Genomic DNA, 57,671 nt, shown 5'->3' with positions numbered 1-57,671 from the left:
TATTCGATGGCGGTTCTCTCCAAATGATATGGCTGTATCCTTCTCGCCAGTAGCTCTTGTCGGCGATAACCTGTATATTGTATGCAATAACCATCTCTACGCCCTGACGGACAGATAGCACGAATGGCTCCATAACGGGACCACACCCCTCCGCTCACTCAACGCCCTTCGTATACAATTGTACCGCCAACCATTCTTCAAAAAAGCATTTACCGAATGAACCCGCACCAACATGGATGACCACCCACTTCGTTCGCCATCTCACAGCAATGGTGCTCCTCGCCGTCGGCATCGTGCTTGCGATCGGATTTTTGCTCATGCCGACGGAGAGTACGGCGGTTGGCTGTCCAACACACGCTGACCACTGGCAGCTACTGGGCGTCTGGATACCAAACTATCACTCGCTCGGCGTGGATCTCGGATCACTCTCACTCACCTGGGACGATGGCTGTAACCACTACTCGAGCTATCTCGTAGAAGCCCTTCCAGGTCTGGCAGTGGCACTCGCCGGCGGCTGGCTCTTCAAAACGAGTCAATCTAGCACCTGAACTCAGTCGGTCAGTCCGAACCCACGTTTGAACAGCTGAACGTCAATGGCGACCAACACTGCTGTGACAACCGACAGCACACCCAGCGACACCCCCGGATTGAGCGTACTCGATCCGAGCATCGCAAAGCGAAGCCCTTCGACCATATACACCATCGGGTTCAACAACGAGGCGTTCTGCCAGAACGGACTGAGAGGAACCATCTGGTCGCAGCGACGGTCTTTCCACGAACTAGCTCCTTCGCCACAACAAATACGAAGTGTAGAGTTGGATAGGTTGTCTGATGATCAGCTGGAAGATGTAAAATCGCTGCTCTGTCTACATGTAACGGGGGTTTACGACGATTAAACAGGTCGTTCAATACACTATTATTCAGTTCACTCACTATACAAAATTTCACAATGAATCATACATCAATAATTTACTTACCTAGATTTATATTCATAATGATTGGTGGCAGATTAAACAAATACACAGAATCAGATCTCGACCAGATGTGAGGGCAGTTCGTCAGTTCTGAGTTTGGAAGTACCTAGGGAGGGACCGTAGCCGATACGGGTTTTATTCTCACCAGACTAAAGAAGATTAAAGCTCACATGATTACCGGATTCAGATGATACGGTAAAATCAATCACATTCAAGCTGTTGGGGAAATAGAAATTATCCACTCTACCTCCTAAAATCTGCCCCTCAACAATATACTCTCCATTTGATTCTCTGATGGTATCACCGCTTTCAGCTTTATCTCCTTTCATTATACTTGAATGTGTAACAAATGAATAGTCCCATTTTGCCCCATTATCCGTTTTAATAGTGACGTAATTATTATAATCAATATTTATATGTATTTTCGGATCGCTTCCACTTAAACCGTCTGCTACATTAAGGTAGGAGACTTTTCCATCATATGTATATTGATCTCTTTTTTGATACATTGTACCAACTACTCGATCTCCAGCATAATCGGCATCCTCAATGCCTGAATCTTCATAAAATGATCCATAAGTGTTCTTTACAACGTATCTAGATGAAGTGCTCGACGACCCAGTAACTTGAAGTAGGGAACTTCCGGCTGCACTGGCGGTGCTTGAAGTGCCTACGATTCCAGCCATACCGAGAGCAGTTGTTTTTATGAACTTCCTTCGAGTAGTGCTTGTATTTTTCCGCATGTAATTCACCAGTATTGGTTACACATTAGTAATAATGCTGTCGGAAAATATCGCCTAAACCAAAAATATCTAACAATTATATTATAAATAAATTGTAAAATTTTTATATGGATGTTTCCCTTACAATCGATTCCTTTTATATTCATATATGGTGGGGTAATTATGATGTGATATTCCCTAAGACGTCTTTCGGATTCATAACTTGCTACCATTAGTGATTGGCCATATTTCTATATCCAGAATATTGAATTATAATAAATATCAATTTCTATCAAGGACTCGTTCAGTACTAATAGTGACCCTCGCTGGCGGCTGGCGCTTCAAAACGAGTCAATACAGCAATTGAATTCAGTCGGTCAGCCCGAATCCATGCTTAAATAGCTGCACGTCGAGGGTGACCAACACTGCAGTGACAACCGACAGCACACCCAGCGACACCCTCGGATCGAGCGTACTCGATCCGAGCATCGCAAAGCGAAGCCCTTCGACCATGTACACCATCGGATTCAACAACGAGGCGTTCTGCCAGAACGGACTGAGATCATTCAGTGGATAGAACACCGCGCCGAAAAACACCAGCGGCCGAATGATGAACTGGTTCATCACCGTGAGATGATCGAAATCTTCCGCCCACAGGCCACCGATGACGCCAAAACTGGCGAACAACAGCGTGATCACGACGACGAACGCCACGACCAGGAACGGATGCGCAAAGCCAATGGGAGCCATCGATGGGAGTAGATTCGTAAACAGCACACCGACCGCTCCGATCAACACGGCGATCAGCGTTCCACGCAGCGCGCTCGACAACACATACGCGACCACCATCTCCGTGTACGACAGCGGCGCTGTCTGCACCTCGTGAATGTACTCGTTCCAGCGGCCGTGAAAGATCGAAAACGAAGCGTTCTGAAAGGCATCACTGACCGCACCGAGCACGATCAGTCCAGGGAGTATGAAGTGGATGTAGCTGGTCCCTGTAACCTGGATCCGTCCGCCGAGAATGACACCGAACACGATCAGATAGAGCGCATTCGTGATCGTTGGGGGCAAAAACGTGTTCCATGGCCGGCGAACGTAGCGCAGGATCTCGCGATGGATCAGCGTCACCAATCCAGTCGTCCGAACACTCACTGTGCCACCTCCTGTTGGGAAGTGACCGATTTCCCCGGTTCCTCACCGTTGGTCAACGAGACGAACACCTCCTCAAGCGATGTTCGTTCGATGTTCATATCGAGCACCGTGTGGCCATTGTGGTCCAGCGCGCGGATTAACGCGGGTGCGATCTCTCCGCCCGTCCTGGCTGTTACCACGAGCTGTGCACCCTCGATCCAGAGTGATTCGATCCGCTCGTCGTCGATCGCCGGTGGCTCGTTGGGTGCGTTCTCGAGTGTGAGCCGAATCGTATCTGATCCTCGCTCCATCAGCGATTCAGGGCTCGCAACCGTGAGCTTTCGGCCCTGATCCATGATCGCCACGCGATCGCAGAGCCGTTCTGCCTCTTCGATGTAGTGGGTCGTGAGCAAAATCGTGGTACCCGCATCATTGAGTTCGGTGATGATTTCCCAGAGATCGTGCCGAAGCTCGACGTCGACGCCAGCGGTTGGCTCATCGAGAATGAGCAACTCGGGATCAGTGACGAGCGCCCGGGCCAGCATAAACCGGCGTTTCATCCCGCCAGACAGCCAGTCAAAGCGCGTGTTTCGTTTATCGTAGATACCGACCGTTTTGAGGGCGTTTTCTGCTCGACTAGCTGCCTCCTCGTCGGTGATGCCGTGATAGCCGGCCTTGTGGATCAAGACCTCCCTGATCGGAAAGAACCGATCAACGTTGTACTCCTGTGGCGCGAGTCCGATACGGTCACGGGCCTCGCGATAGTCGGATTCGATGTCGTAGCCGAACACGGATGCGTCACCGCCGGATTTTTTCACTAATCCGACGAGTGTGTTGATAAACGTCGTCTTGCCGGCACCATTTGGCCCAAGCAATCCGAAGAATTCGCCCTGTTCGACCGAAAGAGAGATTCCATCGAGTGCCTGCACCTCTCCGTATGATTTTTTGAGATTTGTCGCAGATATCGCTAGAGTCACATTCGTCGGTAGGAGTGGGAACTGAAAAAGGATGTCGTGGCTGGGGTTGTCTGTCACGATTCAGTCGTCACTGGCGATCGTCATCACCGGAGAGGGACTGTGTCTGACCACGTTGGCTGCGGTACTCCCGAGCAGATACCGCTGGAGCCCCGTTCGCCCACGCGTGCCCATCACGATCAGATCAATATTTGTCTGGGTTGCGTAATCGACGATCTCTTCTTCGGGAGTGCCATTTTCGATAACCGTCTCAACGTCGAGTCCGCGTTCGCGGCCACGATCTGCGATTTCGAGCACGATTCCCTCGGTTTCGTCGCTGAGCTGTTCGGTGAGATCGAGAATGGAGGATTCCTCATCAAGACCGCTCGAGATTCCTGGAAGATTAACGACCGAGAGAACGTGCAACCGACTGTTCGTTCGTGAAGCGATTGCCATTCCGTGTTCGACCGCGTTCATAGCTGGTTTGCTTCCGTCCGTTGGGACGAGTACGTCGTCATAGTCGGCGTTGGTATCGGTGGTTTCTCCTGTAGTTAATACGGGCACTGTGGTGGTTCGAATGACGCGTTCGGCGACGCTTCCGAGCAAAAGCCTATCGAAACCCGTTCTGCCGTGGGTCCCCATGGCGATGAGATCCGCGTCGTGTTCGGTAACGTACGCTGGAATCACTGCGTGGGGAACGCCCGCAACGGTGTCAGTCGTCGTGTCTATTCCAGCTGCCATCGCCATCGTTTCGATCTCGGCGACGGCGTCGGTGGACTGTGTCTCGATTTCGCTCCGATACGCACCGGCTGCCGCCTCGGGTCGGCCGAATTGGTGGGCGAACAGCCGTTCGTCGATGACACTCACGACCTGGACTGTGCTGTCGAACTCCTGGGCCAGCGAAATCCCGTAGCGAGCGGCGTGTTTCGCAATCGCACTCCCGTCAGTTGGGATGCAGATACTGTCGTACATCGACGGTGTCTACTGCAACATCGGGATGCACTGCAATAAATTTCGATGTGATTTTGTCCGTCACGATCACTGAACGAGCCGAATCAATACGAACAACGAACCAATCGAGAGCACCGTTGTGACGAAGACGTTAATGGAGGCAAACGTGTCGTCGCCACCGAGTTCGCTCGAGTAGACGTACGTCGAAACGGCCGTTGGTGTGCCAAAAAGCACGACGCTCGCTGTGAATGTGGCGTGATCGACCGCAAGAATCGAAAAGACGAGCCAGGCGAACAACGGCATCCAGGCGATTTTGACCGCCACGACGCGTGCTGTTGCCCACGGATCGATCGCAGAGCGCTCGATCGAGAGCGCACCACCCACACAGAGCAACGCGAGCCACAGTGCTGTTCCACCGATGGCATCGAGTCCGCCTGCGATAACTGGCGGCACACCAACTCCGGTTGTGCCGACGCCCAGCCCCAGAATGAGCGATACCAGCACTGGATTCGTGAGCAACTGACGGAGCTCAGAGCGCAACTGTGCGCTGGAATCGTTCATCGAACTCAACACCACAATGGTCATGGGAACCTGAATCAACGCCACAACGCCGAGGATGACGCTGGCGATTGCAGTCACGTGGTCGTTGAACGTCGCGGCCACCAGTGGGAGCCCGAGGTATCCGATGTTGGCGTGATATGATTGGACGAGTGCCACGCTCCGTCGAGCCGTGGTTGATTCTCCTCGTGTGAGAACCCACCCGACCAGCACTGTTCCAACCACCACGATGACCAGCCCTTCGAGCAATGTGCCCGTCAGCACCGAAAGGACGGATCGATCGTATGTGGCAGTGAAAATCAAGGCTGGAAGGGCGATGTTGTAGGTAACAGTATTCAACAGCTCGATCCGGCGATCGACGAGAATTCCAAGCCATCGAAGCGCCGTTCCGGCCAACAGCACCGCAAGCAGAGTGAGCAGCCGTTCAAGAACCGCCATGTGTGAACCCTGAACGCCGGCGAGGTTTCATCGTTCGTATTTCTATCCGGCAACGGTGTGGTGTGTCTCACGTGATACCGTTGCTCTGTTACGGATTAGACATGCCTAACTTTCTAATTAGGCCAATAGAATTAAGTACCATCTCGCTAGAGTACCAACTGCGTTCCACTGATGGAATGCCCTACCGGATAGTACACGACCACTTGACAACGCCAGGGTAGTTCGCGGCTCGATTCGGTGTCTTTCACACCGATTGTGTTCTGTTCGTCATGCAGTAATTCGTCCGCTGTTTCCGATGGTGTGATGCCGTGATCACTCCCCATCACGGATCTATCAGACCACCTTTCTGTGAATCGTTGGGTGTTATTTCGTACTGGTCAAGAAAAATCCCAATCGATCGTCGTTCAGCCTTCGGCTTTTTCACTGACAGTCGTTTCCGATCGACTGTGAGTGTTCAGTGCATACCGACCGGGCCCCGCGGTGAACACCACGATGGAGGCCCCAAGGATGAGCAGGTCACGTTCGAGCCCTGCGGCAATCGACCCCTCCGGGAGGTGCACGAGTCCAATCGCACTGACGATTATCGCAGCGAGTACCAGTGACGCGATAGGCGTCGCGACACCAAGTATGAGTAATACTGCACCCACGACTTCGAGGACACCAACGACCAGTCCGAGTAGACCGGGGAGTCCAAGCGATTCGAACGCTCCGATCGTTGCGGTAGTATCTAGCAGTTTTGGGACGCCGTGGTAGAGAAACACGAATCCGAGGAGCAATCGGAGTCCAAACAGTGCTTCATCGATGAACGTTTTCTGCGGTGATAGTAATTGCATACTGTGATCACTTGGAGGGATGTCTTCTGAGCATAAAAGTGATGTTCAAAGGTATGGAGTGGATGGTACTGACTGATAACTAATTTAGTTCAGAAAGATAAAAAGATAACACACTACCGTCGCGACGCTTGCTCAGTCGTCGCGATCGGATTTGATGGCTTTGAGCTGATCGACGAGATCGTCTGTGGAAGCCTGTGATTCGAACGTCAGTTCGCCGTCATGGTCGTTTTCGTGGACGGCAACGCCTTCTACGTCGTCGCTGTCGGTGTTGAGTTCTTGATTCTGTTGTTCTGATTCATCGTAGCTTCCAAAGCCCATACCAGTGATACAGCCAATTCAGGGGAAAGGCTTTCGAGATGCGTCTGGTAGTGCATTTTTCATCACGCCGACCGAGGAGTCTCGTATGGACTGGACGACCATTCAGGGCGATATCGCACAGCAAGCGGCCGATGCGCTGGTTAACGCCGCCGGGACGAGTTTACAGATGGGATCGGGGGTGGCGGGCGCACTTAGACGGGGTGCAAACGGGCCTATCAACGATGATGCAGTCGAACAGGGGCCAGTCGATCTTGGGGAGGTAGCGGTTACGGATGCCTACGAACTCTCAGCCGAGATCGTCATTCATGCGGCGGCAATGCCCCATTATGGTGATCGCAGTGCGACGGCTGATAGCGTTCGAACGGCCACGAAAAACGCCCTTCTCACGGCTGACAACCGGGACTGTTCGTCGATAGTCATTCCAGTGCTCGGGACTGGCGTCGCTGGATTGGAGTTCGAGACCGGAGCCAGAATACTCTGTACAACGATCGATGAATTCGAGTCAACGTCGCTCACCGTGGTTCGGGTGATTGCCTATGGAGATGATGAGTTCGAGAAACTCGAACGAATTGCTAAGGAAATCAGGGGAGACTGACGCACAACCGACCGATAATGGTTCGATCGCTCTGAAAGAGTACACAAAAGAAATATGTGATGTGATATCTTAGCATTCGAGAGATATGCACGACCTGACTGGTTTTCAGCGAGACTTGCTGTACGTAATTGCTGGCAGCGAAGACCCACACGGTCTGGCGATCAAAGAAGAACTTGAGGACTACTACGAGAAAGAAATTCACCACGGTCGATTATATCCGAACCTAGATACGCTTGTGGAGAAAGGGCTTGTTGAGAAGGGCCAACGTGATCGCCGGACGAACTATTATACGGTGACCCGTCGTGGAGATCGAGAAATCGATGCGCGCAACGACTGGGAAGCGAGATACATCGATCTTGAGTTGTAGCCACAAGATAGTCGCAGAGAGTCAGATCGTACTGGTATTTTACAATTCAGTTCGATGCTGTCAGAACAGATCCGACGGAACGATCACGTCCATGTCTTTGGATTTGATGAAGTCGATCTGCTCTTTGAACTGATTGGCAGAAATAGCACTGCCTGAATCGTAGTCGCCGACCTCATGGAAATAGATAACGGCGAGCTGATTGTACGCCTCGGCGGCATTGATGATGTCACGTGAGCCCGAAATTGCCGTTCCGTCAATTCGAGAGATGAACTGTGGATTCACAGGATTTTTCGCGTTGTTTGGCATTCCGCCTTGGACGTACGCTGAAGAGAACACATCTTTGGCGTTTTTGAGCGTGTGCGAATCCATCTGTCCGTAAGGATAAATGAAATGCTCGGCCCCCTCCTTGAATCCAAGCTCTTTGACGTAGTTCTTCGCCTGTTTCATATTCTCCTTTTCCACTTGCTTGTTCACCTCGGCCGCGCGCCATTTACCGTGCGTGTTCACCTCGATTCCGTTGTTGGCCATCTCCTTGAGCTGATCGAACGAAATTCGGTCATCATTACGAAGTGAATTAGGGATTACGCCAACAGAAGCGGGGACTCCACTATCTTTCAGGATTTCGAATGCGTTTTCGTACTGCGAGATGTGGGCGTCGTCGAGCTGGATCATTACCTTTCCTTTGTTGGCCTTTGGGATGAGTCGCAAGTCATCAACCAACACGGTGAAATCCTTGCCGCCACGATTGAACTGAATATCAATCCCGACAACTTTATCGAGAGCGGTTCCGTCCACAACATCCTCGTAGCCAAGATCAAACCGAGCCCACCCGTTGAAATTTGCCGGGAATTGGCGCTTGCTTGTGAGATTCTCCCCTGCCGTACGGATTACTGCACGGACCTTAATCCGTTGATCCGTTGGATTTTTCACCTTCGCCGCGAGTGCAAGATCTTGTTTCGAGAGATCCAGCCGGTTCCGATTTCGATATTCATGCCGGACAACTGCCATCTTTTCGTTGGCGTTGTTTTTCGGCGAGAGCTCTACCGACTGTCCACCGTGGACGGCGTCGCCGATACCGGCCTTGACAGATCCTTCAATTGTTTTCCACTCTTCGTTCTTGAACTCCTCGACGCTGAACGTCGAGAGACTTTTTCCTGATACTTCCTTGTTTTTATTGTCCGAATCAGTGCCCGTCCCGTTGGAGTTACCGTCTGTGCCGTTGGAGTTGTCTCCGTTCCCAGTCGTCTCCGAACCGGGAGATGCAGGAGCATCGTCGCTACCTCCTCCGAATGACGTACAGCCAGCGAGCGACACCGCTCCAGCGGCCCCGATTGTCGTGAGAAAAACACGACGAGTCGATTTTTCTTCCATAGACTAGGTTCCATCACAACGTATTATATGTTTTGTGAATGCCGAACTATCATACTCCCTTGTCTTTCCATTCTGATTGAATAGTAACTGCACTGGATGCGTGGAACACATCCTCATCGAATTTGCTATCGAATTTCAGGAAAATTCTCCACTATTTCCAATAGATATTCAATATTTGATAAAGATAGAACTTAAATAAATTTGTTTATGTATAGAACTTGAATAATAGTGGATTTTTCCGTTGTGATCTAATTGTCACTCTCTCTTTGTTATGTAGGGATTTCTATACTATGGGGTTATCCCTCGAGACAGTTAATCGATCCAATGGTATATATTTCAACTATAGCTGTGGTATGGATGTATAAAAACATCAAAATTTCTTTATTAGTGGAGGGACTGCAGAAGTATTGTATAGATAAAAGTGTAGGTGTATACTGGTGTATTCAATGCAATCTCTCACATCTATTGTGATTCGTTATATGGTTATTAATAAGCAGACGAGAGCAATATGAGCTGTACGTTTTTGTGACTCACCATATGCTTCTGGAAATGATATATTTTATGAATAAAACCGCAACCCTCGTATCTGTGACATGGCGTACTTTCATTTTGTACTCGCGCGCGGATTAGTTACCATGGCCAACGTTCGACAGGACGCTGTTCAAGCACGCCAGCCACCGGGCTCGCGGGACGGTTACGCTAGCACAACTCAACGTTGGTCGTGGTCTGATTCGACAGTCGAACCCCACGACGCTCGTGAGCAGTAGCTGTCCTCTGGATCAGGCGTTCGTACGTTCAGCTTTGATCCGAAGTGACTTGGTACGCACTGGTGGGACGACGACATACCGCAAAAAAATCGTATGGCTTCCGGCTGTTGTTATAGGATGTCGATTAGTCCATCGTCGTAGTCGTGATAGTGGTCGCCATAATAGTGACCGTGGTGGTCATCGTCATCATTGTCAATCACGACGTTCCCACCAGAGTTCGCAACGTCGATATCGTCTCCCGAAACGCTGTTTCCTGAACAGTAACCAGCTGCGACCGGTGACGCAGACCCAGCAACAACCATACTCAACAGCATGGTCGTTACCACTGCGACTCGAATTGCTCGTTTCATGGATTATTTTGATGCTCGCTGGTCCTCGCCCCCGACATCGGGGATTCGGTAACCAACCAGCAATAGTGTGTATAACGGGTTTCTATATAAATTTACCCCCAATACATAGAATATTAAAACTTATGGATGTTACGAATTTCATATATAATTTCATTTATCTCTGTGGGGTCGTGAGTATGTAGAGGTTTCTCCTATTTCTGAGGCAAAGAAACAAAAATAGGTGCATGCGAATTGTACGCCTGACATGGTGGAAACTACAACGTGCCAGCAAAACATTCTAATAATTGCCACGCGATCTCAGCAGGGAGAAACTTGAGCCAACGAGTATTTGAATACAAAGAATTTTGCACACATGGATGTGAACTACAGACTATTGCTGATAATAAACAGGAGGAAGTATCTTCGAAGAAAAATTTTCACCAATAGTGAATATTTGCGTCATATCCGATGCGAATCGCTCTTTCATGTTGGCTCCCATGATTGCTAGTTTGCGACGCTCCTTTCTAACTTATTCATAATTTTCGAATAATTATTCAAATTGGGAGATAATATAATTATAGGTCAGTTTGTGTATGACATGAGGGTCGAGATGGTATTGATCAGTTACAAACATCACTGCCACTAGACGTTCCGTTGGCCCCTCGTTCGAATGAACTGTGTGGACACCACTGGAAATCCATTACAGCTGTAATTACGTAACGATGATCGTTCGATTATGTGGTGGACGGATACGAAAACGCGCCGAGAGAACTTCTCGCGATCTGTAGTATAGGGTGACCAGGTGAAACAATCCGGGTAGCAGAGTGCCTCGATCCGTTCACAGAATATGAACGAACGACCGTACAACTGGACAATCGGTCCCAGTGGTCTTGAGGATACGACACGCTTGTCACGTCCACAACGTATGAACCCGTGATATCACGTCGCGGTCCCGTCGGTCCCGGTCAGTAGCGATCCCATTGCTACGACGAATGGGACCGGACCCATCATCTGATCCCGAATTTGTCTGAGTCCTCTGTTTACAGTGTAGAAACGTACGAACTACCGATAGCGCCTTCGTCCGTCGTGAGCTAATATCCGTTTGCAACCGTTTCACAACGGATCGATACCCATATCTATCAGAGATTTATACATATCCATAATCATTTTATAGTCGGAACCGTACATCACACTCGGGATGCTGGTCCACGGTGAGCATCTACCAGCATCACCGTTCACAACCAACGATGACGAACGATTCATTCGATCACACACGGCGCAGCATATTGCGCACGTCAGCGGCGCTCATCGCAATGGGGGGCGTCGGCACGGCTACAGCAGCACAGTATCCAGCCTGGGATCCAAACACGGCGTACTCCGGTGGCGACCGCGTCGAACACAACGGGACCGTCTGGGAAGCGAACTGGTGGACAAAGGGTGACGAACCATCAGCGAGTGCTTCCGTGTGGACAGAAATTGGTCCGGCGGAGGGCGGTGAGCATACGGTATCGTGTGCTGATGTCGCGGCGTGGGACTCGACAACGGCGTACACGAGCGACGACCAGGTCGTCCACAACGGTGCGCTCTGGACGGCACAATGGTGGACGAAAGGCACGGAGCCAGCCAGCAGTGCGGGAGCCTGGACCCGTGAGGGAACGTGTAGCGACGATGGTGGCTCTGGCAACACGAGTCCAACCGCGTCGTTCACCGTCACGCCGGTGTCTCCGACCCCCGGCGAATCCGTGACGCTCGATGCGAGCGACTCGGCGGACACAGACGGTTCGATTCAGTCGTACGATTGGTCGCTGGGTGATGGCACGTCAGCAACTGGGCAGACGGTTTCACACACCTACGACGGAACGGGTGAGTACACCGTTTCGCTGACGGTCACCGATGATGGTGGGGCGACAGCCACCGATTCGACGACGCTCACCGTCGCAACGGACGGTGGCGGTGGATCGCCAGCGGGCAATCGGATCGTGGGCTACTGGATGCAGTGGGCGCAGTACGCCCGAGAGTACACCCCGGCCGACATTCCGACGGATAAGGTAACACACCTGCAGTATGCGTTCATGGTTCCAGAGTCCGATGGAACGATCTCCGGGCTGAGTGACAGTCACGCACAGCGATTCCTCTTCCCGAAATCCTACCACGACGTCACCTCGTTCGGAGACATTTCGGCGAACACGGACGTAACCTGTCTCATCTCGATCGGCGGCTGGAACGATTCCGGTAACTTCTCCGATGCGGCGTACACGCAGGCCCGTCGCGAAACGTTCGCACAGGAGTGTGTCCGGATCATTCGCGAGGCCGGCGTCGATGGCGTCGACATCGACTGGGAGTATCCAGGCGGGGGCGGACTTGACTCGAACACGGTTCGTGAGGGCGACCAGCACCGGTTTACGCTACTAATCGAGGAGGTCCGCAACGCGCTCGATGCGGCGGGGCAGGAGGATGGCCGGGAGTATCATCTCAGCGTGGCACTCACGGCCTCGCCAGAAACCGCAGAAGGAGCGACGGCCGGCAACAACGGCCTCGAACACGACCGGCTCTCTGAGCTGCTAGATTTCGCGTCGATCATGACGTTCGACTACGCGGGTGGCTGGTCGAGCTATTCGGCCCACCAGTCGCCGCTCCACCACAACCCGGCCAACTCCAACGAGAACGCGGCCGACTGGAACATCTCCTCTGGGCTGCAGTATTACGTGGACAACGGCTGGGACCCTGGCCAGCTCAACATGGCAACACCGTTTTACGGACGATCGTTCGCCAGCGTTGGCGCGCCGGACGGCAACGGCAACGATGTTGATGACGGACTGTTCCAGCCGTTCGATGGCACAGGCGGGGGTTCGTTCCCACCAGATACGGATGCCAGTGGCATTTACGACTACTGGGACATCGCGACCTCGGGCGGCGAGCGCTCCACGAGCCAGATCGATCTCAGCGCAGCAGGCTGGGAGACGATGTACGATGAGACGGCGGTTGGGGCCTACAGCTACAACGCAGATCAGGGCATGCTGCTCAGCCACGAAACACCACAGACGATCCAGGAGAAAACCACGTGGCTCACCAACAACGACTACGGTGGGACGATGATCTGGGCACTCTCACACGACACCGTTGATCACACGCTGTTGACCGCGCTGGCGAACGGCCTGCTGTAAGTCGAGCCAGCACTCTGGAGACGACCATGCCAGCTCCGTGTTCAGTACGATCGACTGCAGTTCGGTGGCCATCAAACTGGGCTCGCCGACCCGATTGGCCCCATTCGGCTGGCCGATCAGAGCCCCTGGTGAGCACGGACGCATCGCTTTTCGACCACCAACGAGCAACTTCCAACCAATGCAACAATCACGACGTGATATACTCAAAGCCGTATCGACAGTGCCAGTATCGCTGGGCGTTCTCAGCGGATTCGCCGCTGGTGCCGACTGTTCATCAATCCAGGAGTGGGACCCGAATGCCACGTATGATGGTTCAACGAAGGTCGTTTACGAGGGCGTGCTCTACCAGTCGGAGTGGTGGACGCGCGGCAACGAACCGGACGCATCGAAAAACGTCTGGACGAAGCTCGGCGACTGTGACTCTGATGGCGGCGACGATGATGACGATGGTTCAGAGAATGAGGGACCGACGGCAAGCATTTCCGTTACACCTACTGTCCCAGAACCGGGGACAACGGTTACGTTCGACGCCGGTGAATCGACCGACAGCGACGGCACGATAACCGAATACGTCTGGGATATCGGTGACGACGGATCGACCGATCTGACGGGGGAAACCGTCTCACACACCTTCGATACGGAGGGAACCCATTCGGTCGCGCTCACCGTCACTGACGACGTCGGAGCGACCGACACGGTCACCACGACCGTAACTGTCGACGCTTCTCCCGACGAATTCAAGGTGATCGGCTACTACCCCGGCTGGAAGGCCACACCAGAGCACGACTACTACCCGGCGGACGTTCCCTGGAGCAAGCTCACTGACGTGAAATACGCCTTCCTCGGCGTCGATGCCGACGCAGCCGAGCCGACGATCATGAGCGAGCAAGACCAGTCGAACCTTGCGGCGTTCCGCGATCTCAAAGCCGGGCCAGCGGCCGACACCAGAATCCACGTCTCGATCGGGGGCTGGGCCGATTCGACCGGCTTCTCGGAGATCGCCGCCACCGAGAGCACGCGCCAGAGCTTCGCCCAACGAGCCGTCGAAATCGTCAGAGAGTACAATCTCGATGGCGTCGATATCGACTGGGAACACCCGGGCAGCCAGCAGGGACTCTGTCAGTGTGGCTCCAACACGGACTACGAGACGCACATCTCCCTGCTCGAAGCGTTGCGCGACGAACTTGACGCCGCCAGTGCTGAAGATGGCAAACGGTACTGGCTTTCCGTTGCCAACGGTGGGTCCGACTGGAACGCCGGTGGGCTCCGCCACGGCGAGATCGGCGAGATCTGCGATTACGCCATGATCATGTCGTACGATTTCACTGGCTCGTGGATGGACGTGGCAGGGCTGAACGCACCGCTGAACGGTGACGGCCATCCGACCGAAAACGGCCAGTACGGAGAGACCTATCACGCGCAGTACTACGCCGAATACTCCGTTGATAAACTCTGGGCCGGTGATCACGGCGAAACGGGCTACTGGCCGGGACAGTGGGAGTATCCACCCGCACCCCCGGCTGCGTACGACGAGCTTGTTCTCGGACTTCCGTTCTACGGCCGTGGCTTCAACGGGACGGAACTGTATGGCTCGTACTCTGGGCTCCCCGAAGGAACCTGGCATCACACCCTCGAAGACGGAGCCGATCCGACCGGAGCGTTCGACTTCGGCGACCTCGAGGAAAACTACATCGACACGGAGGGCTGGGAGCGCAAGTTCCACGAACCGGGCAACGTCCCGTATCTCGTCAACACCGAAGAGAACACGATCATAAGCTACGATGACGAACAGTCGATCGCAACCAAAGTCGCGTTCGCCAAAGAGCGCGGGATGCAGGGCGTAATGTTCTGGGATCTCGCTCAGGACTGGAACGAAACCCTGCTCGACACGATCGTCGAAAACGTCTGAACTGCCAGGGCGTTCAGCTCGTGTGAACACGGCGGTGGGAGGATCACACCGCCCGTTTCGTTGGCCACCCGGTAGCACAGACGATAATTTCGGTCGCGTGAACGACCGACGGCAAAAAATTACAGTTGTACAGTTGTCATGTGATGGTCAGCTCACAGCACACCCTCCAGGGATCTGTCCACCTCCTCGAATTCGTCGCTTCTGAGGTGGAGTGCAGCGTTGATTACGCCGATGTGGCTGAACGCCTGTGGAACGTTTCCGAGCTGGGCACCGGTCTCGGGATCGATTTCTTCGGCAAACAGGCCGAGTGGTCCACGATACTCCAGGACAGCGTCGAAAATCGACGCCGCACGCTCAGTTCTCCCACACTCGACGAGCGCCATGACAAGCCAGAACGAACAGAGTACGAACGCTCCCTCATCACCGTCAAGGTCGTCGCCGGCCTCCTCGTAGCGCCGAACAAGTCCATCCGCCGTTGTGAGTGTTTCGAGCACGGCATCGATCGACTGTTCCATCCGATCGTCAGTCGCGTCGATGAATCCCAACAGCGGAAATAACAGACAGGTGGCATCGATCGTGGTGCCATCGAACGTTTGCGTGAAACTCCCAACGCTGTCGTTGTATCCTTTCTTGAGGACGGTGTCGCGAATAGCATCTCGTTTGGATCGCCACCGCTCGATAGGACCGTCGATCGAATCGTCCGACGCTGCGATCGAGATCCCCCGGCTGAGACCAGCCCAGCACATTACTTTGGAGTAAACGAACTGGCGGGGTCCATCCCGTACCTCCCAGATGCCAGAGTCCGGCTTCCTCCAGTGGTCACAAATGTAGTTGACCAGCCGTTCGATCGCCTCCCAATAGGGCTCTGTCACGTCGGGTTCGGCGGCGATCAATTCTGAAATTGCGACGACCAACTCTCCGTACGTGTCGAGTTGTGTTTGTGCTGTGGCATCGTTGCCGACGCGAACCGGGCTCGATCCCCGATAGCCGTCGAACTGTTCGAGCGTCCGTTCGTCCGTTGGTCCATCCACCTCAAGTGCGAACAGCGGAGCAATAGTGGACGGATCTCGAATGTTATTGATCTTGAGATACCGGTTGAGATATGCTCTGCCTTCTCTCATGTGTCCCAGAGCTGCGTAGGCACGGAGTGTGAATGCACTGTCTCTGATCCAACTGAATCGATAGTCCCAGTTTCTCCCTGCACCAACTGCTTCCGGTAATGATGTTGTCGCAGCTGCTGCAATCGCGCCGGAGCCACGGCGTGTAAGCAACTTGAGTGCGAGCTCCGAGCGAACGATTGCCTCGTGGTGTGGCCCGTAGAACACGCAGGATTCTGCGTCGCAATCGTGGAGCCACTCACGCCAGAATTCGACCGTTTCCGTGAGAAGCGAGGTGCAGGCTGCTGGTTCGGTTGGGGGACCGCCGAATCCGAGCACGAACCAGACCGTTTCTCCCGAAGAAACGCTTGCAGTCGTCTGATATGCACCCCCTGATGTGATTGCTGTGGCGGTTTGCCACTCTGGGGGCACCGAGAGCGTCAGTCGTGCGCCGCCCCCACGGGCAACGATCGTCTCCGAGTCGATCGTGATGGTCCCTGCGTCGGTAGCATAGTTAAACTGCGGATCGAACGACAGCCGTAGATCCACTGTCCCTGAAGTGCAGCTAAGCTGGCGGTAGAGCCCAGGCGCTTCGGGTTCCATGTCTGATGAGCGTGCCGAGAGTGGCATAAAATCCGTGACGGTAACGGTTCCGCGTGGTGTAGTGAAGTCTGTCTGCAGGACGTTCGTCCGATCAATGTAGGATTGCTCGGACGTGTCGAATTCCGATGGCTGGAGGGCAAAGTGACCGCCGTTGTCGGCATCAAGTAGTGCCCCGAACACGCTCGGCGACTCCAGTTTCGGGAGACACAACCAGTCGATCGAACCGGTCGGTCCGATCAATGCACACGTTTCGAGATTACCAATTACACCGTACTGTTCGATCGGGGTGTATCCGTCCATGCACACACCCATGAACCCAACCATCTTAGGAAATTTTCCAGTAGAATGTCACGGTCGAACCGTGTGGTAATGTTGGAACCATACCACTTTCTGCCTCAACGATTATGTGTCCAAGGATCGATTCAGCATCCATGGCTCGTATTGCCATTACTGGTGCGGAGGGAAACATCGGACGGATACTCCTTGACCGACTCGAGGGGCACGATATCACCGCACTGACTCGGAGCTCGTACGACGACATCGACTCCACATCTCTTGATATCACCGACCGCGATCGATTCACTACAGTCCTTGCCGACCACGACGTGTTGATTCACCTCGCGGCAAACTCCTCGCCGTACGCCGAGTGGGACGATCTCTGGGAACCCAACATCAACGGCACGTACAACGCGTACTACGCGGCCGTAGAGAACGATCTCGATCGCGTGATCTACGCCAGTTCGAATCACGCCGTCAACATGGCGGACATCGATTCACCAACGGAACCGGAGACGATGTCACCAGACGCGCCAACGGTCTATCCGGAGACGCCACCCCGTCCGGATTCATTGTACGGCACCACCAAAGTGGCCTGTGAAGGACTTGGTGCGTATTTCGCAAAGCGCTATGATCTCGAGGTGGTCAACTTCCGCATCGGCTGGTTCATGACGCCCGAACAACTCGAAGCGACCCAGCGTGATTCCGATAGCCCCCACCCCGAGGACGCAAAACGCTTTGCTCGCGCAATGTTTCTCAGTCACCGAGACTGCGTTCATGGCATAACACGGGCAATCGAAGCACCCATCGATGAGAGCCCGCTCACAGTGCATGCGATTTCCAGAAACGACGATCGGTATCTGTCTATTACGCACACCCAGCGAACGCTGGGCTATCAACCACGAGACAACGCCACGGAAATACTCGAAGAAAGATAAGTTCACGGCCGGTCGATGTCGTCACGACTTTTCGGGAGCGCTCCTGTCGTCTCACCACCGACAAGGGCTCGGTCCTGAAGCTCTGCTTCGATCTCCTCGAGCGAGCGCCCCATCGTTTCCGGGACCTGCTCGTAGATGAAGATGAATCCGAGAATTGTGAAGGCACCGAGTATCCAAAAGGAGATTCCCTTTCCCAGCGTGTCGACTACGGACAGGAACGTGAGTGCAACGAGGAAGTTTGCCAGCCAGTTGAACACGCTCGCGACGCCTTCTGCGGTGCCACGAATGCGAAGCGGGTAGATCTCTGCGATCAACAGCCAGTAGACCGGACCGAGCCCGATCGCAAAGAACGCAACGTAGAGAATCATGCTTATGAGGGTGATCCAGCCGATGACACCAGCAAGTCCGGGAACGAAAAAGCTCCCGCCCAGGATCACCAACATCAGTGCCATCCCACCGGTCCCGACGAGTAACAGCGGTCGCCTGCCGACTCGGTCGGCCAGCAAAATCGCGACGATTGTCAGTGTGGTGTTGACAATTCCTACACCAACCGTGCCCGCGATCGATGCCACGTTCGAAAAGCCAAGTCCCTGCAACACCGTCGGGGCGTAGTAGATCACGCTGTTGATCCCAGTGATCTGCTGGATGAATGCGAGCGCGATACCGACGATGAGTGCCGGGCGAACCCACGGTTCGCGCAAATCGGCAAGCGAGCCCTTCTGTTCTGCTTTACTCACGCTTCGAATCTGTTCGATTTCGTCCGCTAGTTCGTCGTGACTCCGGAGCCGACTGAGCACCTGTTTTGCCTTCTCGGGCTGGCCGTTGTTGATGAGCCACCGCGGACTTTCCGGCATGAAATACACACCAATCCCGAGCACGGCCGCGGGGACAGCACCAAATCCGAGCATCCACCGCCAGCCGATAACGCCCAAAAACGTTGGTGCGAACACGTAGTTCGTCACGTACGCCAACAGGATGCCGATCGTGATCATCAATTGCTGGAAAAATCCAAGCGATCCACGGATGTCCGATGGAGCGATCTCTGAGATGTACAGCGTTCCGACAATCGATGCGAACCCGACAGCGACACCCTCGATCAGTCGCCAGCCGACGAGCACGTAGACGTTGGTGGAAAGTGCCATTCCGATCGAGGCGACGAAAAATACGATCGAGCCCAAAATCGTCAGTCGTCGTCGTCCGAATCGGTCAGCCAGGTTCCCACCGGTGAACGCACCGACCATTGCTCCCACCAGGACACTGCTCACCACCGCTTCTTGCATTACTGTCGATAGATGAAAGGATTCCCGGATGTACAACAATGCCCCGGAGACGACACCAGTGTCGAACCCGAACAGCAACCCATTGAATGCGACGATTATCGCCATCACGTAGATGAACGGGTTGTGCGGTCGCTCCGCGTTGGCGAGTCGATCGATCGTGTTCATCGCTTTCCTCTGCGGGAGATGCCCGAATGCAACCACGATTTGGCCATTAATTCCTGCTTTTGGGTCCACCAGCGATTAATTGAGGAGGAGATACCGAACTGGTCGTATGCCTGATTACTGCTCCACCATGGAACCAACGAGTTGTTTGTTCCGTGCGGGATCTGCCAATCGAAATCTACCCGATGCATTGGTGCAGTTATGCACAGTTGAACACTAATATTTTAGTACTACTAAATTGAATTGTTTATTTTACCATGATAGAATATATTATTACTACTATGTCTTATGATAGTCTATTTTATTTATTTATAGTTCTCTTTGGCCTTTGATCGTAGTTGCGTTTGCAGGCCTCATGTTTAGGGGGTGATGTCTCGTGCAATATCCATACTCGATTCATAGCCATGGTACGTGACTCTGAGCTGGGAATTGTCGGTCTCGGCAGGATGGGCGGGAACCTGGCGGCACAGGCGATCGACAGGGGAATTGCCGTCGTCGGTGTCGATCCAGAACCAAAGCCTGATCTCGAAGCGCAGGGCGCTACGGTCTACGGAGCCGGAGCGTACCAGTCCCTGCGTGATGATCTCGACCCGCCGCGAGTGGTGTACATTTCGCTTCCGGCTGGTCCCCTCATCGACAGCGAACTGGAGTCGATGGCGTCGGTGTTCGAGGCTGGCGACGTGCTCATCGACGGTGGAAACTCTTTCTGGCGCGACTCGATCGATCGAGAGCGTCGACTCTGGGAGGACGACATCTACTTTCTCGACTGTGGATCGAGCGGTGGGCCCTTTCGAGCGCGTGAGGGTGCGTGTTTCATGGTTGGTGGCCGAAAGGACGGCTATGCAATCGCCGAGCCTCTCCTCGATGCCCTTTCGGTCGAAGGAGGCCTCGTTCACACTGGCCCCCCCGGAAGCGGTCATTTCACCAAACTCGTCCACAACGGCATCGAGTTCGGGATGTTGCAATCGATCGCCGAAGGCGTCGAGCTGCTGGCGGCGGGGCAGTTCGATCTCGACCTCCAGGCGGTGTTCGAAAACTGGTCGAATGGGTCGGTGATCGAAAGCTGGCTGGTCGAGTTGATGGCAACGGGACTCGCCCAGACCGATCAGTTCGCCGATGACACACCACCGCTTGAGGAGATTCCGAACTACATCGAGGACACTGGTGAGGTGAACTGGCTCATCGAGGAGGCGTTCAAAGGCGAGGTTCCCGCGCCAGTGATCACCCAATCAGTTATCGAGCTGTTCAAATCCCGTGGTCATCAGCAGTACACCTATCGAGCCATTGCGTTGATGCGCCACGGCTTCGGTGGCCACCCGTTTGGTCAGGACGAGTCCACGGCGAGCGAACGCCAGCACGGTCGGGTCTCAGGAAGTTCCCGCCGTGAGCTGTACGAAACCGATCACAAGGAGCCGCTGTCTGGCGACGATTCTGCCGAATAATCGCTCAGTGAGTCGATCACTGACCGCTGCGAGGAACTGAGACCATAGAGGTCATACACGAGTTCGTCGATCAGTGATTCGATCGTTTCGATCTCACGAGTAAGCGTCTCATAGCGTTTGAGTCGGTTGTGAAACGCCGTGCAGGCCTGGCTGTTGCAGGTTGGAACGGTGATCTCTCCCAGACGGTCGGCTGGCGAGAGCGTTTTCGTCGCACACCGACGGAATCCAGCCGTTCCTTTGCCGTGTTCGACGGCGTATTCGATGACACGCCGAACGACCCGTCTGGTTGCGCCAGACTGAGTAGTGAGTTCTGCCACCGGTTCGGGCTCGGTTTCGACGTATCCCCATCGGTCAGTGTCCGCCCGCTCGCGCTCTGGTTTATAGCGAAGCGTGCAGGTGAGTCCAACTGTCTGCCCTGTCGTAACACAGTCGACTGATCCAATCCGGAGTCCCTCGACTGTGTCAGCAGTCTGTTGAAACAATGAACTCTCGTCGGTCACACGAAACGCAAACCCATCCAGCGATTCGAGCGGCGTAAGCACCGCCGCCTCGAGCATTGGTGTTGGATCGATCGCAAGTGCGTCTTGCTCGTCGATGACCTGACGAACGCGTTCGACGAGCAGTTCGACACATCCTCCAGCGGTGTCTGGGACCGCTCCTGGAAGGATCTCTGCCAACTCGTCTTGCTGATTCGCACCGATCGTCGTGCTATCTGGCGGTGGAATCGGTAGCTCTTCGGTAAACATTGGCTTGAATCGCAGATACTCTCCGCCGACGTGTGTTCCCCCGTACAGCTGTCTGTAATAGACCGCCATGAACGTCGAATTGAACACGCCGAGAAGATACGCAAGCGACGGGGCCGAATCGCTCGTTCGAATTCCGCAGTAGAGCGTGTTGAGCGGAAACAATCCCGATTCGTCTATCGCCGCGGTTGGGCGATAACTGATGTCACGAATGAGCAGCTTATTCTCCCGGTCGAAACTCGCGGCGTCTCGAAGGGTTGCGTACTCCTCCTCGCCAAGCAGCAATCTGTCGTATCGGATCCACTGGCCGTTCCAATTAGCGAGATACCGACCGAGTGATTCGCCGTCGACGAGTGGTTCGCAGGTCTCATCGACGCGATCGTCGACCACGAGCGTCGATCGCGCATTGCCCGTATGGATTCCTTCGTAAATCGTGAGATGGTCCGCCAGCGTCTGCTCGATGGACTGCACCGCAGTAAGAACGGGAATGAACGAAGCCGAAAGATGAATCGGAATCACAGACTGTGCTACCGATTGGATTGTGGATCGATCGATCGTCACCGTCGTGCGTGGCGCTCTCCGTTCGACAGTAACCGCTGTCGTCGGTCCGTCCGACGTGTATTTCACGATCACCGGATAGATGCTCGCATCGGGAAAGATGTCGAGGTTCGACACGTCCGTGATTCGCTCTAGCGAGCACGTTTCGAGCAACAGCCGACGGAGCGACTCGCCGTAGTCGGTCGTCGTCCATTTGTTCGGTACGATCATCGAACAGCACCGACCGAGCGTTGCAGCCCGTTCGATGAACAGGCCGTAACTGTCGTACAGCCCCTCTGCCGTCGTGTAGTGGGCCGAATACGCCCGTTTTTCGGTTCGATCCATCGACCGGCTCCGGAGATACGGAGGATTGGTCACCACGGCATCGAACTCGGTTACCGACGGAAATGCAAGCGGCCAGTGGAAAACTTGCTGTTCGGTGGCGAACTCCTGGGACCGTTGAAACCAGTCGGTTCTCGTGTGAGTCTCCCAGCGCTCGTCCGTTGAGATGGCCGCTTTGAGCGCTTCGATGGCGTCTTCGGGCATAGCGACGCCCGCAGATCGTGCGATTTCAACGTTGGCAATTTGTCGGTGCCGATCGAGATTGGTGCTTTCTTCAAACGTCTCGTGGTCTGTACTTCCGAGTAATGCGTTTCCCGTGGTGCAGTTCACGTCGATCGATTTCCCACCGTCTCCGGGGAGCGACCAGAGCCACAGCGCTGCCCTGGACACCTCCACCGCGAGTGGATCACGATCAACGCCGTAGAGACACTGTGAAACCAGCTCTTCTCGGAGACTTCCGAGCGATCTCGATTCATCGACCTCCGTGAGTGTGCGCACGAGCAATCGATCGGCACCACCGAGTAGAAAATGTCCACAGCCCATTGCGAGATCCAGCAGATTAACAGCAAGCGGGCAGACACCGGTCTCGGTCGATCTGTCAGATTCGGTCCCGGCCTCGCACAGATCGTCGAGTGTCGAATCGACAATCGAACCAACGATCCGTTCTGGCGTGTAGTACGACCCAGTTTCCTTTCGGGTTTGGTCGTTATCGGCCAGGACAAACGATTCGATGGTGGAATCGCTCGAGTGCGTACTGTGTTCGAGCGCACAGCCAAGAACGGTTTCGTACAGCATGCCGAGCTGTCGGGGCGAGAAGACGCCGTAATCGATCAAAATCTCCTCACCATCCGGAGTTTCACGCGTTGTGAGCAACGAACACACCCTCGTGAGCGTCTCCGAACTGCAGTGAGTCAGTAGGTTAACGCCATCATACACCGTCGCACGGTCATCAGTACAATCGAACAGCCAGCCGGGATAGGTCCCTAGCTCGCTGTGTTCACCATCGCCGTTGAACCGTCGGAACAGAGACTCGAGCGTTGACCGTATGTCCGTCCCGGTGGACTCGCTCTCAGCGGTGGCGACGGTTCCATCACGGGCCTTCGAGTTGGCGATCGGGTCCAGGGGCGACGCTACGTCTGCGATTCGAACGACGAGTAGACGAAGACACAGCACCACAGCCCCCTCAAGTACTGATTGAGTGTCGAGTTCCATCTCCGGGGTCGGTGGATGCTCCACAACGTCGTTTGCGATTGTCGTGATCGCAGTACGAACGTTCGCCGTGAGTGCTGCGTACTGCGAGGTACACCACCGGTCGTGCTCTGTGGTGAGCGTCTCGTGGACGGAATTTTCTCCACTCCTGGTTGCGGGTGGATCGAACAGCAGACAAAACTCCGCAAACCGTTCAGGGTTCTCTACGGCAAGCAACTTCAGCAGATCGATTTCGTGATACTGCTCGAACGGTGCAGGCGTCTTATCGTGATAGAGCCGCCAACGGACCCCATCGGTGACGATCGCCCACTCGACGTGCTCACAATCGAATGCACTGACCAGTCGGGTCCCTATCCCTGCGCTACAGTTTCCATCGGCGATCCCGCCAGCGCGCTCGATGAGTATTTTAACGGTCGTGTCGTCGGGTGCATCTGTTGTCGAATGGTCGGATTGGACTGGTCGTAACTCCATTCGGTTGGAATCCGTGATCGTATCCACAACCAGTTCGATCCAGTCCATCGATTGTGCCAGCTCCGGATCGATCGAATCTACAGGCACATCCCAGTGTGCTATCAGGGTTTCCATCGCACGATCGACGTCCCCAAGTGACCACGTCGATCCTTGGTCGGTAAGCGGGATCGTGCGCTCGAGAAATACGGACGAAAACAGTGCGCCGCCGGTTCGATACGACTGTCCGGCCATCAGTCTGGGGCTATCGGCTCTTTTCTGTTCGAAGGAGTGCGTCTATCGACAGTTCGGCCGCCGTGTCGATTCGGCATCGCTATGATTTGAGATAAACACGCTATGACTATAGTTATTGCTATTTTATGGTTAATATGATGCTATATTCCAGAAAGTATTCAATACAGACGCCTGATCGGCTTGCGTCCCATCCGCCCAAAGACATCTGTCAGAAAAAATTATTTCGCCGAACAGGGGACTGAAAATCACCGTTGAGAACACAGAAAACCACGTCTGTTTTACAAATACCGTACCAAGATAAGTTTCTTATGAAATAATCATGATTTAAATAACAAAGTATGTTATACGGGATGAGTGATACAACTGCCAGCGATGAAAATCAGCTGGACTCGACCTATTGATCCCGTAAAGATCAGGTATCGTGATGTGTTTCTTGGTATACTCTGGATTCTGGTGGTTATCTGTCTCCCAGCGGTGGTGCTGTGGGTTATGTGGACCTCGTTGACGCCGGTGTTGTTTCTTCTCGCCGTAGGTCTCGTGACGATGACAGTTGGATTGTTGCAATCTGCCTGATCATCGTCGATACCACCACCAGCACACTGCGAGCACGACTGGCATACCAGTGGTCCCGATAACTGCACCGAATCCATTGATCTCGATTGCAGCGTCAAGATTTGTATAGAGTATTGCTCCGCTAATAGTGGCAGCGACGGCGTAGACACGTGCCACGGCTGCTGGACGAATCAACACCCCAACAGTCATCAGGACGATGGCTCCGACGCCCACACCCCACAGCCCCGACCCAATTGGATGCTCCAGCAATACCATTCCAGCGAGCGTGTGACATGCGAGCACGACGACGCCTGCCAGCAGCCACCGGACCAGACCGGACAGCCGTTCGAAAAGCCCTGGTTGGTGGGCGACATCGTCTCGCCCGGCCGTAATGTCGTGGTCGTGGCGGTCGTTGTGACAGTCGACACAGAGCGTAATGAGATTCGAGAGCCGGTTCGAGCCTCCCTCTGCGAGCGGCGTCTGATGGTGAACATCGAGCACGACACCATCATCACCCGCATGTGGGCCGCTTTTGACACCACAGTCCTGACACGTCCAGTCGTCTCGCTTTTGTACAGCGGACCGACGGGCGTCCCAGTCTGGCGGGTATCGGTTCGTCGAGCTGTCGTACCCCGACTGATCGTCAAACTCCCCGTTGATCGCCCCACCAGCTGCACTCATATTGTGATGGTCTGGTGTCTGTTTGGGAACTGTAAAAGTCTCTCTGTCTTCTTGTCCGCTCGGATTACTCCCTGGTGGGCCGACCCGTGGGGAATGCGCACAGACAGGGCTGTCAACCGATGTGGATAAGTGAGTTGACCGACCGAGATTCACCGATGACGGCATCTGATTCATCACAGGTCGATCTGGTCGGTGCTGAGCTGACGCGAAACATCGTTCGTGCCGCGCTGTTTGCGGCGCTACTCGGTGCGTTCTCACAGGTGAGTTTCTCTATCCCGTTTTCGCCAGCACCGATCACGCTCCAGCTTCTTGGCGTCTATCTCGCAGGGATACTCCTCGGACCAGTGTGGGGCGGGGGTGCCTGTGTCCTGTATCTCCTCGCCGGTGCGCTCGGCGCACCAGTGTTCGCCGAGCGCGCCTCGGGTCTTGGCGTGATGGTTGGTCCAACAGGAGGCTATCTGTTTGCGATGCCGATTGCGGCAGTCATCATCGGAATGATCGTCCACGGCAACACGTCGCTTGTCGATCCTTCACAGCGGGGTGTCGGTCGGTTGCTCGCTGGGCTCATCTCTGGAACGGTCGTCATCTACACCTGTGGAGTGGTCGGGATGATGGTTTTGCTCGATTTCACCGTCCAGGGAGCGATCACTGCTGGCGCGCTCGTCTTTCTCCCTGGCGAGGCGTTAAAAATCGCGGCGGCGATCGGAATCGTTCGAAGTGACGCAATAACCGCCGCGTGACTCCCCATGATTGAGTGTCGCGAAATCACGTATCGATACGAGGCCCAGTCTGCAGACGGTCGGCCAGTGCTCGATGGCGTCTCGCTGACGATTGACGATGGATCCTTTGTCGTACTCGCCGGAGCGAACGGATCTGGAAAAACCACCCTCGTGCGCCACTGCAATGGACTGTACACCCCTGACGCCGGATCTGTTCTAATCAACGGCGTGTCGGTCGCAGCCGCCCCGGTTGCGGCGCGAACGGCGGTTGCGATGACGTTTCAAGAGCCAAGAGACGGCTTTGTCGCCGCCACAGTCGGTGCTGACGTGGCGTTCGGTCCGGAGAATCTCGGACTCGACAGGGCAACGATTGACCAGCGGGTCGAAGACGCGCTCGCTGCGGTCGGGCTCACCGGGTACGAAGGGACACACATTGAGCACCTCTCGGGTGGTGAGCGAATGCGGGTAGCGATCGCGGGCGCGTTGGCGATGCAACCGGACCATCTGCTGTTGGATGAACCACTGGTCGGACTCGATGCTCCCGCAGAGCAATCAGTGCTCGATCGGCTCTCTGCGCTCTCTGCCGATGGAATGAGCATCGTTGTGGTGACACATGAGCTTCGCGATCTCGTCGAGCTCGCCGATCGGATCGTGGTACTGGCCGATGGAGCGATCGCACTCGATGGCCAACCAGCTGCAGTGTGTGACCGGCTTCCCGAATATGGGGTTTCTTCGCCGTGTTGAGCTACGCTCCAGGCTCGTCGGTTGCTCACCGCCTGGATCCCCGCACGAAACTGTTCGTGCAGATTGCGATCGCAATCGCAGCATTTGCTCACACAACGCCTCGAGGGTTGCTTATCCTCACAGCCATCACCGGGATCGTACTGGTCAGTGCAGATCTTGATCCGAGAGGAGTACTCAGAGAGCTGCGATGGCTCCTGGTGCTCACCACGATGGGTCCAGTGTTTTCTGTTCTGGTGTTCGGTCCTCCGTGGATCGACCTCTATCGAGCAATCGATCCGGCGATGGCCAGCTATCGTGTCCTCTGTCTGTTACTCGTCAGCGTGGCGTACGTCCGAACCACCCCGGTTCGTGACTCGCGGGCCGCGATCGAATGGTTCATTCCCGGTCGCCTTGGCCGTGGGCTCGGACTCGGCGTCGGGTTGGTGTTTCGGTTGCTTCCAGTGTTGCTCGCCGACGTTTCTCGGTTGCGGATGGCCATCGACGCACGAGCCGGCACCCAGCGACCCCTACACGACCGCATTCGACGACTCACTCTGGGCAGTCTCCGGCGTCTGTTCGACCGCGTGGAGACGCTGACGATGGCGTTGCAGGCGCGGTGTCTCTCCTGGAATCCGACCACGCCGCCGCTGGGGTTCGAGGTGATCGACTGGCCTGCACTCGTGCTGGCGTTCGGGCTGCTGGGCTGGGCAGTGGTCTGAGGGCTGGCGGTCAGTGGCCTTCGATCAGTACGGCCAGATCTGCGGCCAGATCGATCGGCAGCCGGTCGCGTTCCGCTTCCGTCATGCGAATCATCTCACAGTCGTCGCGGCGCTTTATCTCACCGATAACCCCATCAGTTGGTGCTGCGGCGATAGAAGCCAGCACGGGAATCGAATCGTTGAGGACGGATCTGACTGCCCCAGGAAAGGACGCACATTCGAGTTGCATCGGTGCGATCTCATCGAGAATGATGCAGTCGGCGTCTGCGAGCCCGCGCTCGAAAGCGGCCTCATACATTTCTTCGACGGCTGCTACGTCCACGCGGTAGTCACCTATTTTCGGGCCAGCTTCGCGGTTGATGTGTGCTAGCGTCCGGAAATCGCCGGACATCGCGTCAACGAGATCAATTCCGATCCGCTCGCCGTTGACCTGACATTCGGGACAGTACACACCACCGACCTCGTGGCCAATCTCTGCGAGTCGGTCCCCAACACGTTGCAGCACGGTCGTTTTTCCCACCTGGGGCGGCCCTGTGAGCACGATGTTTTTTGGCATCGTCTATTTCACGTGTCCCGTTTTGGGTGCCCATACTATGATTGTATCTCTTGATTACCTATTGCATGCGGTTGGACGACAACACTCTCACACAGGCCATAATAATGATACGGTCGAAATTTTTCAATTATTGTACAGTGACGCGAAAAATCGCCCCCTCGATAGTGACTCAGTAACGATCGTTCTATTATGATTACACAATAGAGTATTTAAAATGCGAAACTATTATATCATTTTCTTATCCATAAGAATGTATGCCGGTCGTCCACGAGTATACTGATGGTAGCAGTATGTATTTACGAAGCACCGTCGATGGTACGTCTGTGACCCTCCATCTGTCTGAAGAGGCGGGCGATCTGTTGTCGTCGCTTGGATATACGGACGGTTCGACGGTGGACTGGAGCGTGCTCACGCCACTCTGGGAACACGACCATGTGTATACGAACGACGACGAACAAACCACGCTGCTTGCGGAGGTGTTCGATGGGACTGAGCCCCTCGATCAAACCGATCCATCAGAGTATGAGAAAATAAAATCGTTTCTGGAACCTGAACGATCTGACACGTCGAACAAATCGAACGGACAGTCCCAAAAAACGAGCGCAGCCCATCGAACGAACGGCGGGGGGCTCACCACGAAGTACACGACGAACACGGACTTTTCGACCGATCCGAATCCGGCGCTCACCGACCAGGATACCGATCGTTTCGAGGGACAGATCGAGTTCATCGACGAAGAGTATTCGTATGGCTTCGTTACGTTGAACGAACTCGATGAGTCGGTGTATCTGACGCCTGCCGTGATCGATGAGCAGTCGTTATCCGCTGGCGAGACGGTGTCGTTTGAAATCGATAGTATGGACGGTGGACTCCAGGCTGTCGATGTCCAGCGAGTTGTGGACACTTCGGGTGATGACTCGCCGAGCGATGGATCGTCTGTTGCAAACGAGAGAACGCCGGCCGCTGAGACACCTAGTCCACAGGCTGAATCGACCGCGGTGGCTCCGTACTACGACGAACCCGTCGTTCGCTGTCCGTTCTGTGAGGAACACTGTTCCTCGCTCGAACTCCTCGCACACGTTCGTCGCAAATCGGATGCAGATCACGGATCCGACGGGACCGTTCCGTCTTCACTGGATCTGTCGACAGTGGCTGTCGTTGAATCGGGAACGGATACGGTGGTCCAGCCCCGGACAACGACGGCCGTGACTCCATCCGCCTTCACACCGCTCTGTCGGTGGTGTGGTGACCCATTCGTCCGATACGACCGGCTCGTGGCGCACACGACGCGCACCGACACAGCTGATGGTGGATGTAGACACGAAGAATGCACGCCTGAGGAGGCCGCCGTGTTCGTCCCCCTCGACGGTGCGGGTCGGTCACTTGCCCCTGAAAGTAGGATAGACGATGCGCTGTCGGCTGCGGCACAAAACACACTCACATATGTCGAATTCGACAGTGAGCCCCACGAGTCAGACAGTGCGTCTCCCGAGACCGGCAATGAGACCCACGAGCCAGACCATGCGGTAGACGCCTCCGACGATGAGACAATCGTCTCAGAGAATGGGGCCTATCGGACTGACAAAAAAGCACACGAGACAGAATCCTGGTCCGACCGACGGGTGCCTGCAATGGAATGTTACTGGCTGTTTTCGGATCTAGAAATAGTGTCGTCGTCGCTGTCTGAGGTGGTCGACCCCGAACCCACTGGCCTGTCAGCCGCCACAGCGTTCGCCAATCAGCTGTGCGAGCTTCTTGCCGAACGGATCGACACCGAACTGTTCGACGCGTATCGAACTGAGTGGGACCGTCCCGACTATGGTCGTCCCCTGGATGCAACCTTGGATGCGTTGATCGACGTGCCCGACGATCGAGCACCGCTGTTCGTTCCCCATGGATTCGAACTCGATCGTGTAGTGATGGCCGATCTGGGTACCACTGTATTTTCCGAGAACGGCGATTCACCGTCACGAACTGAGTCGGCGAACGAATCGGTCCATGATGATCCAGCGGCTGGGTCCGCTGAGGACAGTGGCGCGAACGAGAACGCAAAGTTGTCCCCCGCGCTTGCGTCACAGCCCCCCACGTCTATCCCGCGATCCGTTATCGATGACGTACTCGAGACGTACGTTACCTACGAGAAAGACAGACGCGAGAGCTCGTGGTTCCACGCGATGACCGTGTTACAGCGACAGGTGACCGCCTGGGAATCCTCGGAGTCGGAGGATCTTCCGTGAAAACGGTCGATTGCTGCCATTGACCATGGTATCTGTTTTCAGTGCCTTACAGTTCGTACTGTTTGGATCGTGTGGAGTGTTCTGTCTCGTTCTCGGGTATCGGATGCGATATGATGAACGAGTGCTGTCTGTCGGCGTGTTCGATCCCGATGACGTTACCGACAGGCGGGCACTCACGCGTGCGACCGGCACGAATGTTATGGTAGTTGGCACGGTCACCACTGCAGTCGCGGTGATCGACGGGGTGGGGGGTGGATTCACGACGCTTTGGGTTAGCTACGGGTTTTTCTTGGGGCTGGCCGTTGTCGTGACCGTTGTCGTGACCAATCGGTACACCAGATAGCCTCCAATCTCCCTTTGATCGTAGCCAATCCTAAGGTGGGTCCTCGACCATCTGTGTGACACTGCGGTGAAAACTGCATGCATAGTGCAGGCCAAGCGGAAGTTACCGCACCGATCTAGCCCCCCACGATCATCTATGCCACCACTCATACAGGGACTCATCGATTCGCTTCAATTTTCGGCCGAGATGTTTTATGAAATCTGGTGGGCGCTCGTTCTCGGTTTTACGATCTCTGGTGGGGTCCAGACGTTCGTCACCGAGTCACAGATGAGCGAGTTTCTCGGTGGGCGAGGAGTCAAAGAGACCTTCTTCGGCGCTGGATTTGGCTTTCTCTCCTCAAGTTGCTCGTTTGCGGCGGTTGCGACGTCCAGATCGTTGTTCAGCAAGGGAGCGTCGCCGGAGGCCTCGCTCGCAGGATTTCAGTTTGCCAGCACGAATCTCGTCATCGAACTCGGACTCGTGCTGTATTTCTTGCTTGGTTTCCATTTCGTCGTTGCGAATTTTCTCGGTGGATTCATTCTCATCGCATTGCTCGCGCTGGTTACCCGGTATCTCATTCCCGAATCGTGGTTTGATGTGGCACGCGAGAACGCCAAGCGGTCACCCGGCGGCATGCAGATGGACACGTTGTTCTCGTTGCTCGTTCGGCTGGGTCGGGCACTCCCCCAGTTTGTACACCGACGCGCATCTGATACCAGTTCGATGAACGCTGGGGTTGATGGGGATGTCAACAAACACGAACGTTCTGAGGCAACTACACACGGCCAGCACCACGCAAGGGGACCCGCATCTCACGACCTCCGGTCGGTTGCTGGCTGGAAAACCGCATTCCGGAAGACGATAAAGGACTGGTCGATGGTCGCTAGTGACGTGATTCTCGGGTTTTTCCTTGCCGGTATCGTCGCGACGTTCGTTCCACACACGGTCTGGGAAGGCCTGTTCATGCTTGCCCCGCAAGGCTCCGTCGCGTGGGTCGTCCTGGGCTGTTTTTTCGGCACGACGCTCGCAATCTTTACGTTTCTCTGTTCGATCGGCAACGTTCCGTTCGCGGTTATTCTGTGGAACGCCGGTATTCCGTTTGGCGGGGTCATTTCGTTCATTTTCGGTGATCTCGTCGTTCCGCAGATCGACAACATCTATCGAAAATACTACGGCATCCGAATGGCCCTCACGCTGTTCGTTTCGATATTCTCTATATCTGTCATAACTGGCGTGATCGTCTACTACATCTGGGCGACCATCGGATGGATTCCACAGCGGCGCGCTGGAATTGGCGGCGTGCCTACCGCGTACAAGGAGGTGCTTACCATCGTGTTTACCGCGCTCTTTCTCGTGCAGGTGTATGTGGTCGTCCTCCAACCACGCTTGCGTTCGGGCGGATCGTAAGTGATCTAGTGATTTATTTGACAGTTCAAAACAGGTCTCCAGATTCGTCCGTGAAACATCACTGTTGATTGCCACCAATGTATTTGTAATTGGGGGCGATTTCTCTAGTATGGATCTGACACGACGGACGTTCGTGACGGGCGGTACCCTCTTCGTATGTGGGCTTTCGGGTTGTCTAGAGACGAATCAAGGAGAGATCACCCTCAGTATCGAAAATGAAAGCCCCTCACCAAGATCTGTTACACTGACCGTCGAACAGCTGACCAAAGCGGATATCCTTTTTAAAACCTCGATCGAACTGACCGGCGACGACGGCACCGAAATCACCAGAACGGTCCCAAGAAACGACGACCTCCTGCTCCTGGTTAGTACGGATGCTGGCGTCGAGGATACGTTCGAGTGGACGGAGGTGAAATCTGCACTCACCATTCGAATCACGAACGATATCATCGAATTTGACACCGCCTAGCGCTCGGTTCGACCGACTCACGAGCGGTGTTTATTCATGTCTGTGGAATGTATCTACTATAATAGAACTGTCAGCCGATGGCAGCGCTCACGCCGTCTCGAGGCAGTCGAATGCCGTCGAGTGACGAATTTTTTCGTCCCAGTCAAGCACCGATTCGGTGTCGAGTTGTTCGTTCGCGTCAATTCCACACTCATAGAGCCGCTGTAGCGCAACGGCTAGCTCCTGTGGACAGTCGGTCGTATTAGTGGTTCGTTTGAACGAAATCGGCTCGACCGTTTCATCAGCAATTCCGGCGTCTTCTAGCAACGCATCGTCGATTGCGGCCGTCGGCTGGTGGAACGAATAGCCTGCCTGAAAGTCGAAGCAGTACATCTCACGGCTTCCGTTCAGCTCGTGACACGTGATCCGAGTGGACTGTGGCGCCGCCTTGACAAGCCGATGGATGGCGATCGTTTTCACCCGATACAGCGCGGTCTTTCTCACCGACTGTAATCGTGCAGTCAGTCCGTCGCCGTCGTGGTAGGCTTCTTCGGCGTTGCGGTCGAAGCGCTTTGCGTGGCGGTTGATCGTGTAGACCGCATCGAATATTCTGCTGTCCTGAGAAAGCGGACGAATCGTGTCGTAATCGACCGTGACGTGGGTGGTCGACCGCTGGTTCGTAGATCCCATGGGTCTCGTCGTACGTAACGGGTTCATTGTTGGTAACGACAGCCATTCATGTTAATAAATTTCCATAATGACTGTGCCTCCTCGACTAGGAGAAATCGCTACTTCGTCTCCACTGGTCCGTATCGATGGTCCAAAAAGGAGGCGACGCCGGCAATGAGTGTTGCAATCACTCCGAAGACGATGACGACCAGAAGGATGGCTTCAGAGAGCACGGTCGGCCACGGGTTGGCAACTCCCTGCGTGTAGGCCCCATAGAGGCCTCCCCCAGCGAGCACCAGCGGTGTGATGGCGATCGCGGCCGACAGCTGATAGAGGCCGGTGGTTACCACTGCCATTCTGGTTGGCTGTGTGTAACATCTGATGATTCCGATGAGACCGACGATACCAAATGCAGGCCACCGAACGGAAAAATCGGCGACGGTCCACGAACAGTACGCCCCAACAAGCAGGCCAAGAAAGATGGCAAGTAGCATCGTCGAGTAGCCGTGGTCGGTAATGGCTGTCCGGCTGTGTATATGCGATCGAAGACGAGCAGTGATCCCGGCGGGCGTAGAATCGTCGCTCATTGGTCTCCCCGTGGTCCAACAGCCTCACGTGGCGGTCGTTCGGGGTCGTCCATCGACGGCTGTTCGGGTGGGTCGGGTCCACCGAGCCAGTCGCCGTGTGGAAACTCACCAAGCTCGGTCTGGAGATACAACAGCCCCTGCGAGAGCGTCACCCACGGATCGCCAGTGGAGCCAAAAACGCTCGCCAGCATGCCGTCGCTGTGGAGCCAGCTCGGCCGGCTCGAACTGACCGAATTGTTCTTGAATCGGTTTCCACCGTCATTCGGACTTCCAAGCGCGAGATCTGCGCGTCCCGATTCTTGTACGTGATTTCTCTCGATCAGATTTCCGGCCGGCTGCCAGATCGATGAATCAACCATCGGGATAGCGGCGATCCCGTAGTTCGCGTGGTTCGAGACGTTATTGTTGAGGACCTCGTTGTCATGGCCGCCTGCGATACCGATGCCGGTTCCGTAGGCTGCATAAGCGAATGCCTTTGCTGGAGCATCCTGGTTGTTGTTCGATCGGACTTCGTTGTTCTCGATTCGCGTGGCGGCCTGTGGCGCCAACTTTTCTGAATCGAGCGTGTTGGGGACGATACCGCCCATGTTCCGTTTCCAGACGGAATTGCGGATCACGAGGTCGCCACCGGCATTCGTTCCGGAGTATCCAAGCCCATTGCGCTCGGCGGTGACCTGCTCGATGCGGGCATGACAGGGATTGCACTGACCGATGTAAAACCCCGAATCCGGATGTCCAGCCGCATAGGAATGCTCGAACAGCCCATTGACAGAATCGAACGCGTAGACGCCGTACTCGCCGTTGTTTGCGGCCGTCAAATAGCTCCCCCGGTAGCCATTGACCCCCGTCCAATAGACGCCATTGTAGGTGTAGTTCATCGCCGTCAGGTTCTCGATTACCACCCCGTCGGCCGTTGCGGTGATTCCGTTGTGACGTGTTCCCTCGCCGTCAAGCACGACCTCGTTGCGGTCCGTTCCACGGATCGTCAGCTTCTCCGTCTCACTCACCGTCACCTCCTCGTGGTATCGTCCCGGTCCCACCAACACGAGATCCCTTGGCGACGCCGCCTCAACAGCGTCCTGGATCGTTTCATACGCCTCAGGCACGCGGTGGACCGCAAACTCCTCATACTCACGCGGTTCGGCTCGATCAGCCAGCTTCGCTGGGGTGTCGTGGTCGTTTTTGTCCCCTAACCGCCCCATGGCGACGCCGGTTCCAACGACGCCTGCTGCGGTGGTTGCACGCAAAAGCTCACGACGACTGAGCTGGGGCGGGGCCTCATCGCCTGTCATGGTACTATTTTATGATTCATCATTGTTATTTGTCTTTCTATTGGTACTGTGATTTCAGTGCGCTTCAGGCCGTTTCAACCCGCACGCCGCCCTTCATCCCGACCGAGCGGTGTGGTTTGCAGTAGTACGGATACACTCCAGTTGCGGAGATCGAACGTTCGTAGGTAAAGCCCGTTTCCGTGGCGAATTTGCTGGAAAACGCTTCCGATCGCGCGACTACATTGTGCCGACCGCCCTTTCCTGTCCACTCCCAGACCACGGTCGTCTCCGGTGTGACGACGATGGCCGGCGGATCGAACCCAAAATAGCCGCCGTTGGCTTTCGTGCCGACGCGAACGACGGGGCGGTCGGTGTTCGTCCGGTCGATTTCGCCGTCGTAATTATCAACATCCGCAAAAAAATCGCCGTACGATTCTCCACCGTCGGAAACCGATCCGAGACAGCCCGTCAATCCAACGCCGGTGAGCCCAACTGTCCAGCGTAACACCGCCCGCCGTTGCATAGAACTGTTCAGAACAGCACCATTATATTTCTTTCTGTGAAATATACTGGTGTATTATAAGTGCGGGCCTGCTCAGCGTTCCTCGGCAGCGACTGCCGTCTCGCTTTGGAGACTGAACGCCGCGGTGACGGTCGCCGTGGTCCGCTGGAGCAACTCAACGAACGCGTGTCGACGCATCACCAGCAGGACGGTGCCGATAACGAGATAGATTCCCGTGAACACGAGCAACAGATCGTGGCTGTTCACCGGGAGCGCGATCAGATTTTGTATGAGCGCGTATTCGAGCACCACCTGTGAGACGAACAGCACCAGCAGTCCGATTGCCTCCCTGATGCTAATCTGGAAGTTGATGAGGATCGCAAGTGCGAAGTACGACTGTGCGGCGGTGAGCCAGATTTCGGCCGCCTGCTTGGCGTCGAATGCGAGAACGCCGTACTCACCCAGTGCGAGCGAGTGGACAACCACGAGCGTCCCAATCAGCAGTGTCCACTGGTTGAGTTTCGAGGATATGAGCGCGTTGAATCCGGCCGTGGATCGCGCCTTGTTCACCAGATAGAGCACCACGATCAGTTCTGGTGACTCCGATGCGAGTGGTGCAATCCACTGAATCATGAAAAACGATGGGACGCCGATGCCGGTCCCGATCGTTTCGAGCCCGTGTGCGAACGGCTCTACCGCCGTGAAGATCAGTGCGCCCGCATAGACAAACAGGGTGATGACAGCGCCGATTCGCTTTGGTTTGGGGAATGACTGCAGATACGCCGGAACGCCAACGTGGGCCTCTTCAGACTCGACATCGCCGCGCAACACCACGAGGATGTAGATGACATAGATACCAACGAGAATGAGCATGTCCAGCGCATCGATCCCGCCGTTGAACGGCACGAAAAACGCCCAGACGGTCGCACCAAACAAAAACACGACATCGAGGCTGATGTCCGTATCAATCGAGATCGAATCCCGGAGCCACCCAGACCGTGACTGAACGGCCGGATCGGACGCTGCACCGGCTCGTAACACGGTGAACAGCGCAATTCCGGCCCAGCCAATGCCGATGAGAATTCGATTTGCCCCGGTCATGTTCGCAACTGCCAGATTACCGGCCTCAATTCCTCGCTGTGTTCCCTCGTAGATGCCGGCGTTCCAGGCGTACAGGGCATCGACAGCGTACTCCGGGGCAACGGCCAGAATGGCGAGCACTGCGATGGCAAACGCCCGTGGAACGTCTTTTTCTGCCGTTTCTGCCGCCCAGGCGAGCAAAAACGCACCACCGAGGACTGCAAGGCCGCTCACGGCCACCACAGCAGACGGTCCAAGCTCGTGCAACGTCACTGGAGCGTGCAGTCCCAGCATTGGGAGCAACTCCGAACAGAGCCACAGCACTACCCACGGAATGGTGAGCGCAACCGCGAGACCGAGTGCACGGAGTGAACTGTTGCTCATAGCCAATCCTCCAGATTGGCGTCGTCGTCTGTCATCGGTGCACCGAAGGGTCCGTCACTGATTTCGTGCATATCGCTGTTTGGGGGGACGGCTGGCGCACCTATAATCCACAAGATTACGCTCTACTCGTCATTATCGGATCTGTCAGGGCCTCTACTACGAGGATACCGATTTTCCCGGCTCGATGTGAAATTACAACGTAGCAGACGTTACGGCCCAGAATTCGGTCGATACGGGAGGAGATGGCTGCAAGCGAGTGCCTATGTGGCTACTCGACGTGAACGTCGGCGTCTGGGGCGTTGTTTTTCACGCTCTCGATCCCGCGGAGCACACCCTGTTTGGATCGGTAGCCCTCGCCGCTGTCTGCAATGATGTTGCCGTTCGATGCGACGAGCCGCCACCGCCATTCCGATCGTTTGTCCTGAAATACCTCGAATACCGCCATAGATAGCGAACACTAGTCGGTCCGTAGACAAATACTCACGCATGTTCCACTGGGTTGTTGATTACTGACTTGCTGATGAGAGATCGAGGCCGACGATTCCGGCAATGATGACGCCGATGAAAAAGATACGAGTGGCGGATGCCGGTTCGTCGAAGAGGACGATTCCCAACAGCGCAGTACCGACGGCTCCGATTCCGGTCCAGACCGCGTATGCCGTACCGATCGGGAGCGTTCTGACAGCAGATGCTAGCAACAGCATGCTGATAACCAACGCAATAACGGTGCCAGCGGTTGGGATCGGCCGTGTGAATCCTTCTGAGTACTCGAGACCAATCGCCCAGCCGATCTCGAACAGGCCTGCGATAATCAACGTCAGCCACGACATGGTTCGTCGGTTCCACGCTGAGCAGTCTAAACCTTTTGTTAGCAATTTTTTATTGACCTCGAATTTATGGCTATTGCTGTCGAAACGAACCGATATATGTACGAGTCGGTGTTACTGGCGACCGACGGCAGCGAGACGAGTGAGGGGGCTTGCGTTCACGGGCTTTGGCTTTCTCACCGGCTGGGTGCGACGGCCCACATCGTGTCGGTTGTCGATACTGGGCTTCGCGATCGGCTGCCAGTTGGTGCGGGAACGCTTCGTGCGCAACGGTCAGCCAGTCACAAAGCGATTGACCGCCTCGTATCAGTAGCTGAGGAGATTGGTGTGAAAACGGTCGAAACTGCGCTTGATGGACCGCCAGGAGAGCAACTGCTCGAGTACGCGGACGATGTGTCTATCGACTGTCTCGTTCTCGGCAGCCGTGGCCGTGGTGCCCTCATCCAGTACGTGCTGGGAAGCGTGGCGCTTCAACTCATCCGAGAGACCACGAGTCCAGTCATCACTCGGAGCGGACCGCCGCTGGAACTGACTCCACAGTCGGTTCGATCAATCGATTACGAGACGATTCTGGTGGCAACTGATGGTAGCGAGAGTGCTCAAGCGGGCGTTAGAACGGCAGCTGCGCTTGCCGAGAAACTCGATGCGACGGTTCACGCGCTGTACGTCATCAACGAACTGGCATACACGACACATCCACCGCCGAATCGGAGCTGGAAAACGTACAGACGCCGGCTCGAACGCGAGGGTAGAACTGTACTCGATCACGCACAGTCAATTGCTGACACACACGGCGTCGTGCTGACAGAAACGATGAAAGTGGGCATTCCTGAAGCCGAGATCGAATCTCATACGAGAGAGATCGATGCTGACTGTCTCGTGATGGGAACACGAGGGCTCAGTGGTCTCAAACGGGGAGCTATCGGTAGCGTGGTTGCAAGAACCATTCGTTCGGTGGCAGTTCCCGTGCTCACGGTCTCCGAAGAGATCGAATCGAGTCCCTAGAACGAGAACGTATTCATCAGCTCTGGCGAGCTCACCGACGATTTTCCGGAGAGAAATACCGCGAGATCAATCGTGGTGATCACGCCAACCACCGACTCGTCGTCAAGCACTGGTACGTGATGGAATCCCTCCTCGACCATCAGCTCAGCCACATCCTGGATTGGCTCATGAACCGTCGTTGTGATTACTTCGGTACTCATCGCGTCGGAAACGGGTGCGGATGGATCAGTCGAGCCCACCGCGAATCGCTCGATGAAATCCGTCGTCGTCAGTATCCCTTCGAGGTGACCGTCGTCATCGACAACGATCACCGAGCTAATGGAGTGAGCGAGCATCTGATTTGCGGCGGTCTGTAACGAACTGTCTGGCTGAGCAGTATGTACTGGTGATGACATGAGACTGCCAACGAATACGTCGTCCATTGGTAGCAATGGCCACCCAAGACGGTTAAGTATTGTTGCTAGAATCACTTGACATTCTTCAATACAAACAAATCTGCTGTGGTGGTTGCGTTCGAATACGATTGATTTGTCGATAGAAGATTACTGAACTGGCTGGCGGTGGACATCCCCTGGACAGGTCCAAAAATACAATTTTTTATATAATCATTGGGCATCTCTCCCGTATATGAATCGATAGGGCTGTCTACAATTCCAGCTCATGGAAGCAGCTATAACGGAAGCTATGTCTATAAATCACCGATTCATCGGTGTATTATGGCGATCAGCTGTATGGTTCTGAAAACTGGTCTTTTAATGATGGATTGGGTCAGAATGGTCTAGTTCTGGCCGGTAGCGGTCCGAATAATGTGAATCACGAGTTGTCCTACGACCGAACGCACAGCCTCTCATTGGTGGCTGAATTAAGATTAATAATTGTATTTTTGACCCAAAACTTTCGTTTGCGTGTGTCAACCCTATAGAACCAAATACGCCCACTCCTTCGAATTCGAGACCACACCACACGGAAATTTTTCCCCACGGTTCCCCGAGGTATTGGTTGGTTCCGGGACAGCTATGGTGACGTGGTCCATGGCTGGAGGCATGATCAACAATCGCACGGCGCTCGCCCCCAGACACGAAGTCGCTCTCGACTGCATCGAGGCGGGAATCAACGCAGCGGACCCCACAGCGGTGATCGATTCGAAACTTGCGCTTGAGGGCACGACGCTCACGATCGGCGCGGACCGGTACGATCTCGACGCGTACGAACGACTACTCGTTGTTGGCGGTGGCAACGCGGCTGGCATCGCGGCCAGCGCGCTCGAGTCGCTGCTTGGCAATCGAATCGACGACGGCGTCGTGGTAACGGATAAAGCAGTGGCGTGTGATCAAATCAGGGTGAAGGCTGGCGATCATCCCATTCCATCCGAGCGAGGAGTCGAGAACACGCGGTCTGTACTGCGTCTTGCCGAGGAGGCCACGGCGTCGGATCTCGTGGTAGCGATCGTCACCGGTGGCGGGAGTGCATTGCTAGGGGCACCGGCAGGAGAGATCACGTTGGATGCGCTACAATCGACGACGAGTGCACTGCTCGAAAGCGGTGCGCCGATCGAGGCGATCAACGCGGTTCGAAAGCATTGCTCTGCGATCAAAGGCGGCCAGCTCGCCAGGGCCTGTACGCCAGCCACGACCGTCGGACTGGTGTTCAGCGATGTGGTCGACGATCGGCTAGACGTGATCGCAAGCGGTGTGTGCACCCCTGACGAATCGACGTACTCCGACGCCCTGGAAGTACTAGACCGATTCGACGTTTCCGTCCCTTCCTCTGTCATCGTCCATCTCGAATCCGGTGTCGACGGGGCGCTCCCCGAAACGCCTGCTAGCGACGATCCGGCCTTCGAGCAGGTCACACAGCACGTCGTAGCGGACAGCACGACGGCACTCGAGGCAGCCACAACAACCGCACGCGAGGCCGGGTACACGCCACTGGTGTTGAGTGGTCACGTTCGCGGTGAGGCTCGCGAAGCGGCCAAAACGATCGTGGCAATAGCCAAACAGTGTCTGTACACAGGACAGCCGGTCGAACCGCCGGCCATCTTGCTTTCCGGGGGTGAGACGACGGTCACCGTCACGGGCAACGGCGAAGGCGGTCCGAACCAGGAGTTCGCTCTCAGCGCGGCCATAGAAACTGACGCCCCCGAAATAACCGTTGCCAGCGTCGACACCGACGGAATCGATGGTGTCGAGGCGGCCGGTGCAATCACGACGACAGAAACGGCCATGCCACAGAACGCAGCGCAGTCCGCTCTTGATGCGAACGACGCCGGCACGTTTCTCGATCAGGCGGATGCTCGCATCTACACCGGGCAGACGAACACCAACGTGAACGATCTCCGGGTTGTCGTCATAGAGGAGCCATCGGATCGGGAGTGAGCCTCACGGCGGATTCGTGTTGGGCTCTTCGACAGCAAGCGCCCACGCGTCGATCCAGCCGCGCAGATCACTCTCCGGAACAAACAACGAATGCGTCGAGCTGCTGTGATCGGGATAGCCGCCGACCTCGTCTTCGGTACCTGGAATTCCTGGTGCATTGTCCGGGTCGGAAACGTTCGTTTCGTGTGCGCGCGCGGCGATATCGTCGATTACGCGTTGTTCGTGACTGATACGATCCGCGGGTCGTGCGCCAGCGTAGGCCAGATTGTGATTCTCGACCTCGTTTGTGTTCATCACCGAGAGCCCCGATGGCCAGAGCGGCACACTGTTAAGCTGGCTGGTGCTGCAGAACGTCCGACCGTTCTGTGGTGGGTCGGCAACGTCGTTGTTCTCGATGTAGACGCTTCCATCTCCCTTGATGACAGCGTCGGACCAGTCGAATCGGCCCAGATACTGGTTGTTGACCACTGACGCCTGGGCACCATCAGAGATCATGATTGCCTTATCGAAGTAATACACCAGCGAGTTGGCGATCACGCTCTGGGTATTGTCTTTCAGTCGCGGATTCCGGTCGTTGTTGGCCGCATACACCGATCCGAGAATTGCGACGTTTGAGGCACCATTGCCAACGAGCGAGCCGTTCGAATTCTCTTCGGGTTCGTCCAGCCCTTCAGCGATCAACGAGTTGGTGATCGTCGTATTCGTGCTGTCGTAGCCAACCGAGAGATTTTCGTCGCGCCCCCAGAACGCCGTACAGTGATCGAAGATCACGTTCGACGTTTCGTCGGCGTTGTTCATCGGATCGGCTCCCTCGGCAGCGCCCCCGTCTTCACCCCGGAAAATGCGGAGATGCTGGACGACGCAGTTGTCGGCCGCGACCTGGATCATTCCGTTGATGAACGTGATTCCGGGTGACGGCGCAGTCTGTCCGGCGACCCAACAGTACGGATTCGTGATCTCGAGATCATTCGTCTCGAGATCGATCACGCCGCTGGTTTCGAAGACGACCAGCCGTGGGCCACTCGCCTCGAACGCTGATCGGACCGCGCTCACCGTCGCTTCGGTTACTCGGTGGACGGTTACCGAGTCGTCGAACCAGTCGGTCGTGGCGAATCCATCCTCGGGATCGAACATGGCACCGCCGGGCTGGGAGCCCCCACCGCCGTCGGTTGTCTCCGTGGTCACTGTGGTCCCGGTTGCGATGTCGCCGTCGCTTGCCGATGCAATTGCCCGAATCTCATAGGTGGTTGATGAAGCGAGCCCGTCGATCGATCGAGAAAACGATCCGGTTGATCCCAGTGTCTCGGTTGTGGTCTGCGACCAGTTGTTGCCCGGTGATCGATACTCAAAGCCCACTGTCGCCGAGGCTGCATCGCCGAGATCGTCGAGACTCCCCGTAACGTGCAACGAACTGCTCCCCACGTCGGTGACTGCACCCGTCGAAACGATTGGATCTCGGTCGGTTCCGCCACCACCAGAGACACTTCCCGCAATCGAAACGTCGCCGATGTCACGATTCGCCGTCGGCGTCACCCCGGAAAGACTGTCGAACGGAACCGAACAGAGCGTCCCCTCGTTGTGACTCGTCACCGCAAGTCCGACGTAGGCGTCCTCGGCGAAGTCGATCGTGCTCGGTTCGATCGAACTGATCCGTGTCCAGCCGTTTCCGTCGGTCGATCCGTACGCCGTGATCGTATCACCGCTCCGGGTCAACCGTAGCCAGTCGGCGCTGATGTATCCGTTGGGAACGTCAGATTCATCGCTCCCGCCATCCGAGGTGGTACTCACCGTGTCGTTACCGTCGTCTCCCCGCCACTGGAAGGACACTTCTCCGTTCGGTCGCCGACGGACCATGGCGTTTTCAGCGTCTGCGTTCAACGTCTGGCGAACCATCAGCCCGGCCTTTGCCCAGCTATCAGTATCCGGGACGGTGTCCGTGTGTACGCTCACGTCGAAATCACCGGTGAGCTCCGTGTAGTAGTAATGAAATGCGTCGGCCTGGTTCCAGATATCGGTGCCCCCGCCCGAAACGGATATGGGTGTCGCCCCCGCACTGATTCCACTGAACAGTCCCGTCGCGATACTCCCCGCTGTTAACGCACGAAGAAATGTGCGCCTATTTTGTGTCATACATTGACACCGTGATGCTACTAATTCAGTATACTATTAAAAAATAATTGAAGATATTTTATATAATAATATACTTGACTGATTATTTTGCGAACTGTTTGAGATTGTTCACCAGTCTTCATTCCCTACTCACGAACAATTACAGAAGTACAGCTGTAAATAGGGGGTGCTGCTGCTGGCGAACGGCGGCGACACCGCAGTGTACACACAGTACTGGAAGCCGGTTCGTTCCCGCTACCCGAACGTAACTCGCCACACGATACGAAATTGACGCGGGAATTCGGTGTGATTTCCAGATGAGAACACGCCGTGTGCTGGCTACTGTTCGGTCGAGCCCAAAACGCGAACTGGGGGCTGGGTCGTCGACCTTTCGCCAAGCGGGAACAGAATTATATAGGTGGAAAACATGTGGAAAACAATGACGGTGTCCGAAGATGGATATTCCGGACGGACGATTCGTTCGGTAACGATCGCGTTCAACATCATCGAGGTGTTGCAGGAGCGAAAACACGTTGGGGTAACGGAGCTTGCAAACGAACTTGGACACTCAAAGAGCACGATCTACAGCCATTTACAGACGCTGACTGAGCGCAACTATCTGGTGCAAGAGCCAGAGGGCTACCGGTTGAGCCTCCGCGTGCTCGATATTGCCAACCGTGTCAGAGAGCAGGTGGGAAACTATGACGTAATCACAAAGGAGGTTGACGAGCTGGCCGAGACCACGGGCGAAATCGTTCAGTTCGGAATCGAAGAGCACGGCATGGTGAGCTATCTCTACAAGGCAGCGGGCGATCAGGCGGTGGAAACCCGCTCTCGTGTGGGCATCCAACAACCCATGTACTCCACGTCGCTCGGGAAAACGATTCTCGCGTTCATGCCCACAGACCGAACGGCGTCGATCGTCTCGAACGCCGACTACGAAGCCAACACGCCGAACACGATTACTGAGCCTGCGGAACTCCACTCCGAACTCGACCGGATCGAATCGCAGGGGTACGGCGTCGACGACGAGGAAAACATTCAGGGGTTGCGTTGTGTCTCGGCACCCGTCCGACACGAGGAGACCGTTCTCGGTGCGATCTCGATCACCGGGCCATCGAGTCGGTTCACCGACGACCGGATTCACGGAGAGTTTGCCGACCACGTCCAGCGGGCGGCGAACGTCATCGAACTCAACACCAAATTCTCGTCCACGGGGGTCAGCGAGTTCGACTGACGACCGGCTCCCCCATCTCCCCATCAATTTAATAGCTCCTATGGAAATCATTCCGTATGGACGTGTTACTGACTGGTGCGTACGGTCGGTGTGGTACAGCCCTGATCGACCATCTTGAGGATGCCTACGACTGGACGTATCTCAATCGGTCCGATCGGCCGACAGACCATCCGTACGGTGGCTACGACACGATCGTGGCCGACGTGGCCGACAGGGACACGCTGATTGGGGCCGCCAGCGGCCACGACGCGATGGTGCATATGGCAGCGTACCCATACACCGATGGTGACTTTGAAACCGTCCTCGAACCCAACATCATCGGCATGTACAATGCGCTTGAGGCGGCTCGTCGTGGTGAACACGAACGATTCGTGTTTATCTCCTCGAACCATGCCGTGGGAATGTACGAACTAGAGCACGCACCAGCCGTGTATGCTCCGAGTCACGATCTCACCGTCGATCACACCGATCCAGTCCGCCCGGATTCGTTCTATGGAGCGACAAAATGCTTCGGTGAGGCTCTCGGGCGCTACTACACCGAGTGTCACGAGTATCCCCGGCGGTTCTACTCGCTCCGGGTTGGGACAGTCAACGGTACGCAGTACGACCATCCGTACGGTGACGCAGAACACGGTGTCGACAGCGGTGAATTCGACCGGGATTCGGACCAGTATCAGCGTGCAGTGGCCAGAATGAAGGCGCTGTGGCAGTCCCGTCGTGACTTTGCCCACCAGGTGGATTGCTGTTTGCGTGATGAGACCGTCTCGTTCGACGTGTTCTACGGCGTGAGCGACAACGCCGGGCGCTGGTTAGATATTGACCATGCCCGCGAGGTCATCGGCTACGACCCCCAGGACGGTGGTCACCGATGGGATGGGCCGCCCACAGATGGTTAGTACGCGTCGTACACTGTTTTCGTCGTCGTGAAGAATTCGAGGCCAGCGTCACCCTGTTCGCGATACGTGTTCGTAGAGGAATCTTTCATTCCACCGAACGGAACGTGCAGCTCCAGGCCGGTTGTTTTCTCGTTGACCTTCACGACACCGGCTTCGACCTCGTTGATAAATCGGGTCGCTTCGGTGTGGTCGTCGGTGACGATGCTTGCAGCGAGGCCATACCGGGAGTCGTTTGCTAGCTCGATGGCTGCATCGAACGACGCTGTTTCGATGACGCTGACCACTGGGCCGAAGATCTCATCGCGGGCGATCGACATTGACGGTTCCACCCCGGAGAACACCGTCGGCGCGACGAAGTGGCCGTCGTCGTACTGATCGCCTTCGAGTTGTTTCCCGCCCGTTTCGAGCGTTGCGCCCTCGCTCGTTCCGTCCGCAATCGCCGAAAGCGTCGAGTCGAGTTCTTCTTTTGAGACCTGTGGTCCCATATCCGGATCGTCGATGCCCGGGCCAACCGCGTACGATGTTGCCTGTTCGACGAGTTCGTCGGTGAACGCATCGACAACGTCGGTGTGGACGATCGCCCGCGAGGTGGCGGTACACGACTGGCCGGTCGTTCCAAAGCCACCACTTGCCACGATTTCGGCAGCCATTGTGAGGTCCGCACTGGGCATGACGACCGTCGGATTCTTCCCCCCCATCTCACACTGTACTCGCTTTAGATCATCGGCGGCCGTCTGGGCAACGTGCGTCCCAACGCTCGTCGAACCGGTAAAGGAGACGCTGTCCACATCTTCGTGGTCGAGCAACGGCGAAACCACCACGCTTCCCGACCCGGTGGTGCAGTTACAGACGCCCTCGGGGAGTCCAGCCGCCTCGAGACACTCCACGATGGCCGTTCCGACGCCGGGAGCCCCGGATGCCGGTTTGAACACGACGGTGTTGCCACTCGCGAGCGCCGGCGCGAGTTTCCAGGCCGGAATGGCGATCGGATAATTCCATGGCGTGATAATTGCCGCCACGCCGAGTGGCTCCGAGACGGTGTACAGCTGCGTCTCTTCGGCCGAGGAACTTTTCACCTGGCCACCCAGATCGCGTGCCTTCTCGGCGTAGTAATAAAAGATGTCCACCGCCCGGCCAACTTCACCGGCAGCCTCAGACCACGTCTTTCCCTCTTCTGTCACCAGTAGTTCGGTAAGCTCCTCTGCGCGCGCGTCAAGCTTACCCGCAGTACGTCGGAGAATTTCTCCACGCTGTGGCCCCGGCGTCATTGCCCATGTGTCCTGTGCGCTCACTGCCGCTTCTATCGCCCGTTCAACGTCATTCTCGGTTGATGATTGGTACTCACCGACCACCGCTCCCGTTGCGGGATTGGTGACCGAGAACGTCTCACTGTGCTCGGCGCTGCACCACTCTCCATCGACGTAGTTGTCAGTCACTGGCGTCATCGAACCGTAGTTGTCCCGCTATGATTACGAGTGTTTTGGTTGTCTTCCAAAAGGCTATTGTGATTGAATGGTTAGATCTCTGCACACATGTCACAGGCGACTGGCCGCAGTACAGTCGAATCGATTGGTGAACAGCTGTTGAACTCTCGACTGTTGCAGCTCGTTCTCGCCGGGCTGGTGCTCGTCGTGCTCGCAGCAATCATTGACACGGTGCTGGTAACTCCAGCGACGACCGAAACGTGGGGTATCTGGGCGGCGATTCTCCCCGTGTGGGGCGGTGCGCTGATTCTGACCGGGCTCGTCGGCTATGGTGCGCTCTGGTGGTATCGCCACTGAACGCCGACCTGACCGAGCGCGCAGCTACTGTTCGGTGAGTTTCGAGATGCCATTTTCGTCCGGCGTTCGCGTGAGTTCTAGCCCATCGAATCCTGTGAGGGTGAACTCACCAAGAACGTTGATCAAACACCCCTCTTCTAGGTGACCAGCCACCGTCCGTTCTCCGTCAAACCCGGTGATGTGAAGATGTGGTTCCCCGTCGGCAATTACGCCACCGATGCTGTTGATCTCCCAGGCACCCTCATAGGTGACCATCGTGTTTCTGTCCTCGCGGTCTTCGGTGATCGTGGTCCGATCGACGTAATGTATCGGAAGCGACTGGACAGTCGCGATGCCAGAGAGTACGACACCGGTGTCGATACCGTGTGCAGAACACACCCGCCGGAGGGATTCGAGAATCGGTTCGTCTCTGTCGAGTCTGACGACGACCGTCCCGTCGTCTGCTGAAAAGTGCTCCATTGACCCATCTGACGGCACGAACTGGGTTCACATAACAGTTCGTCTCAGTGCAGCCAAGCGTCGACCGTCAGTCCAGGTCCGCGTCGTCGATCGGAGCGTCCTCCCAGTAGTCGTGGTCGTCTTGCACCCGGTAGCAGGCCACCTCGTGACCTTCTGCGTCCGATCCTGACTTCGTTGCGGGAGCCGACTGTGCACACACCTTACGCGCCTCCGGACACCGTGTGTGATACCGACAGCCCGACGGTGGATCCGTCGGATCTGGAATGTCGATCGTCCGAATTGGTGGCGTTTGTGCCCGGTCGTCGCGGTAGGTGAGCTGTGGGGTTGCCCACCGCAGTGCGCGGGTGTAGGGGTGCTGAGGGTCGTGAATGATCTGTTCTGGAGGGCCAATCTCGACGAGTTCGCCGAGATACACCACGCCGATCCGCCCGCCGGTCTTCTCTGCGATGTAGCGGGCGTTCGAGAGATCGTGTGAGACGAACAGATACGACGTGTTGAACGTCTCCTGGAGCTGAATCAACAGATCCATCATCTCGACGCGAAGCGACACATCGAGCGCGCTGATCGGCTCGTCTGCGAGAATCAGCTCCGGATTCAACAACATTGCGCGGATCAGCGCCACACGCTGTTGTTCGCCGCCGGAAAGCTGGTGTGGATACCGATCGATGTAATCGTCTGCAGGAGTCATCCCCACGTGCTCTAGCAGCCCAAGAATCCGACTCTGTCTATCGTTGCCGTCGAGGTCGTCGTACCACTGTTTGAGCGGTGCCTCGAGAATTGATCGGATGCGGTGGTGTGGATTGAGCGAACTCCCGGGGTCCTGATGGACAATCTGCAATGCGCGACGAATTTCGTCCGCACTGAATCGATCGGTCGCATCCACATCGGAGTCGTCGCCGTAGATGTCCTGGCCGCGGTAGCGGACGGTTCCGCCGGTCGGCTCCTGGAGTCCGATTGCGGCCTTTCCGAGCGTAGTCTTACCACAGCCACTTTCGCCAACCAGCACGACCACGTCGTTCTCATAGATGTCGAGCGAGACGCCATCGACTGCGCTAACGGTCTCTGGCTCGCCAAAGAGCCCCAGTCCCTTCTGTTCGGTCTCGAAATGCACTTCTAGCCCATCGAGGCTCAGCAGTGGCTCGCCAGCAGAGCCGTGATGTCTGGGTGTTCGCTCGATTTCGTCCATCTCTGGTGGCTCTAAAGGAATTGCGCCGGGAGCTGCCTCGTAGTGATGACAGTCAGCGGTGTGTCGATCAGACACCGTCGCGGCGTCTGGATCGTTCGCCTGGCAGGTCTCATCGGCGAGCGGACAACGGGGGTGGAACGAACAGCCCTCGGGTACGTTTACCGGGTCCGGAGCAGCCCCTTCGACTGGCTGCATCGACTCGATCGGTGCCTGCAGGTTCGGCGTCGATTTGAGCAACAATCGTGTGTACGGATGGGCCGGTTCGCTGAGAATCTCCTCGGTTGGCCCGAGCTCGGCGATTTCGAACGCATACAGCACCGCCACGCGATCTGCGATGTCGGCGACGAGCGGCAGATCGTGCGTGATGAACACGATCGTGAGGTCGTACTGGGTTTTGATCTCCTCGAGCAGCCCAATGATCGAACGCTGCATGAGTAGATCCAGCGCGGCCGTCGGCTCGTCCATCACGAGGACCTCTGGCTCGAGCACGAGCGATAGTGCGATCAGCGCACGTTGTTTCATCCCACCGGAGAGTTCGTGCGGATAGCTATCCAGTACGCGATCGGGATCGAGATACAGATCCTCGAGAATTCCGGCTGCCCGTTTCATCCCCGTTTCGATGTCGTCGTCGTGTGCTGATAACGTCTCGACGAAATGTGTTCGAATCGTCCGCACGGGGTTGAACGAGCTCATCGCACCCTGGAACACCATGGCGATCTGTTCCCAGCGGAACCGCTGGCGGTCGGCCTTCGAGAGTTCGAGCACGGACACTGACGGCTCGTCCTGTGGATGGAAGGTGATCTCCCCGGAGACGGTTCCGGGATCGACGACGGCATCCAAGAGTGCAGACGCCAGCATGGATTTCCCACTGCCGCTCTCGCCGACGATGCCGAGCACTTCGTTGCGCTCGATGTCGAGTGTCACCTCGTCGACGACGCGCGAATCCCCGCGATCCATCGAGAACGTCACGGAAACGTCGTTCAGTTCAAGGATCGGTTCGTGTGTCTGCAATCGGTGTGGTTGTGTCGTAGTCATCAGTGTGTGGTAGCCTCAAGCGTGTCCTCATCAGCGGTTGTTTTCTCGTGACGGGCCCGAACGCGGGGGTTGAACACCCGGTCGAGCGATTGGCCGAGCAGGATCAGCCCGATCGAAATGCCGGTGATCGCGGCCATCGGGACGAGAAACCAGTGCAGCGCCTGTGGACGCGCGTGTGCCTCGGCCTCGTAAGCAAGCTGGAGTGTGACTCCCCAGTTGAGCTTCTCGAACGGAAGAATGCCGAGATAGTACAGCGCGGCGGCCTCGAAGATCACTCGTCGTGCGGCGTTCGTGAGATTGATCACGATGTACGGCAACAGCGGCGGGACGATCTCTTTCGAGACGATCACGTGGGTAGGCAGACCCATCGTTCGGGCGGACTCGACGAACGATTCCTGGCGAAGCGTCAATACCTGTGATCTGATCGCCCGTGCCAGGCCACTCCAGGAAGCAACCGAGAGGAGAATCCCGATCATGTATGGGTTTTCACCCATCTCGAAAATCGCCACGAGCACCATCACCAGCGGAAAGCCCGGAATGTTGATGAACACGTCCGTGATCGAGCTCAACACGGTGTCTATCCAGCCACCTTTATATCCTGCAACCGCGCCAACCAGCGTGCCGAGCGTCACCGAAAACAGTGCGCCGGCGGTGATCATCTTCAACATCTCCTGGGTCGAATGGACCACCTGACTGAACAGATCCCGACCCATATCGTCCGTTCCCAGCGGATAGTCCATCGTCTCGAACGGTTGTATCAGTGCCGGCCCCTCGGCCGGCGCGGTTGGCTCGATCACCACGGTCCCAACCGTTCCCATCAGGAGATAACAAAGGACAATCGCAAAGCCAATTCGTGCCCGCCAATCGCCCCAGACGATCGATAATGGCGCTCTGACGTACGTGTCATACGCTGTCCAGAACCGATCTGCTCGTGATTCTTCGACTTGTGAGACGGTTTCGAACGGAGTTGCCGTTCCACCGTCGGTGCTGATCGTTCCGTCCAGTGCATCGGTGAGTGTCTCTTTGTGGTCTCTGTCAGTCATCGTCGTGCTGTGAAGTGTGGATGGGTTCGTGGCACAAATCGAAGTGTGTGTGCTTCAGTACGATTCATTGCTCGCTCCTCCGGCCCGTGGATCGATCATGGAGTAGGTCATGTCGGCGATGAACAGCGCAATGACAACCGCGATGGTGATCACCATGAACCCGCCCATCATCCGTGGATAGTCCCTGATGTTCACCGCCCGATACAGGTAGTAGCCAAGTCCCTTGTACTGAAACACCTGCTCAAGCACGACCGATCCGCCGAACATCTCGCCGATGTTGATCAACAGGGTCGTGTACATCGGAAGCATGGCGTTGCGGGCGACGTACTGACTAGAGATCGTCAGATCTGAGAGCCCACGAAGCCGTGCAACCCGGAGATAATCCGACCCTAGCACGCGAATCGAGTTGCCACGCATCCCCAGTGATGCCACCCCAGAGGCAACGAGCATCGACAGCACCGGTAATATCGCGTGATACATGACGCCTGAAATAAATGGGAGGTTGAATCCCGGCTCGGTACCGGCCACGTATTTGCCGCCGGTCGGAAACCAGCCAAATCGGTACGACAGAAAGATCAACAGGAGAAACGCCAGCACGTAGAACGGAATCGAGCCCATCAGAATGGCCCAGGAGGTGAGTCCCACGTCGAGACGACCACCCTCCCAGTAGGCCATCAACGCGCCAATCACCACACCCAGCACGAACGTGATACAGAGCGACCAGCTCATCACGAACAGGGTCCACGGCAGCGCCTGAGCGATCTCGTTTGCCACCGGCTCACCGCTGGCGATCGATTGGCCGAGATCTCCCTGTAACGTCGAAGTCAGATAGTTCATGTACGCGATCGGAATGGGTTGGTCCGGCCGAACGCTCAGCCTGGCTTCGACCAGCTCACGTGCCCGTGCCGGGTTCATCCCCGACTGTTCGAGCTGGACGAGCATTGCACCCATCGGATTGCCGGGCATCAGCCGCACCAGTGCGAACGACAGTGTGAGGACCGCCCACACAGTAAACACTGCCTGTCCGACGCGACGGATGCGCCAGTTGTTGAAAACCATGGTATGAGTACACGCTACATATTTCTGGTACCCTAATCAAAGTTCCTATCTATAAGGAAATGACCATGATATAAGTCCGCCCGCTACAGCGGATCCCAGTCGAAATGAAGCACCGTCAGGCCACCGACGAGGGTGATGGCGATCGGGATGAGGGTGATGGTGGCGATCACGAACGACGCAGACTCTGGCTCCAGAAAGGCAAACGAGTAGCCAAGCAACACCAGCAACAACACGTCGATACCGATACACAACCGCGCCATCGATTGTACGACTCCCATTGTGTGGTGTCGTGAGTTCTCGTTCACCAAATACGTTCGGGGCAGTTAGTCACCGACGTATTTCAGCGAGCCGTCTTCGACCTTCGTGGCAATGTAGAGGGCGTCGTCCACACCGTTTTTGATCTCGTCTTTCACGTCCAGCTCCCAGTTGGCAGCGTTGTAGCCACCGGCATCGGGCTGATACATCATTTCGACTTCGGGCAGTGTCTGATTCCACCACCACATCAGTTCGTGGTGGTATTTCGACTCGCCGGTGACCTGCCACTGTCGGATGTGCTCTTCGACGTTGATCTCTTTTGTGCCACTGTTGCCCTCGGGATCGCCAATCGGCATCGGAATCTCTCGTGTGGGCTGGAAGTGGGTGATAGACTGAATCCAGTCCGGAACGAGACCGAGCGCCCAGAGCGCGGTGACGCCGTTGGCGCTCGAACCGTCGGGCATCAGATCGTAATGCCCGTCCATGCGGTTCTGGTCCATCGTCGCGTCGTCGACCTGCTCGATGGTGGCCTGGATGCCGAACTGCTTCAGATTCTCTCCGAGAAGTGTAATATCCTTCCGCTCGGCCCCGTTCATGATCGTGATTTCGAACGGATTTCCATCCGGTGTCATCCACTGTCCGTCGCCGTTCTGGCTGTAATCTTCCTTGCGGAGCAACTCGGCCGCTCGTTCGGTGTTGTTCGTTCCGTAGGTGGTGAATTTGTCTTTCACCAGCGAAGTCGACTCGTGGCTGTCTTCACGCAGTACCTTCCCCGGGAGCCGGCAGGCCGGCCACTCGAACACCCGGTTGACTCCCTCAAGCAGCGATTCGACTTGCTTTTTGTCGAAAATGTGCGCAACCGCCTTGCGCACGTTCGGACTCTCAAACGGCGTGTCGTAGTCGTCGACGCCGTGGCCACAGTTGAACGCGAACAGTTTGTTGCTCGATCGTCCCTCCCGGAACAGCGTGTGCTCGTCCGGAAGCGAACTCCGCTGGTCCTCCGGAACGGGAAAGCCCTTGTGCGATGCGTCCACCTTGTTCTGTGAGTATGGCTGGGTGGGTTTATTCTGTGAGAAGAGCTTGAGCTGGAACTCTTCGATCTCAATGTTGTCTGCGTTCGGGTGATCCTCGTATTTCTCCATCGTGATGATGTCATCACCCACGTCGGCTATCTTGAACGGGCCGTGTCCGAGCGCGTTGTCGGAGTTGATCTTCGGATATGCAGCGCTGGTGATCTCTGCGACCACCTCGCCCTTTTCATCACCGCTCGTGTTCTGGAGACGATCGTGCCAGTCCTTCCATTTTTTATCCGTGTGTTTGGTGAACACGCCACGACCGAGATTCCCGTGGTAGGAACCGATCGTGTTCTGCACCGCGAACACTGGATCGAGGGGGTCGTGCAGGGTGATCTCGAAGTGTGTGTCATCGATCGCTTCGATCGATTTCATCACCTGGTGGGGTCGTTCGCGGCCCTCTTCTTCGGCCGTGTATTTTAGGATCTCTAGCTCGATCTGCTGTTCCATCACGTAATCGTCGGCCACGAACTGATCGCCGTTGTGCCACGTCCATCGGTCGTCTAACGTGACCGAGAGCGTCGTGTCGTCGGATTTCTCCCATGATTTTGCCATCAGAGGATACGCCTCGTTCACCGTCGGGGCGTACACCGCAAGCCGGTCCATGATGGCCGCTCCCGGGTGCCAACAGCCGGTTTTTTCCCCGTTCCAGGGATTGAGGTGTCGGTCCGTCGGGGTGGCCTTGCTCGTCAGCGGATCGAACACGCGGAACGTCCGTTTATCACCGCCGCCGTTGGAGCCACCACTGTCATCCGTACCGCTCATACAACCCGCAACGAGCAACGTCCCACTCACAGCACCGAGCCTGAGAAACTGCCGTCTCGTGCTGGCGCTACCGAGGCCTGTGGTACTACTGACCATGGAACCCTGTTTCAGTTACTGGTATTTATAATTAACTAATATGTCCACAAAGCTGATACACAAAATAATTGTCTGGACCGTCAACTGCTGATTTCCACCTCAGTCGAGAAGAGACTCGGCGAACGGAAATTCCTGAGCGAGCTCGATTCGCTCGCCGCGCCGTGCGGATTCGTATGCCCCCATGGTGACGATCGTTGCCAGACAGCCGTCTTCGACGGTCGCTGGCGGTTCAGTTCCGTCGGTGATGGCATTGAGAAACGCGCGCCCTTTGGCAAGATCACGCGTGTATGACTGATATGGTTCGTGTTCGGTGCCGTCCTCGTCGATCAGGTACCCGGTTCGTTCGTCCCATTCGACGCCCTCGAGATACACTGCACCATCACCGTCCCAGATGTGGATGTGCTCGCGGGTTCGAGCGACCATCCCCGTGTCGTGGATGGTCCCAAATCCACCCTCCTTGAACTCCAGGATGATTGCTGATTGCTGATCGAACCGTTGCTCGTCGTCTGCGAACTGCATTTGTGCGGTTACGTGTGTCGGCGTGAGTCCGGTCGTCCAGAGGATCGCGTCGATCACGTGGGTCCCGACGTTAAGGAGGTGGCCCCCGCCGCTGAGCGTTGGATCCATCCGCCAGTTCTCCATCGTTTCGAAATGCTCGCGCCAGTCCTGGGTGATCTCTCCGGTGATGAATCTGGGTGTCCGTTCGCCGGTTGCCCAGCGCTCACGGGCGAGTTCGAACGCTGGATTCAGGTGGCGCTGATAGCCAACCATCACCGTCCGGTCCGAGGAGGTCGCAAGATCGACGAGATCGCACGCTTCGCGGGCGGTCGTAGCGAGCGGCTTTTCACAAAGGACGTGACAGTCCGCCTCGAGTGCTGTGACGACCTGTTCGTGGTGCAGTCCATTCGGCGTCGCGATTCCAACAGCGTCGAGCGCTTCTGAAGATAACATCCCCTCGAGCGTTTCATACCGGGACCCGGCCGGCACACCAAGTCGGTCGCCGGTCGTCGCCAATCGTTCTGCGGAGACCTCCGCGATTGCACATAATTTGGCGTCTTCCAGTCGAGAGAACTGCTCTGCGAGTCGGCGTCCGAGACTACCGATCCCTACAACGCCAACTGCAATGGATCTGTCCTGTGTTTGCATGTCCATCGCAAACTCATGGTGACAGAACCGTAACTGTTTCCCCAGGGGCCAGATCGCAGTTTGTCGTTCGCTGGTGGCGAAATCTCTCCCTCTCGGTCGATTTTACCCAATACGGAGTCGAGCAGGGCGGTCCGGTGAGTGATTTTCCCTCGGGCATGCAGTGGAAACCGTCCATCCAACGACTGATCGTTCGCTTATGGGGAACGCATTTCAGGTCCGTTCGACGGTCAGTTCCGTCGAGTCGGCGGACTCAATCGCTGTTTCGATGTCGTCGTCGATCCGCAACAGCGCGGGCGACTCGCCACGTTGGCTGATACGGGTCGTCGCTGGCAGTCGTGCGTTCCGGAGCGTCGCCTGTTCGACATTCGCGAGATCGATATCGGTCGATCCCCGTGGAACGTCCAGTCCATCGATCGTGACGGTCTCGGCGGCCTGGAGTGCCATCAGTGGGCCATCGGCAACACGCAGCCGAACGTCACGAACTCCGAGTTCGCAAAGCGATTTTGCGAACAGTCCGTGTTGTTGTTCGTATCCCTCGGTCATCGCCGGGCTGAGACCGGTTGCATCAAGCGACCGTGTGGCGCTGATATCAACGTTGGTGAGCGTGATTGGGCCAAACGGCTGCTCTGGAATCCCCGCCAGAAAGCCGGCCGATTCGACGTTCGTGGCCGTGATGTCAGTGAAATGGATTCGCCTGACGAGTGGCGTGGTCCCATCGACCGGCTGTGGGTCCGCGTCGATATCCATAAAGTAGTAGCCGTTGATCACGAACGGACAGGCAACACGTCGCATCACGATCGTCGAGAAGCGACAATCCTCGACAACGCCGCCACGGCCGCGCTGAGTTTTGATGCGGATACCGCGATCGGTGTCCGTAAACGTACAGTTGCTGACCACGACATCACGCACGTCACCGGACATCTCGGAGCCAATCACGACACCGCCGTGACCCGCTTCGACGGTACAGTTTGTGACGGTGATCTTCTCGGCTGCACGACCGATCTGGCGACCCTCCTCGTCTTTTCCGGATTTGATGCAGATTGCATCGTCGCCGGCATCGATGAACGTGTCGCTGACGTGGACGTGGGTGGACGAATCGATATCAATACCATCGCCATTCGGTGCATCCGCGGGATTTTCGATTCGGAGGTCCGTGAGCACCACGTCGTCGGAATACACCACGTGCGTGTTCCAGAACGGCGAGTTCCGGAGTGTAACACCGGAGATACTCACGTCCGAAGAGCGATGAATTTGACAGAGCGGCGGTCTGAGTGTGAACGAACTCACGGTGTCGGATTTATCGTTTGCCTGTTCGAACTCCTCCAGTCGATCGGTTAGGGTGGCCGGGCGGTCCCCGGGTGCCATGTCGGTGTACTGCCACCAGTATGATCCCTGCCCATCGATCACGCCACCGCCACGGATTGTCACGTTCGAGGCGGTATCGATCCATAAGCAGGGGTGAAAGCCGGTCTGATCCCATCCCTCCCATCGGCTTTCGACCGACGGAAACGCCGTCAGATCCCGGACGAACCGGAGAGTGGCACCAGACTGGATCTCGATGGTCGTATTGCTACCAACGGTGAGCGGTCCGGTCAGATACTCCCCAGGGGGAAAACTGAGGACTCCGCCGGATTCTGCACAATCTATGAGTGCTGACTGTATTCGGTCTGTTTCCACTGTCGTCCCGTCGCCACTGACACCGTACGCCGCGATAGAACGCGCTGTCTCTGCGGTTGACTCCATCGTGTGAAAC

53 protein-coding genes (1 of these 53 running past the window's edge) are annotated in these 57,671 nt (G+C 56.0%); 20 read left to right on the top strand and 33 right to left on the bottom strand.

Features of this window, described 5'->3' with window-relative positions:
• Together JXQ78_RS19135 and JXQ78_RS16270 are read left to right on the top strand one after the other, a co-directional pair.
• A protein-coding gene (locus JXQ78_RS19135; RefSeq protein ID WP_407934058.1) for an outer membrane protein assembly factor BamB family protein crosses the window boundary here: on the top strand, window positions 1-118 show its end. 269 nt of this gene lie to the left of the window's left edge; 118 of the gene's 387 nt are visible here — the last part of the coding sequence; the start codon falls outside the window, past its left edge; the stop codon is at window positions 116-118.
• A 118-nt stretch (window positions 119-236) separates the two neighbouring features.
• Window positions 237-548, top strand: coding sequence for a hypothetical protein (locus tag JXQ78_RS16270; RefSeq protein ID WP_330632887.1), 312 nt, complete (start codon window positions 237-239; stop codon window positions 546-548).
• 2 nt (window positions 549-550) lie between these two features.
• Here the strand turns inward: JXQ78_RS16270 and JXQ78_RS16265 are convergent, their stop codons facing one another.
• The 8 genes from JXQ78_RS16265 to JXQ78_RS16230 all read right to left on the bottom strand — a co-directional run bounded on the left by JXQ78_RS16265 (window position 551) and on the right by JXQ78_RS16230 (window position 6,881).
• Window positions 551-751 carry an ABC-2 transporter permease gene (locus tag JXQ78_RS16265; RefSeq protein ID WP_330632886.1) on the bottom strand — a complete coding sequence of 67 codons (201 nt, stop codon included), beginning with the start codon at window positions 749-751 and terminating at the stop codon, window positions 551-553.
• 372 nt (window positions 752-1,123) lie between these two features.
• A complete protein-coding gene (locus tag JXQ78_RS16260; RefSeq protein WP_330632885.1) occupies window positions 1,124-1,717 on the bottom strand; it encodes a hypothetical protein in 594 nt (197 codons plus the stop codon).
• Between the two features lie 348 nt (window positions 1,718-2,065).
• The gene (locus tag JXQ78_RS16255; protein WP_330632884.1) at window positions 2,066-2,851 is read right to left on the bottom strand and encodes an ABC transporter permease; all 786 of its coding nucleotides are present in this window, start codon (window positions 2,849-2,851) and stop codon (window positions 2,066-2,068) included.
• Window positions 2,848-3,807, bottom strand: a complete 960-nt coding sequence (locus JXQ78_RS16250) for an ABC transporter ATP-binding protein (RefSeq protein ID WP_330632883.1) — start codon at window positions 3,805-3,807, stop codon at window positions 2,848-2,850. The genes JXQ78_RS16255 and JXQ78_RS16250 overlap by 4 nt, the downstream gene beginning before the upstream one ends.
• 60 nt (window positions 3,808-3,867) lie before the next feature.
• Window positions 3,868-4,755: a universal stress protein gene (locus JXQ78_RS16245; RefSeq protein ID WP_330632882.1), complete on the bottom strand. Its 888-nt coding sequence runs from the start codon at window positions 4,753-4,755 to the stop codon at window positions 3,868-3,870.
• Between the two features lie 66 nt (window positions 4,756-4,821).
• Window positions 4,822-5,730 (bottom strand): AEC family transporter, encoded by a 909-nt coding sequence (locus tag JXQ78_RS16240; protein WP_330632881.1) that lies wholly within the window; start codon window positions 5,728-5,730, stop codon window positions 4,822-4,824.
• Window positions 5,731-6,134: 404 nt separating this feature from the next.
• Window positions 6,135-6,563, bottom strand: a complete 429-nt coding sequence (locus JXQ78_RS16235) for a DoxX family protein (protein WP_330632880.1) — start codon at window positions 6,561-6,563, stop codon at window positions 6,135-6,137.
• A 132-nt stretch (window positions 6,564-6,695) separates the two neighbouring features.
• Window positions 6,696-6,881 carry a DUF5786 family protein gene (locus JXQ78_RS16230; RefSeq protein ID WP_330632879.1) on the bottom strand — a complete coding sequence of 62 codons (186 nt, stop codon included), beginning with the start codon at window positions 6,879-6,881 and terminating at the stop codon, window positions 6,696-6,698.
• Between the two features lie 85 nt (window positions 6,882-6,966).
• On the opposite strand from JXQ78_RS16230, the gene JXQ78_RS16225 reads away from it, so the two are divergent.
• Together JXQ78_RS16225 and JXQ78_RS16220 are read left to right on the top strand one after the other, a co-directional pair.
• Window positions 6,967-7,476 carry a macro domain-containing protein gene (locus JXQ78_RS16225; protein WP_330632878.1) on the top strand — a complete coding sequence of 170 codons (510 nt, stop codon included), beginning with the start codon at window positions 6,967-6,969 and terminating at the stop codon, window positions 7,474-7,476.
• An 85-nt stretch (window positions 7,477-7,561) separates the two neighbouring features.
• Window positions 7,562-7,843, top strand: coding sequence for a PadR family transcriptional regulator (locus tag JXQ78_RS16220; RefSeq protein WP_330632877.1), 282 nt, complete (start codon window positions 7,562-7,564; stop codon window positions 7,841-7,843).
• A gap of 60 nt (window positions 7,844-7,903) precedes the next feature.
• Here JXQ78_RS16220 and JXQ78_RS16215 read toward each other — a convergent pair whose 3' ends face one another.
• Both JXQ78_RS16215 and JXQ78_RS16210 read right to left on the bottom strand, forming a co-directional pair.
• Window positions 7,904-9,214 (bottom strand): polysaccharide deacetylase family protein, encoded by a 1,311-nt coding sequence (locus JXQ78_RS16215; protein WP_330632876.1) that lies wholly within the window; start codon window positions 9,212-9,214, stop codon window positions 7,904-7,906.
• Between the two features lie 877 nt (window positions 9,215-10,091).
• Entirely contained in the window at window positions 10,092-10,331 is a 240-nt protein-coding gene (locus JXQ78_RS16210) for a hypothetical protein (protein WP_330632875.1), read from the bottom strand.
• Between the two features lie 1,226 nt (window positions 10,332-11,557).
• Here JXQ78_RS16210 and JXQ78_RS16205 point away from each other — a divergent pair.
• Both JXQ78_RS16205 and JXQ78_RS16200 read left to right on the top strand, forming a co-directional pair.
• A complete protein-coding gene (locus tag JXQ78_RS16205; protein ID WP_330632874.1) occupies window positions 11,558-13,474 on the top strand; it encodes a glycosyl hydrolase family 18 protein in 1,917 nt (638 codons plus the stop codon).
• A gap of 178 nt (window positions 13,475-13,652) precedes the next feature.
• Window positions 13,653-15,383, top strand: coding sequence for a glycosyl hydrolase family 18 protein (locus JXQ78_RS16200; RefSeq protein WP_330632873.1), 1,731 nt, complete (start codon window positions 13,653-13,655; stop codon window positions 15,381-15,383).
• Between the two features lie 152 nt (window positions 15,384-15,535).
• Here the strand turns inward: JXQ78_RS16200 and JXQ78_RS16195 are convergent, their stop codons facing one another.
• Complete coding sequence (locus tag JXQ78_RS16195; protein ID WP_330632872.1) at window positions 15,536-17,383, bottom strand: glycoside hydrolase family 15 protein; 1,848 nt, start codon at window positions 17,381-17,383, stop codon at window positions 15,536-15,538.
• A gap of 131 nt (window positions 17,384-17,514) precedes the next feature.
• Here JXQ78_RS16195 and JXQ78_RS16190 point away from each other — a divergent pair, with 131 nt between their 5' ends.
• Window positions 17,515-18,297 carry an NAD-dependent epimerase/dehydratase family protein gene (locus JXQ78_RS16190; RefSeq protein ID WP_330632871.1) on the top strand — a complete coding sequence of 261 codons (783 nt, stop codon included), beginning with the start codon at window positions 17,515-17,517 and terminating at the stop codon, window positions 18,295-18,297.
• A gap of 2 nt (window positions 18,298-18,299) precedes the next feature.
• Here JXQ78_RS16190 and JXQ78_RS16185 read toward each other — a convergent pair whose 3' ends face one another.
• On the bottom strand, window positions 18,300-19,742 hold the full coding sequence (locus JXQ78_RS16185) for a sugar porter family MFS transporter (RefSeq protein WP_330632870.1): 1,443 nt from the start codon (window positions 19,740-19,742) through the stop codon (window positions 18,300-18,302).
• A gap of 401 nt (window positions 19,743-20,143) precedes the next feature.
• Between JXQ78_RS16185 and JXQ78_RS16180 the strand changes: the two genes are divergently transcribed.
• Window positions 20,144-21,181: an NADP-dependent phosphogluconate dehydrogenase gene (locus tag JXQ78_RS16180; protein WP_330632869.1), complete on the top strand. Its 1,038-nt coding sequence runs from the start codon at window positions 20,144-20,146 to the stop codon at window positions 21,179-21,181.
• Here the strand turns inward: JXQ78_RS16180 and JXQ78_RS16175 are convergent.
• Together JXQ78_RS16175 and JXQ78_RS16170 are read right to left on the bottom strand one after the other, a co-directional pair.
• On the bottom strand, window positions 21,142-24,714 hold the full coding sequence (locus JXQ78_RS16175; protein ID WP_330632868.1) for an Eco57I restriction-modification methylase domain-containing protein: 3,573 nt from the start codon (window positions 24,712-24,714) through the stop codon (window positions 21,142-21,144). The genes JXQ78_RS16180 and JXQ78_RS16175 overlap by 40 nt on opposite strands.
• A 573-nt stretch (window positions 24,715-25,287) precedes the next feature.
• Complete coding sequence (locus JXQ78_RS16170; protein WP_330632867.1) at window positions 25,288-25,947, bottom strand: HNH endonuclease; 660 nt, start codon at window positions 25,945-25,947, stop codon at window positions 25,288-25,290.
• Window positions 25,948-26,102: 155 nt separating this feature from the next.
• On the opposite strand from JXQ78_RS16170, the gene JXQ78_RS16165 reads away from it, so the two are divergent.
• The 3 genes from JXQ78_RS16165 to JXQ78_RS16155 are packed head-to-tail and all read left to right on the top strand — an operon-like array spanning window position 26,103 to window position 28,108.
• Window positions 26,103-26,687 (top strand): biotin transporter BioY, encoded by a 585-nt coding sequence (locus JXQ78_RS16165; RefSeq protein WP_330632866.1) that lies wholly within the window; start codon window positions 26,103-26,105, stop codon window positions 26,685-26,687.
• A 6-nt stretch (window positions 26,688-26,693) separates the two neighbouring features.
• The gene (locus JXQ78_RS16160) at window positions 26,694-27,410 is read left to right on the top strand and encodes an energy-coupling factor ABC transporter ATP-binding protein (protein WP_330632865.1); all 717 of its coding nucleotides are present in this window, start codon (window positions 26,694-26,696) and stop codon (window positions 27,408-27,410) included.
• Window positions 27,404-28,108: an energy-coupling factor transporter transmembrane component T family protein gene (locus JXQ78_RS16155; protein WP_330632864.1), complete on the top strand. Its 705-nt coding sequence runs from the start codon at window positions 27,404-27,406 to the stop codon at window positions 28,106-28,108. The genes JXQ78_RS16160 and JXQ78_RS16155 overlap by 7 nt, the downstream gene beginning before the upstream one ends.
• A gap of 10 nt (window positions 28,109-28,118) precedes the next feature.
• Here JXQ78_RS16155 and JXQ78_RS16150 read toward each other — a convergent pair whose 3' ends face one another.
• On the bottom strand, window positions 28,119-28,664 hold the full coding sequence (locus JXQ78_RS16150) for a nucleoside-triphosphatase (protein WP_330632863.1): 546 nt from the start codon (window positions 28,662-28,664) through the stop codon (window positions 28,119-28,121).
• Window positions 28,665-28,918: 254 nt separating this feature from the next.
• Between JXQ78_RS16150 and JXQ78_RS16145 the strand changes: the two genes are divergently transcribed.
• From JXQ78_RS16145 to JXQ78_RS16130, 4 genes are all read left to right on the top strand, one after another.
• Entirely contained in the window at window positions 28,919-30,901 is a 1,983-nt protein-coding gene (locus JXQ78_RS16145) for a cold-shock protein (protein WP_330632862.1), read from the top strand.
• Between the two features lie 25 nt (window positions 30,902-30,926).
• Entirely contained in the window at window positions 30,927-31,244 is a 318-nt protein-coding gene (locus JXQ78_RS16140) for a hypothetical protein (protein WP_330632861.1), read from the top strand.
• Window positions 31,245-31,379: 135 nt separating this feature from the next.
• Window positions 31,380-32,630: a permease gene (locus JXQ78_RS16135; protein WP_330632860.1), complete on the top strand. Its 1,251-nt coding sequence runs from the start codon at window positions 31,380-31,382 to the stop codon at window positions 32,628-32,630.
• A 109-nt stretch (window positions 32,631-32,739) separates the two neighbouring features.
• A complete protein-coding gene (locus JXQ78_RS16130; protein ID WP_330632859.1) occupies window positions 32,740-33,099 on the top strand; it encodes a hypothetical protein in 360 nt (119 codons plus the stop codon).
• Window positions 33,100-33,186: 87 nt separating this feature from the next.
• On the opposite strand, the gene JXQ78_RS16125 is transcribed toward JXQ78_RS16130, so the two are convergent.
• The 7 genes from JXQ78_RS16125 to sugE all read right to left on the bottom strand — a co-directional run bounded on the left by JXQ78_RS16125 (window position 33,187) and on the right by sugE (window position 38,401).
• Window positions 33,187-33,768: a hypothetical protein gene (locus tag JXQ78_RS16125; protein ID WP_330632858.1), complete on the bottom strand. Its 582-nt coding sequence runs from the start codon at window positions 33,766-33,768 to the stop codon at window positions 33,187-33,189.
• Window positions 33,769-33,866: 98 nt separating this feature from the next.
• A complete protein-coding gene (locus JXQ78_RS16120; protein ID WP_330632857.1) occupies window positions 33,867-34,334 on the bottom strand; it encodes a hypothetical protein in 468 nt (155 codons plus the stop codon).
• Window positions 34,331-35,626 carry a right-handed parallel beta-helix repeat-containing protein gene (locus tag JXQ78_RS16115; RefSeq protein WP_330633545.1) on the bottom strand — a complete coding sequence of 432 codons (1,296 nt, stop codon included), beginning with the start codon at window positions 35,624-35,626 and terminating at the stop codon, window positions 34,331-34,333. Before JXQ78_RS16115 ends, JXQ78_RS16120 begins: the two co-directional genes overlap by 4 nt.
• A gap of 64 nt (window positions 35,627-35,690) precedes the next feature.
• Window positions 35,691-36,128, bottom strand: a complete 438-nt coding sequence (locus JXQ78_RS16110; protein ID WP_330633544.1) for a halocyanin domain-containing protein — start codon at window positions 36,126-36,128, stop codon at window positions 35,691-35,693.
• Window positions 36,129-36,200: 72 nt separating this feature from the next.
• The gene (locus JXQ78_RS16105; RefSeq protein WP_330633543.1) at window positions 36,201-37,571 is read right to left on the bottom strand and encodes a sodium:calcium antiporter; all 1,371 of its coding nucleotides are present in this window, start codon (window positions 37,569-37,571) and stop codon (window positions 36,201-36,203) included.
• Between the two features lie 268 nt (window positions 37,572-37,839).
• Window positions 37,840-38,016 (bottom strand): HVO_2922 family protein, encoded by a 177-nt coding sequence (locus JXQ78_RS16100; RefSeq protein ID WP_330633542.1) that lies wholly within the window; start codon window positions 38,014-38,016, stop codon window positions 37,840-37,842.
• Between the two features lie 61 nt (window positions 38,017-38,077).
• A complete protein-coding gene (gene sugE, locus JXQ78_RS16095) occupies window positions 38,078-38,401 on the bottom strand; it encodes a quaternary ammonium compound efflux SMR transporter SugE (RefSeq protein WP_330633541.1) in 324 nt (107 codons plus the stop codon).
• 66 nt (window positions 38,402-38,467) lie between these two features.
• Here sugE and JXQ78_RS16090 point away from each other — a divergent pair, with 66 nt between their 5' ends.
• Complete coding sequence (locus JXQ78_RS16090; RefSeq protein WP_330633540.1) at window positions 38,468-39,403, top strand: universal stress protein; 936 nt, start codon at window positions 38,468-38,470, stop codon at window positions 39,401-39,403.
• Here the strand turns inward: JXQ78_RS16090 and JXQ78_RS16085 are convergent.
• Entirely contained in the window at window positions 39,400-39,825 is a 426-nt protein-coding gene (locus tag JXQ78_RS16085) for a CBS domain-containing protein (RefSeq protein ID WP_330633539.1), read from the bottom strand. The two genes, JXQ78_RS16090 and JXQ78_RS16085, sit on opposite strands and share 4 nt — an antisense overlap.
• Window positions 39,826-40,446: 621 nt before the next feature.
• Between JXQ78_RS16085 and JXQ78_RS16080 the strand changes: the two genes are divergently transcribed.
• Complete coding sequence (locus JXQ78_RS16080) at window positions 40,447-41,778, top strand: glycerate kinase type-2 family protein (RefSeq protein WP_330633538.1); 1,332 nt, start codon at window positions 40,447-40,449, stop codon at window positions 41,776-41,778.
• 3 nt (window positions 41,779-41,781) lie between these two features.
• Here the strand turns inward: JXQ78_RS16080 and JXQ78_RS16075 are convergent, their stop codons facing one another.
• Entirely contained in the window at window positions 41,782-43,908 is a 2,127-nt protein-coding gene (locus JXQ78_RS16075; RefSeq protein WP_330633537.1) for a hypothetical protein, read from the bottom strand.
• 418 nt (window positions 43,909-44,326) lie between these two features.
• Here JXQ78_RS16075 and JXQ78_RS16070 point away from each other — a divergent pair, with 418 nt between their 5' ends.
• Together JXQ78_RS16070 and JXQ78_RS16065 are read left to right on the top strand one after the other, a co-directional pair.
• Window positions 44,327-45,124 (top strand): IclR family transcriptional regulator, encoded by a 798-nt coding sequence (locus JXQ78_RS16070; RefSeq protein ID WP_330633536.1) that lies wholly within the window; start codon window positions 44,327-44,329, stop codon window positions 45,122-45,124.
• Window positions 45,125-45,180: 56 nt separating this feature from the next.
• A complete protein-coding gene (locus JXQ78_RS16065) occupies window positions 45,181-46,020 on the top strand; it encodes an NAD-dependent epimerase/dehydratase family protein (protein WP_330633535.1) in 840 nt (279 codons plus the stop codon).
• On the opposite strand, the gene xacF is transcribed toward JXQ78_RS16065, so the two are convergent.
• Entirely contained in the window at window positions 46,017-47,465 is a 1,449-nt protein-coding gene (gene xacF, locus JXQ78_RS16060; RefSeq protein WP_330633534.1) for a 2,5-dioxovalerate dehydrogenase, read from the bottom strand. The genes JXQ78_RS16065 and xacF overlap by 4 nt on opposite strands.
• Before the next feature lie 87 nt (window positions 47,466-47,552).
• Between xacF and JXQ78_RS16055 the strand changes: the two genes are divergently transcribed.
• Window positions 47,553-47,801, top strand: coding sequence for a hypothetical protein (locus JXQ78_RS16055; protein WP_330633533.1), 249 nt, complete (start codon window positions 47,553-47,555; stop codon window positions 47,799-47,801).
• A gap of 24 nt (window positions 47,802-47,825) precedes the next feature.
• On the opposite strand, the gene JXQ78_RS16050 is transcribed toward JXQ78_RS16055, so the two are convergent.
• The 8 genes from JXQ78_RS16050 to JXQ78_RS16015 all read right to left on the bottom strand — a co-directional run bounded on the left by JXQ78_RS16050 (window position 47,826) and on the right by JXQ78_RS16015 (window position 57,661).
• A complete protein-coding gene (locus JXQ78_RS16050; RefSeq protein WP_330633532.1) occupies window positions 47,826-48,260 on the bottom strand; it encodes a PPC domain-containing DNA-binding protein in 435 nt (144 codons plus the stop codon).
• A 67-nt stretch (window positions 48,261-48,327) separates the two neighbouring features.
• A complete protein-coding gene (locus JXQ78_RS16045; protein WP_330633531.1) occupies window positions 48,328-50,481 on the bottom strand; it encodes an ABC transporter ATP-binding protein in 2,154 nt (717 codons plus the stop codon).
• A complete protein-coding gene (locus tag JXQ78_RS16040; protein WP_330633530.1) occupies window positions 50,481-51,524 on the bottom strand; it encodes an ABC transporter permease in 1,044 nt (347 codons plus the stop codon). Before JXQ78_RS16040 ends, JXQ78_RS16045 begins: the two co-directional genes overlap by 1 nt.
• A gap of 54 nt (window positions 51,525-51,578) precedes the next feature.
• Window positions 51,579-52,583, bottom strand: a complete 1,005-nt coding sequence (locus JXQ78_RS16035) for an ABC transporter permease (RefSeq protein ID WP_330633529.1) — start codon at window positions 52,581-52,583, stop codon at window positions 51,579-51,581.
• Window positions 52,584-52,666: 83 nt separating this feature from the next.
• Window positions 52,667-52,861 carry a hypothetical protein gene (locus tag JXQ78_RS16030; RefSeq protein ID WP_330633528.1) on the bottom strand — a complete coding sequence of 65 codons (195 nt, stop codon included), beginning with the start codon at window positions 52,859-52,861 and terminating at the stop codon, window positions 52,667-52,669.
• A 45-nt stretch (window positions 52,862-52,906) separates the two neighbouring features.
• A complete protein-coding gene (locus JXQ78_RS16025) occupies window positions 52,907-54,772 on the bottom strand; it encodes an ABC transporter substrate-binding protein (RefSeq protein ID WP_330633527.1) in 1,866 nt (621 codons plus the stop codon).
• Between the two features lie 99 nt (window positions 54,773-54,871).
• Window positions 54,872-55,924, bottom strand: coding sequence for a Gfo/Idh/MocA family protein (locus JXQ78_RS16020; protein WP_407934076.1), 1,053 nt, complete (start codon window positions 55,922-55,924; stop codon window positions 54,872-54,874).
• A 204-nt stretch (window positions 55,925-56,128) separates the two neighbouring features.
• A complete protein-coding gene (locus JXQ78_RS16015; protein WP_330633525.1) occupies window positions 56,129-57,661 on the bottom strand; it encodes a glycoside hydrolase family 28 protein in 1,533 nt (510 codons plus the stop codon).
• Between the last annotated feature and the right edge of the window lie 10 nt (window positions 57,662-57,671).

Source organism: Halocatena halophila (genome assembly GCA_027563145.1).
Lineage (GTDB): Archaea > Halobacteriota > Halobacteria > Halobacteriales > Haloarculaceae > Halocatena > Halocatena halophila.
The sequence above is the reverse complement of the archived record's forward strand: the minus strand, read 5'-3'. Positions and strand labels throughout refer to the sequence as shown.

Bases quoted from the DNA above. Each gene is read 5' to 3' on its own strand.
- JXQ78_RS16215 (WP_330632876.1), bottom strand. From the start codon at position 9,214: ATGGAAGAAAAATCGACTCGTCGTGTTTTTCTCACGACAATCGGGGCC.
- JXQ78_RS16050 (WP_330633532.1), bottom strand. From the start codon at position 48,260: ATGGAGCACTTTTCAGCAGACGACGGGACGGTCGTCGTCAGACTCGAC.
- JXQ78_RS16135 (WP_330632860.1), top strand. From the start codon at position 31,380: ATGCCACCACTCATACAGGGACTCATCGATTCGCTTCAATTTTCGGCC.
- JXQ78_RS16130 (WP_330632859.1), top strand. From the start codon at position 32,740: ATGGATCTGACACGACGGACGTTCGTGACGGGCGGTACCCTCTTCGTA.
- JXQ78_RS16150 (WP_330632863.1), bottom strand. From the start codon at position 28,664: ATGCCAAAAAACATCGTGCTCACAGGGCCGCCCCAGGTGGGAAAAACG.
- xacF (WP_330633534.1), bottom strand. From the start codon at position 47,465: ATGACGCCAGTGACTGACAACTACGTCGATGGAGAGTGGTGCAGCGCC.
- JXQ78_RS16245 (WP_330632882.1), bottom strand. From the start codon at position 4,755: ATGTACGACAGTATCTGCATCCCAACTGACGGGAGTGCGATTGCGAAA.
- JXQ78_RS16205 (WP_330632874.1), top strand. From the start codon at position 11,558: ATGACGAACGATTCATTCGATCACACACGGCGCAGCATATTGCGCACG.
- JXQ78_RS16265 (WP_330632886.1), bottom strand. From the start codon at position 751: ATGGTTCCTCTCAGTCCGTTCTGGCAGAACGCCTCGTTGTTGAACCCG.
- JXQ78_RS16070 (WP_330633536.1), top strand. From the start codon at position 44,327: ATGACGGTGTCCGAAGATGGATATTCCGGACGGACGATTCGTTCGGTA.
- JXQ78_RS16190 (WP_330632871.1), top strand. From the start codon at position 17,515: ATGGCTCGTATTGCCATTACTGGTGCGGAGGGAAACATCGGACGGATA.
- JXQ78_RS16260 (WP_330632885.1), bottom strand. From the start codon at position 1,717: ATGCGGAAAAATACAAGCACTACTCGAAGGAAGTTCATAAAAACAACT.
- JXQ78_RS16100 (WP_330633542.1), bottom strand. From the start codon at position 38,016: ATGGCGGTATTCGAGGTATTTCAGGACAAACGATCGGAATGGCGGTGG.
- JXQ78_RS16090 (WP_330633540.1), top strand. From the start codon at position 38,468: ATGGCTATTGCTGTCGAAACGAACCGATATATGTACGAGTCGGTGTTA.
- JXQ78_RS16125 (WP_330632858.1), bottom strand. From the start codon at position 33,768: ATGGGATCTACGAACCAGCGGTCGACCACCCACGTCACGGTCGATTAC.
- JXQ78_RS16075 (WP_330633537.1), bottom strand. From the start codon at position 43,908: ATGACACAAAATAGGCGCACATTTCTTCGTGCGTTAACAGCGGGGAGT.
- JXQ78_RS16220 (WP_330632877.1), top strand. From the start codon at position 7,562: ATGCACGACCTGACTGGTTTTCAGCGAGACTTGCTGTACGTAATTGCT.
- JXQ78_RS16195 (WP_330632872.1), bottom strand. From the start codon at position 17,383: ATGGACGGATACACCCCGATCGAACAGTACGGTGTAATTGGTAATCTC.
- JXQ78_RS16240 (WP_330632881.1), bottom strand. From the start codon at position 5,730: ATGGCGGTTCTTGAACGGCTGCTCACTCTGCTTGCGGTGCTGTTGGCC.
- JXQ78_RS16105 (WP_330633543.1), bottom strand. From the start codon at position 37,571: ATGAGCAACAGTTCACTCCGTGCACTCGGTCTCGCGGTTGCGCTCACC.
- JXQ78_RS16230 (WP_330632879.1), bottom strand. From the start codon at position 6,881: ATGGGCTTTGGAAGCTACGATGAATCAGAACAACAGAATCAAGAACTC.
- JXQ78_RS16120 (WP_330632857.1), bottom strand. From the start codon at position 34,334: ATGAGCGACGATTCTACGCCCGCCGGGATCACTGCTCGTCTTCGATCG.
- JXQ78_RS16065 (WP_330633535.1), top strand. From the start codon at position 45,181: ATGGACGTGTTACTGACTGGTGCGTACGGTCGGTGTGGTACAGCCCTG.
- JXQ78_RS16080 (WP_330633538.1), top strand. From the start codon at position 40,447: ATGATCAACAATCGCACGGCGCTCGCCCCCAGACACGAAGTCGCTCTC.
- JXQ78_RS16200 (WP_330632873.1), top strand. From the start codon at position 13,653: ATGCAACAATCACGACGTGATATACTCAAAGCCGTATCGACAGTGCCA.
- sugE (WP_330633541.1), bottom strand. From the start codon at position 38,401: ATGTCGTGGCTGACGTTGATTATCGCAGGCCTGTTCGAGATCGGCTGG.
- JXQ78_RS16235 (WP_330632880.1), bottom strand. From the start codon at position 6,563: ATGCAATTACTATCACCGCAGAAAACGTTCATCGATGAAGCACTGTTT.
- JXQ78_RS16025 (WP_330633527.1), bottom strand. From the start codon at position 54,772: ATGGTCAGTAGTACCACAGGCCTCGGTAGCGCCAGCACGAGACGGCAG.
- JXQ78_RS16020 (WP_407934076.1), bottom strand. From the start codon at position 55,924: ATGGACATGCAAACACAGGACAGATCCATTGCAGTTGGCGTTGTAGGG.
- JXQ78_RS16170 (WP_330632867.1), bottom strand. From the start codon at position 25,947: ATGAGTGCAGCTGGTGGGGCGATCAACGGGGAGTTTGACGATCAGTCG.
- JXQ78_RS16055 (WP_330633533.1), top strand. From the start codon at position 47,553: ATGTCACAGGCGACTGGCCGCAGTACAGTCGAATCGATTGGTGAACAG.
- JXQ78_RS16115 (WP_330633545.1), bottom strand. From the start codon at position 35,626: ATGACAGGCGATGAGGCCCCGCCCCAGCTCAGTCGTCGTGAGCTTTTG.
- JXQ78_RS16145 (WP_330632862.1), top strand. From the start codon at position 28,919: ATGCCGGTCGTCCACGAGTATACTGATGGTAGCAGTATGTATTTACGA.
- JXQ78_RS16225 (WP_330632878.1), top strand. From the start codon at position 6,967: ATGGACTGGACGACCATTCAGGGCGATATCGCACAGCAAGCGGCCGAT.
- JXQ78_RS16110 (WP_330633544.1), bottom strand. From the start codon at position 36,128: ATGCAACGGCGGGCGGTGTTACGCTGGACAGTTGGGCTCACCGGCGTT.
- JXQ78_RS16085 (WP_330633539.1), bottom strand. From the start codon at position 39,825: ATGGACGACGTATTCGTTGGCAGTCTCATGTCATCACCAGTACATACT.
- JXQ78_RS16045 (WP_330633531.1), bottom strand. From the start codon at position 50,481: ATGACTACGACACAACCACACCGATTGCAGACACACGAACCGATCCTT.
- JXQ78_RS16185 (WP_330632870.1), bottom strand. From the start codon at position 19,742: ATGAACACGATCGATCGACTCGCCAACGCGGAGCGACCGCACAACCCG.
- JXQ78_RS16160 (WP_330632865.1), top strand. From the start codon at position 26,694: ATGATTGAGTGTCGCGAAATCACGTATCGATACGAGGCCCAGTCTGCA.
- JXQ78_RS16210 (WP_330632875.1), bottom strand. From the start codon at position 10,331: ATGAAACGAGCAATTCGAGTCGCAGTGGTAACGACCATGCTGTTGAGT.
- JXQ78_RS16030 (WP_330633528.1), bottom strand. From the start codon at position 52,861: ATGGGAGTCGTACAATCGATGGCGCGGTTGTGTATCGGTATCGACGTG.
- JXQ78_RS16140 (WP_330632861.1), top strand. From the start codon at position 30,927: ATGGTATCTGTTTTCAGTGCCTTACAGTTCGTACTGTTTGGATCGTGT.
- JXQ78_RS16035 (WP_330633529.1), bottom strand. From the start codon at position 52,583: ATGGTTTTCAACAACTGGCGCATCCGTCGCGTCGGACAGGCAGTGTTT.
- JXQ78_RS16165 (WP_330632866.1), top strand. From the start codon at position 26,103: ATGACGGCATCTGATTCATCACAGGTCGATCTGGTCGGTGCTGAGCTG.
- JXQ78_RS16180 (WP_330632869.1), top strand. From the start codon at position 20,144: ATGGTACGTGACTCTGAGCTGGGAATTGTCGGTCTCGGCAGGATGGGC.
- JXQ78_RS16015 (WP_330633525.1), bottom strand. From the start codon at position 57,661: ATGGAGTCAACCGCAGAGACAGCGCGTTCTATCGCGGCGTACGGTGTC.
- JXQ78_RS16270 (WP_330632887.1), top strand. From the start codon at position 237: ATGACCACCCACTTCGTTCGCCATCTCACAGCAATGGTGCTCCTCGCC.
- JXQ78_RS16175 (WP_330632868.1), bottom strand. From the start codon at position 24,714: ATGGCCGGACAGTCGTATCGAACCGGCGGCGCACTGTTTTCGTCCGTA.
- JXQ78_RS16040 (WP_330633530.1), bottom strand. From the start codon at position 51,524: ATGACTGACAGAGACCACAAAGAGACACTCACCGATGCACTGGACGGA.